This is a genomic window from Streptomyces sp. NPDC006430, from assembly GCF_040612395.1.
Classification (GTDB): domain Bacteria; phylum Actinomycetota; class Actinomycetes; order Streptomycetales; family Streptomycetaceae; genus Streptomyces.
On record NZ_JBEXQA010000006.1, the window covers coordinates 110,418 to 168,088 of the forward strand.

Annotated in this window: 48 protein-coding genes (2 of these 48 cut by a window edge); 23 read left to right on the top strand and 25 right to left on the bottom strand. The window is 71.6% G+C overall.

What is annotated here, in order from left to right; genetic code table 11:
- The 7 genes from ABZZ20_RS11855 to pulA form a co-directional block, all read left to right on the top strand.
- On the top strand, positions 1 to 952 hold the 3' portion of the coding sequence (locus ABZZ20_RS11855) for an extracellular solute-binding protein (protein WP_356869252.1). Its footprint begins 323 nt before the window's first position; 952 of the gene's 1,275 nt are visible here — the last part of the coding sequence; the start codon falls outside the window, past its left edge; it ends in the stop codon at positions 950 to 952.
- A gap of 7 nt (positions 953 to 959) precedes the next feature.
- Entirely contained in the window at positions 960 to 1,988 is a 1,029-nt protein-coding gene (locus ABZZ20_RS11860; RefSeq protein WP_356869253.1) for a sugar ABC transporter permease, read from the top strand.
- The gene (locus ABZZ20_RS11865; RefSeq protein WP_356869254.1) at positions 1,985 to 2,842 is read left to right on the top strand and encodes a carbohydrate ABC transporter permease; all 858 of its coding nucleotides are present in this window, start codon (positions 1,985 to 1,987) and stop codon (positions 2,840 to 2,842) included. The genes ABZZ20_RS11860 and ABZZ20_RS11865 overlap by 4 nt, the downstream gene beginning before the upstream one ends.
- A gap of 75 nt (positions 2,843 to 2,917) precedes the next feature.
- The gene (locus ABZZ20_RS11870; RefSeq protein ID WP_356869255.1) at positions 2,918 to 4,519 is read left to right on the top strand and encodes a glycoside hydrolase family 13 protein; all 1,602 of its coding nucleotides are present in this window, start codon (positions 2,918 to 2,920) and stop codon (positions 4,517 to 4,519) included.
- Positions 4,507 to 5,523: a LacI family DNA-binding transcriptional regulator gene (locus ABZZ20_RS11875; RefSeq protein WP_356869256.1), complete on the top strand. Its 1,017-nt coding sequence runs from the start codon at positions 4,507 to 4,509 to the stop codon at positions 5,521 to 5,523. Before ABZZ20_RS11870 ends, ABZZ20_RS11875 begins: the two co-directional genes overlap by 13 nt.
- An 840-nt stretch (positions 5,524 to 6,363) precedes the next feature.
- Positions 6,364 to 7,989 (top strand): carbohydrate-binding module family 20 domain-containing protein, encoded by a 1,626-nt coding sequence (locus ABZZ20_RS11880; RefSeq protein WP_356869435.1) that lies wholly within the window; start codon positions 6,364 to 6,366, stop codon positions 7,987 to 7,989.
- Between the two features lie 117 nt (positions 7,990 to 8,106).
- Complete coding sequence (pulA, locus tag ABZZ20_RS11885) at positions 8,107 to 13,467, top strand: pullulanase-type alpha-1,6-glucosidase (RefSeq protein WP_356869257.1); 5,361 nt, start codon at positions 8,107 to 8,109, stop codon at positions 13,465 to 13,467.
- Here the strand turns inward: pulA and ABZZ20_RS11890 are convergent.
- From ABZZ20_RS11890 to ABZZ20_RS11925, 8 genes are all read right to left on the bottom strand, one after another.
- Positions 13,454 to 13,990 (bottom strand): GNAT family N-acetyltransferase, encoded by a 537-nt coding sequence (locus tag ABZZ20_RS11890; protein ID WP_356869258.1) that lies wholly within the window; start codon positions 13,988 to 13,990, stop codon positions 13,454 to 13,456. The two genes, pulA and ABZZ20_RS11890, sit on opposite strands and share 14 nt — an antisense overlap.
- Before the next feature lie 22 nt (positions 13,991 to 14,012).
- The gene (locus ABZZ20_RS11895; protein ID WP_356869259.1) at positions 14,013 to 14,744 is read right to left on the bottom strand and encodes a TetR/AcrR family transcriptional regulator; all 732 of its coding nucleotides are present in this window, start codon (positions 14,742 to 14,744) and stop codon (positions 14,013 to 14,015) included.
- 30 nt (positions 14,745 to 14,774) lie between these two features.
- The gene (locus ABZZ20_RS11900) at positions 14,775 to 15,824 is read right to left on the bottom strand and encodes a PDR/VanB family oxidoreductase (RefSeq protein WP_356869260.1); all 1,050 of its coding nucleotides are present in this window, start codon (positions 15,822 to 15,824) and stop codon (positions 14,775 to 14,777) included.
- Complete coding sequence (locus ABZZ20_RS11905; RefSeq protein ID WP_356869261.1) at positions 15,821 to 16,717, bottom strand: metal-dependent hydrolase; 897 nt, start codon at positions 16,715 to 16,717, stop codon at positions 15,821 to 15,823. The genes ABZZ20_RS11900 and ABZZ20_RS11905 overlap by 4 nt, the downstream gene beginning before the upstream one ends.
- 169 nt (positions 16,718 to 16,886) lie before the next feature.
- On the bottom strand, positions 16,887 to 18,287 hold the full coding sequence (locus ABZZ20_RS11910) for a hypothetical protein (protein WP_356869262.1): 1,401 nt from the start codon (positions 18,285 to 18,287) through the stop codon (positions 16,887 to 16,889).
- A 177-nt stretch (positions 18,288 to 18,464) separates the two neighbouring features.
- The gene (locus tag ABZZ20_RS11915; protein WP_356869263.1) at positions 18,465 to 20,363 is read right to left on the bottom strand and encodes a hypothetical protein; all 1,899 of its coding nucleotides are present in this window, start codon (positions 20,361 to 20,363) and stop codon (positions 18,465 to 18,467) included.
- 138 nt (positions 20,364 to 20,501) lie between these two features.
- A complete protein-coding gene (locus ABZZ20_RS11920; protein WP_356869264.1) occupies positions 20,502 to 21,302 on the bottom strand; it encodes a tyrosine-protein phosphatase in 801 nt (266 codons plus the stop codon).
- An 81-nt stretch (positions 21,303 to 21,383) separates the two neighbouring features.
- A complete protein-coding gene (locus tag ABZZ20_RS11925) occupies positions 21,384 to 21,983 on the bottom strand; it encodes a rhomboid-like protein (RefSeq protein WP_356869265.1) in 600 nt (199 codons plus the stop codon).
- A 65-nt stretch (positions 21,984 to 22,048) separates the two neighbouring features.
- Between ABZZ20_RS11925 and ABZZ20_RS11930 the strand changes: the two genes are divergently transcribed.
- Both ABZZ20_RS11930 and ABZZ20_RS11935 read left to right on the top strand, forming a co-directional pair.
- Positions 22,049 to 22,783: a hypothetical protein gene (locus ABZZ20_RS11930; protein ID WP_356869266.1), complete on the top strand. Its 735-nt coding sequence runs from the start codon at positions 22,049 to 22,051 to the stop codon at positions 22,781 to 22,783.
- A 185-nt stretch (positions 22,784 to 22,968) separates the two neighbouring features.
- Positions 22,969 to 24,312, top strand: coding sequence for a PepSY domain-containing protein (locus ABZZ20_RS11935; protein WP_356869436.1), 1,344 nt, complete (start codon positions 22,969 to 22,971; stop codon positions 24,310 to 24,312).
- A gap of 90 nt (positions 24,313 to 24,402) precedes the next feature.
- Here the strand turns inward: ABZZ20_RS11935 and ABZZ20_RS11940 are convergent, their stop codons facing one another.
- Entirely contained in the window at positions 24,403 to 25,038 is a 636-nt protein-coding gene (locus ABZZ20_RS11940) for a winged helix-turn-helix domain-containing protein (protein WP_356869267.1), read from the bottom strand.
- Between the two features lie 511 nt (positions 25,039 to 25,549).
- The gene (gene glnII, locus ABZZ20_RS11945) at positions 25,550 to 26,569 is read right to left on the bottom strand and encodes a glutamine synthetase (protein ID WP_356869268.1); all 1,020 of its coding nucleotides are present in this window, start codon (positions 26,567 to 26,569) and stop codon (positions 25,550 to 25,552) included.
- A gap of 223 nt (positions 26,570 to 26,792) precedes the next feature.
- Here glnII and ABZZ20_RS11950 point away from each other — a divergent pair, with 223 nt between their 5' ends.
- Entirely contained in the window at positions 26,793 to 27,734 is a 942-nt protein-coding gene (locus ABZZ20_RS11950) for a Gfo/Idh/MocA family oxidoreductase (RefSeq protein ID WP_356869437.1), read from the top strand.
- 133 nt (positions 27,735 to 27,867) lie between these two features.
- On the opposite strand, the gene ABZZ20_RS11955 is transcribed toward ABZZ20_RS11950, so the two are convergent.
- Together ABZZ20_RS11955 and ABZZ20_RS11960 are read right to left on the bottom strand one after the other, a co-directional pair.
- Positions 27,868 to 28,824 carry a hypothetical protein gene (locus ABZZ20_RS11955; RefSeq protein ID WP_356869269.1) on the bottom strand — a complete coding sequence of 319 codons (957 nt, stop codon included), beginning with the start codon at positions 28,822 to 28,824 and terminating at the stop codon, positions 27,868 to 27,870.
- Positions 28,825 to 28,935: 111 nt separating this feature from the next.
- The gene (locus ABZZ20_RS11960) at positions 28,936 to 29,394 is read right to left on the bottom strand and encodes a hypothetical protein (protein ID WP_356869270.1); all 459 of its coding nucleotides are present in this window, start codon (positions 29,392 to 29,394) and stop codon (positions 28,936 to 28,938) included.
- Positions 29,395 to 29,963: 569 nt separating this feature from the next.
- Between ABZZ20_RS11960 and ABZZ20_RS11965 the strand changes: the two genes are divergently transcribed.
- Together ABZZ20_RS11965 and ABZZ20_RS11970 are read left to right on the top strand one after the other, a co-directional pair.
- The gene (locus ABZZ20_RS11965) at positions 29,964 to 30,842 is read left to right on the top strand and encodes a universal stress protein (RefSeq protein WP_356869271.1); all 879 of its coding nucleotides are present in this window, start codon (positions 29,964 to 29,966) and stop codon (positions 30,840 to 30,842) included.
- 147 nt (positions 30,843 to 30,989) lie between these two features.
- On the top strand, positions 30,990 to 31,841 hold the full coding sequence (locus tag ABZZ20_RS11970; protein WP_356869272.1) for a DMT family transporter: 852 nt from the start codon (positions 30,990 to 30,992) through the stop codon (positions 31,839 to 31,841).
- Between the two features lie 80 nt (positions 31,842 to 31,921).
- On the opposite strand, the gene ABZZ20_RS11975 is transcribed toward ABZZ20_RS11970, so the two are convergent.
- Together ABZZ20_RS11975 and ABZZ20_RS11980 are read right to left on the bottom strand one after the other, a co-directional pair.
- Positions 31,922 to 33,415, bottom strand: a complete 1,494-nt coding sequence (locus ABZZ20_RS11975; RefSeq protein WP_356869273.1) for a PLP-dependent aminotransferase family protein — start codon at positions 33,413 to 33,415, stop codon at positions 31,922 to 31,924.
- Between the two features lie 79 nt (positions 33,416 to 33,494).
- On the bottom strand, positions 33,495 to 33,866 hold the full coding sequence (locus ABZZ20_RS11980) for an ArsC/Spx/MgsR family protein (RefSeq protein WP_356869274.1): 372 nt from the start codon (positions 33,864 to 33,866) through the stop codon (positions 33,495 to 33,497).
- A gap of 107 nt (positions 33,867 to 33,973) precedes the next feature.
- Here ABZZ20_RS11980 and ABZZ20_RS11985 point away from each other — a divergent pair, with 107 nt between their 5' ends.
- Positions 33,974 to 34,249: a hypothetical protein gene (locus ABZZ20_RS11985; protein WP_356869275.1), complete on the top strand. Its 276-nt coding sequence runs from the start codon at positions 33,974 to 33,976 to the stop codon at positions 34,247 to 34,249.
- 195 nt (positions 34,250 to 34,444) lie between these two features.
- Here ABZZ20_RS11985 and ABZZ20_RS11990 read toward each other — a convergent pair whose 3' ends face one another.
- Positions 34,445 to 35,632 (bottom strand): PP2C family protein-serine/threonine phosphatase, encoded by a 1,188-nt coding sequence (locus ABZZ20_RS11990; protein ID WP_356869276.1) that lies wholly within the window; start codon positions 35,630 to 35,632, stop codon positions 34,445 to 34,447.
- Between the two features lie 125 nt (positions 35,633 to 35,757).
- On the opposite strand from ABZZ20_RS11990, the gene ABZZ20_RS11995 reads away from it, so the two are divergent.
- The 3 genes from ABZZ20_RS11995 (at position 35,758) to ABZZ20_RS12005 (ending at position 38,980) form a co-directional block, all read left to right on the top strand.
- A complete protein-coding gene (locus tag ABZZ20_RS11995) occupies positions 35,758 to 36,426 on the top strand; it encodes a VIT family protein (protein ID WP_356869438.1) in 669 nt (222 codons plus the stop codon).
- Positions 36,427 to 36,627: 201 nt separating this feature from the next.
- Positions 36,628 to 37,518 carry a TIGR01777 family oxidoreductase gene (locus ABZZ20_RS12000; RefSeq protein WP_356869277.1) on the top strand — a complete coding sequence of 297 codons (891 nt, stop codon included), beginning with the start codon at positions 36,628 to 36,630 and terminating at the stop codon, positions 37,516 to 37,518.
- Positions 37,519 to 37,723: 205 nt separating this feature from the next.
- Positions 37,724 to 38,980 (top strand): FAD-dependent oxidoreductase, encoded by a 1,257-nt coding sequence (locus tag ABZZ20_RS12005; protein ID WP_356869278.1) that lies wholly within the window; start codon positions 37,724 to 37,726, stop codon positions 38,978 to 38,980.
- Positions 38,981 to 39,106: 126 nt separating this feature from the next.
- Here ABZZ20_RS12005 and ABZZ20_RS12010 read toward each other — a convergent pair whose 3' ends face one another.
- Positions 39,107 to 40,549, bottom strand: coding sequence for a regulator (locus tag ABZZ20_RS12010; RefSeq protein ID WP_356869279.1), 1,443 nt, complete (start codon positions 40,547 to 40,549; stop codon positions 39,107 to 39,109).
- Positions 40,550 to 40,722: 173 nt separating this feature from the next.
- Between ABZZ20_RS12010 and ABZZ20_RS12015 the strand changes: the two genes are divergently transcribed.
- From ABZZ20_RS12015 to ABZZ20_RS12035, 5 genes are all read left to right on the top strand, one after another.
- The gene (locus tag ABZZ20_RS12015; protein WP_356869280.1) at positions 40,723 to 41,037 is read left to right on the top strand and encodes a hypothetical protein; all 315 of its coding nucleotides are present in this window, start codon (positions 40,723 to 40,725) and stop codon (positions 41,035 to 41,037) included.
- Positions 41,038 to 41,114: 77 nt separating this feature from the next.
- Positions 41,115 to 41,915 carry a lipoyl(octanoyl) transferase LipB gene (gene lipB / locus ABZZ20_RS12020; protein WP_356869281.1) on the top strand — a complete coding sequence of 267 codons (801 nt, stop codon included), beginning with the start codon at positions 41,115 to 41,117 and terminating at the stop codon, positions 41,913 to 41,915.
- A gap of 108 nt (positions 41,916 to 42,023) precedes the next feature.
- Complete coding sequence (gene lipA, locus ABZZ20_RS12025) at positions 42,024 to 42,971, top strand: lipoyl synthase (protein ID WP_356869282.1); 948 nt, start codon at positions 42,024 to 42,026, stop codon at positions 42,969 to 42,971.
- Positions 42,972 to 43,237: 266 nt separating this feature from the next.
- A complete protein-coding gene (locus tag ABZZ20_RS12030) occupies positions 43,238 to 43,435 on the top strand; it encodes a hypothetical protein (RefSeq protein WP_356869439.1) in 198 nt (65 codons plus the stop codon).
- 10 nt (positions 43,436 to 43,445) lie between these two features.
- Positions 43,446 to 44,144, top strand: a complete 699-nt coding sequence (locus ABZZ20_RS12035; RefSeq protein WP_356869283.1) for a DUF4191 domain-containing protein — start codon at positions 43,446 to 43,448, stop codon at positions 44,142 to 44,144.
- Between the two features lie 139 nt (positions 44,145 to 44,283).
- On the opposite strand, the gene ABZZ20_RS12040 is transcribed toward ABZZ20_RS12035, so the two are convergent.
- Positions 44,284 to 44,751: an RDD family protein gene (locus tag ABZZ20_RS12040; protein ID WP_356869284.1), complete on the bottom strand. Its 468-nt coding sequence runs from the start codon at positions 44,749 to 44,751 to the stop codon at positions 44,284 to 44,286.
- A gap of 186 nt (positions 44,752 to 44,937) precedes the next feature.
- On the opposite strand from ABZZ20_RS12040, the gene glnA reads away from it, so the two are divergent.
- Entirely contained in the window at positions 44,938 to 46,347 is a 1,410-nt protein-coding gene (gene glnA / locus ABZZ20_RS12045; RefSeq protein WP_356869285.1) for a type I glutamate--ammonia ligase, read from the top strand.
- 106 nt (positions 46,348 to 46,453) lie between these two features.
- On the opposite strand, the gene ABZZ20_RS12050 is transcribed toward glnA, so the two are convergent.
- Positions 46,454 to 47,107, bottom strand: coding sequence for a TetR family transcriptional regulator (locus tag ABZZ20_RS12050; RefSeq protein WP_356869286.1), 654 nt, complete (start codon positions 47,105 to 47,107; stop codon positions 46,454 to 46,456).
- A gap of 85 nt (positions 47,108 to 47,192) precedes the next feature.
- Here ABZZ20_RS12050 and ABZZ20_RS12055 point away from each other — a divergent pair, with 85 nt between their 5' ends.
- Positions 47,193 to 47,969 (top strand): SDR family oxidoreductase, encoded by a 777-nt coding sequence (locus ABZZ20_RS12055; protein WP_356869287.1) that lies wholly within the window; start codon positions 47,193 to 47,195, stop codon positions 47,967 to 47,969.
- 6 nt (positions 47,970 to 47,975) lie between these two features.
- Here the strand turns inward: ABZZ20_RS12055 and ABZZ20_RS12060 are convergent, their stop codons facing one another.
- From ABZZ20_RS12060 to ABZZ20_RS12090, 7 genes are all read right to left on the bottom strand, one after another.
- The gene (locus ABZZ20_RS12060; protein WP_356869288.1) at positions 47,976 to 48,497 is read right to left on the bottom strand and encodes a DUF4240 domain-containing protein; all 522 of its coding nucleotides are present in this window, start codon (positions 48,495 to 48,497) and stop codon (positions 47,976 to 47,978) included.
- Positions 48,498 to 48,713: 216 nt separating this feature from the next.
- Positions 48,714 to 51,398, bottom strand: coding sequence for a pyruvate dehydrogenase (acetyl-transferring), homodimeric type (gene aceE / locus ABZZ20_RS12065; RefSeq protein ID WP_356869289.1), 2,685 nt, complete (start codon positions 51,396 to 51,398; stop codon positions 48,714 to 48,716).
- 218 nt (positions 51,399 to 51,616) lie between these two features.
- On the bottom strand, positions 51,617 to 52,240 hold the full coding sequence (locus ABZZ20_RS12070; protein ID WP_356869440.1) for a GntR family transcriptional regulator: 624 nt from the start codon (positions 52,238 to 52,240) through the stop codon (positions 51,617 to 51,619).
- A 151-nt stretch (positions 52,241 to 52,391) separates the two neighbouring features.
- The gene (locus tag ABZZ20_RS12075) at positions 52,392 to 53,735 is read right to left on the bottom strand and encodes a hypothetical protein (protein ID WP_356869290.1); all 1,344 of its coding nucleotides are present in this window, start codon (positions 53,733 to 53,735) and stop codon (positions 52,392 to 52,394) included.
- A gap of 113 nt (positions 53,736 to 53,848) precedes the next feature.
- Positions 53,849 to 55,639, bottom strand: coding sequence for a 2-oxoglutarate dehydrogenase, E2 component, dihydrolipoamide succinyltransferase (gene sucB / locus ABZZ20_RS12080; RefSeq protein ID WP_356869291.1), 1,791 nt, complete (start codon positions 55,637 to 55,639; stop codon positions 53,849 to 53,851).
- A gap of 53 nt (positions 55,640 to 55,692) precedes the next feature.
- Positions 55,693 to 57,081, bottom strand: coding sequence for a dihydrolipoyl dehydrogenase (gene lpdA / locus ABZZ20_RS12085; protein ID WP_356869292.1), 1,389 nt, complete (start codon positions 57,079 to 57,081; stop codon positions 55,693 to 55,695).
- A 297-nt stretch (positions 57,082 to 57,378) separates the two neighbouring features.
- On the bottom strand, positions 57,379 to 57,671 hold the 3' end of the coding sequence (locus ABZZ20_RS12090; RefSeq protein WP_356869293.1) for a leucyl aminopeptidase. 1,240 nt of this gene lie beyond the right edge of the window; 293 of the gene's 1,533 nt are visible here — the last part of the coding sequence; its start codon lies off the right edge, out of view — the gene reads right to left on this strand; the stop codon is at positions 57,379 to 57,381.

Sequence of the window (57,671 nt, forward strand, 5' to 3'; positions counted from 1 at the left end):
GGACTTCGCTTCGCTCGGCTACCTCGACGAGGTCCCGGCCGAGACGGCCAAGAAGGTGGACGCCGAGTTCCTGCCGCAGGCCGCGGCCAGCGGCAAGTACGAGGGCAAGACCTACGCCGTCCCGCAGGTCATCGACAGCCTGGGCCTCTTCTACAACAAGAAGATGCTCGCGGACGCCGGCGTCCAGCCCCCCAAGACCCTGGAGGAGCTGAAGGCCGCCTCCGCCGCGATCAAGGCGAAGACCGGCAAGGCCGGCCTCTACCTGCGCGGCGACGACTCCTACTGGTTCCTGCCGCTGATCTACGGCGAGGGCGGCGACCTGGTCGACGCGAAGACCAAGACGGTCACCGTCGACAACGCGGCCGGCGTCAAGGCGTTCAAGACCGCCCGCGACCTGGTCACCTCCGGCGCGGCGGTCACCAACGCCACCGACGGCTGGAACAACATGCAGACGGCCTTCAAGTCCGGCGAGGCCGCCATGATGATCAACGGCCCGTGGGCCGTCGCCGACAGCTACGCCGGCGACCAGTTCAAGGACAAGGCCAACCTCGGCATCGCCGCCGTACCGGCCGGCTCCGTCAAGGCCGGCGCCCCGCAGGGCGGCCACGACCTCGCCGTCTACGCCGGTTCCAAGAACCGCGCCGCCGCGCACGCCTTCGTCGAGTACATGACCTCGCAGGACGTGCAGGTGCAGTCCACCAAGGACCTCAGCCTGCTCCCGACCCGGACCGCCGCCTACGAGCAGCCGGACGTCAAGGGCAACGAGATGGTCCAGTTCTTCAAGCCGGCCGTGGACAAGGCCGTCGAGCGGGCCTGGATCCCGGAGAACGGTTCCCTCTTCGAGCCGCTGAAGGTCGAATACACCAAGGCCATCACCGGGACCTCGACCCCGGAGGACGCGGCCAAGGCTGCCGGCGCCGAGTTCCGCAAGATCCTCAAGGGCTGGAAGTAACGAGACCATGGCTGCTCACACCAGCCAGTCTGTGGCGAAGGCCGCGGGCAGCGAGGGCGCAGAAGCCCTCGCCGCCCGCGGCCGGAGCCGCGCGACTGACAACGGGAACAGCGGTGGACTGAGGCGCGCCCTCGCCACCCACTGGTACGCCTGGACGATGATCGCCCCGGTCGTGATCGTCCTCGGCGTGATCATCGGCTGGCCGCTCTTCCGCGGCATCTACCTGTCGTTGACCGACGCCAACGAGCGCAACGTCGCCCGTACCATCGGCGCCCGCCACATCGACGCGACGTACGAGTTCGTCGGGCTCGACAACTACACGGCCGTACTCAGCGACCCGGTGTTCCTACAGCGGCTGGTGTGGACCGTGATCTGGACCGTCGCGTGCGTGTCCATCACCTTCGGGCTCGGCCTGGTCCTGGCCAACATGCTCAACCGGCAGTTCCGTGGCCGCGCCTTCTACCGGATGGCGCTCATCCTGCCCTGGGCCGTCCCCGGCTTCGTCTCCGTGTTCGCGTGGCGGTTCCTCTTCAACCGCGACAACGGCATCCTCAACAAGCTCCTCGACGGCGGCGGCATCGCCGCGATCCCGTGGCTCGACGACCCGACCTGGGCCAAGTTCTCGGTCATCGCCGTCAACGTCTGGCTCGGCGTCCCCTTCATGATGGTCGCCCTGCTCGGCGGACTCCAGTCGATCCCCGGCGAGCTCTACGAAGCCGCCGAGATGGACGGGGCCACCTCCTGGCAGCGCTTCCGGCACATCACGCTGCCCGGGCTGCGCTCGGTGAGCATGACGGTGATCCTGCTCTCCACCATCTGGACCTTCAACATGTTCCCGGTGATCTTCCTGCTGACGCGGGGCGGACCGGGCGACTCCACCGAGATCCTGGTGACCCAGGCGTTCCGCGAGGCCTTCGTGACGAGCCCGCGCGACTTCGCCGGCTCGGCCACCTGGGGCGTGCTCATCCTCGCCCTGCTCATGATGTTCGCGCTGGTCTACCGGCGCTCGCTGCGCAAGCAGGGAGAGGTGTGGTGACCGTGACAACCGACGTCTCCGTACGCAAGCGGGGCCAGCGTTCACCGCTCGCCTCCGTCGGCCTGCACGCCACGCTCGTCGTCGCGTCCGTGATCGCCGTCTTCCCGGTGCTGTGGGTCCTGCTGACCTCGCTCAAGCCCGCGCAGCACGCGATCACCACGGACTTCGTGAAGGAACCGACCCTCGACAACTACCGCTTCCTGGTGGAGAACACCTCCTTCTTCACCTGGTTCGGCAACTCCGTCCTGGTCGCCGGCGTCACCACCGTCCTCGGTGTGTTCATCGCCGCCACCACCGGGTACGCCGTCAGCCGGTTCAAGTTCCCCGGCATGAAGCCGCTGATGTGGACCCTGCTCGTCACGCAGATGTTCCCGATGGCCATCCTGATCGTCCCGCTCTACAACCTGATGGGACAGCTCGGGCTGCTCAACCAGCCGCTCGGCCTGATCATCACGTACCTCACCATCGCCGTGCCGTTCTGCGCCTGGATGATGAAGGGCTTCTTCGACACGATCCCGATCGAGATCGACGAATCCGGCCGCGTCGACGGGCTCAACCCCTTCGGCACCTTCTGGCGCCTCATCCTGCCGCTGGCCAAGCCCGGCCTCGCCGTCACCGGCTTCTACTCCTTCATCACCGCCTGGGGCGAGGTCGCGTACTCCTCCGCCTTCATGGTCGGCGACGAGAACCTCACCCTCGCCGGCGGCCTCCAGACATTCGTCACCCAGTACACCGCCAACTGGGGTCCGATGACGGCCGCCTCGGTCCTCATCGCCATCCCGGCGGCCCTCTTCTTCGTCTTCGCCCAGCGTCACCTCGTCGCCGGGATGACGGCAGGCGCGACCAAGGGCTGACCCCCTCGCGACCAAAGGGCTGACCACCCGTTGCCTGCCCCCACACACCCCCGGCCCGATCTCTTCAAGGACGACATGACCCAGCACCTCGCCGACGCACTCCCTGCTCCGACCGGCACCCGGCCCGGTTGGTGGAGAGAAGCGGTGATCTACCAGGTCTATCCGCGCAGCTTCGCCGACTCCAACGGAGACGGCATGGGGGACCTCGAAGGCATCCGCAGCCGACTGCCCTACCTCAAGGAACTGGGGGTCGACGCCGTATGGCTGAGCCCCTTCTACGCCTCCCCGCAGGCCGACGCCGGCTACGACGTCGCCGACTACCGGGCCATCGACCCCATGTTCGGCACCCTGCACGACGCCGACGCAGTGATCCGCGAAGCCCACGCACTGGGCCTGCGCATCATCGTGGACCTGGTCCCCAACCACTGCTCCGATCAGCACGAATGGTTCAAGCAGGCACTGCGCGAGGGCCCCGGCACCCCGCTGCGCGAGCGCTTCCACTTCCGCCCGGGGCAGGGCGCTGACGGCTCCGAGCCCCCGAACGACTGGGAGTCCATCTTCGGCGGCCCCGCCTGGACCCGCGTCGAGGACGGCGAGTGGTACCTGCACCTCTTCGCCCCCGAGCAGCCCGACTTCAACTGGGAACACCCGGCCGTCCAGGACGAGTTCCGCTCCATCCTGCGCTTCTGGCTCGACCTCGGCGCCGACGGCTTCCGCATCGACGTCGCGCACGGCCTGGTCAAGGCCCCCGGCCTGCCCGACCTCGGCCGCGACGAGCAGCTCAAGCTGCTCGGCAACCAGGTGCTGCCCTTCTTCGACCAGGACGGGGTCCACGAGATCTACCGCTCCTGGCGGACCGTGCTGGACGAGTACGCCGGCGACCGCATCGGGGTCGCCGAGGCGTGGACGCCCAGCGCCGACCGCACCGCGCTCTACCTGCGCCCCGACGAACTGCACCAGGCCTTCAACTTCCACTACCTGAACACCGGCTGGGACGCGGCAGCGCTGCGCTCCGCCATCGACGACTCGCTCGACGCGATGCGGCCGGTCGGCGCCCCGACCACCTGGGTGCTGTCCAACCACGACGTCGTACGGCACGTCACCCGCTACGGCGGCGGCGCGCAGGGCCTGGCCCGAGCGCGGGCGGCAGCCCTGCTGATGCTCGCCCTGCCCGGTTCGGCGTACGTCTACCAGGGCGAGGAGCTCGGCCTGCCGGAGGTCGTGGACCTGCCCGACGAGGTGCGCCAGGACCCGTCCTTCTTCAAGGAGAACGGCCAGGACGGGCTGCGCGACGGCTGCCGCGTGCCGATCCCGTGGTCCGGCGACCAGGCGCCGTACGGCTTCGGGTCCGGCGGCAGCTGGCTGCCGCAGCCGGCCGAGTGGGCGGGCCTGAGCGTCGAGGCGCAGACCGGTGACCCGGCCTCGACGCTGGAGCTGTACCGGGCGGCGCTGCGGATCCGCCGCGAGCGGGACGACCTGGGCGCGGGCGACGCGGTGGAGTGGCTGGAGGCGCCGGAAGGCGTCCTGGCGTTCCGCCGCGGGGACTTCGTCTGCACGGTCAACACCACCGGGCAGCCGGTGCGGCTGCCCGCGCCGGGCACGGTGCTGCTCGCCAGCGCGGAGCTCGCGGACCCGGGCACGCTGCCCGCCGACACGGCGGTGTGGTGGCAGGGGTGACCTCCCCGCTCCGGCTGACGGACATCGCCGCGCAGGCCAAGGTCAGCGAGGCGACCGTCAGCCGTGTGCTCAACGGCAAGGCGGGCGTGGCGGCCGGCACCCGGCACAAGGTGCTGGCCGCCATGGACCTGCTCGGCTACGAGCGGCCCGTACGGCTGCGCCGCCGCAGCAACGGCCTGGTGGGCCTGCTCATCCCGGAGCTGACCAACCCCATCTTCCCGGCGTTCGCGCAGGTCATAGAGCAGGCGTTGGCGGGCCACGGGTACACGCCGGTGCTGTGCACGCAGACCCCGGGCGGGGCCACCGAGGACGAACTGGTGGAGCAGCTGGAGGAGCGGGGGGTCACCGGGATCGTCTTCCTGTCCGGGCTGCACGCGGACTCGTCCACCGATCCGTCCCGCTACCAACGGCTCGCCTCGCGGGGCGTGCCGTTCGTCCTGATCAACGGCTTCAACGAGCACGTGAACGCGCCGTTCATCTCCCCGGACGACCGGGCGGCAGCGGACATGGCCGTCCGCCACCTGGCCGACCTGGGGCACCGGCGGATCGGTCTGGCCATCGGCCCGACGCGGTACGTGCCGTCGGCCCGCAAGGAGCAGGGCTTCGTCGCCGCCGTTCCCTCGGCGGAGGAAGAGGGCCTGATCCAGCGCACGCTGTTCACGGTGGAGGGCGGCCACGCGGCGGCCGGCGCCCTGTTGGACCGCGGCTGCACCGGCATCGTGTGCGGCAGCGACCCGATGGCGCTGGGCGTGATCCGCGCGGTCCGCGAGCGCGGGCTGCGAGTACCGGAGGACGTCTCGGTGGTCGGCTTCGACGACTCGCCGCTGATCGCGTTCACCGACCCGCCGCTGACGACGATCCGCCAGCCGGTCCGCGCGATGGCGACGGCTGCGGTCGGCGCCCTCCTGGAGGCGGTGGGCGGCACCCCCGTCCAGCGGACGGAGTACGTGTTCCAGCCGGAACTGGTGGTCCGGGGCTCGACCGCGCAGGGGCCTGCGGCGTAGGACGGCCGCAGTCGGGGACCGGGACCCGGGCGGTCCCGGTCCCCGAACCCCGCACCCCGAACCGGCACGGGGCGGCGCCCGGCGACCGGACGGAGCCGACGGGCGCGGGAAAACACCACGCCCCCACTGCACTCCGGTCCCCGGCCCGCGGGCGAACCTGACGCCGCCCCGGGGTCGGGGGTCGGGGGTCCGGGTGTCCGGCGGTCAGGGGTCCGGCGTATGTGCCGCGCTCCCGTACCCGGTCGGCCCGTCAGTGAACCTGCCGCGTTCCCGTCCCCGGCCCGCGGGCGAACCTGCCGCGTTCCCGGGTCCGGGTGTCCGGGGCTCGACCGCGCACCGGAGCAGGCCCGGAGGCCGCAGGTGATGCCCTCCGGCGGTCGAGCGCGCCCGGTGTGACAGCGCCGCCTCGTCCCGGGTCGTGCGACGGGCCGGGACCGCCGCATCTGCGGCGGCGGTAACCCCCGCCCAGCTCTCCTGCCGGCCTCGCGCCGTCGGCGAAGACGCGGCCGAGGCCGGTGTGCGCGCCGACGGTGCGCCCGGCGCCCGGCCGTCCGCCCCGGGTCGGCGGGGCGTGCACGGCCCCCTCCTCGACGCGGGCCGCGAAGCGGTCGAGCCCTGCGTCCTCGTCCCGGACCGGGACACGCCCCGGAAACAATTCTGCAATCTCTTGCGCAAACTCTTGCAGGCCTCCTACCTGGCCCCTACGGTCGCTGCAATCCCCACCTCTTCCGCCAGGAGGCCCCCCGCATGCCTGTCAATGCTGCCAGAGCTGCAAGAACCACCAGAGCTGCAACCCTCTTCGCCGTCACCGCACTTGCAGCCGCCACCCTCACCGCCGGGATGCCGCAGGCCGTCGCCGCACCCCCCGGCGACAAGGACGTCACCGCCGTCCTGTTCGAATGGCGCTTCGACTCCGTCGCCAAGGCCTGCACCGATTCCCTCGGGCCCGCCGGGTACGGCTACGTCCAGGTCTCGCCGCCCCAGGAGCACATCCAGGGTCCCCAGTGGTGGACCTCGTACCAGCCCGTCAGCTACCGGATCGCCGGGCGCCTCGGTGACCGGGCCGCCTTCAAGGCCATGGTCGACACCTGCCACGCCGCCGGCGTGAAGGTCGTCGCGGACTCCGTCATCAACCACATGGCGGCCGGCGACGGCACCGGCACCGGCGGGTCTTCGTACACGAAGTACAACTATCCGGGCGTCTACTCCGGTTCCGATATGGACGACTGCCGCGCCACGATCTCCAACTACCAGGACCGGGCCAACGTCCAGAACTGCGAGCTCGTCCAGCTCGCCGACCTCGACACCGGCGAGGACTACGTACGCGGTCGCATCGCGGGATACCTGAACGACCTGCTCTCCCTCGGCGTGGACGGATTCCGGATCGACGCCGCCAAGCACATGCCGGCCGCCGACCTCGCCAACATCAAGTCGCGGCTGACCAACCCGGGCGCCTACTGGAAGCAGGAGGCGATATTCGGCGCGGGCGAGGCTGTCTCGCCCTCCGAGTACCTCGGCAACGGCGACGTACAGGAGTTCCGTTACGCCCGCGACCTCAAGCGCGTCTTCCAGAACGAGAACCTCGCCTACCTGAAGAACTTCGGCGAGGCCTGGGGCTACATGAACGGCTCCCAGTCCGCCGTCTTCGTCGACAACCACGACACCGAGCGGGTCGGTGACACGCTCAACTACAAGGACGGCTCGGCCTACACGCTCGCCAGCGTCTTCATGCTGGCCTGGCCCTACGGCTCCCCGGACGTGCACTCCGGCTACGAGTGGACCGACAAGGACGCCGGCCCGCCGAACGGCGGCTCGGTCAACGCCTGTTACAGCGACGGCTGGAAGTGCCAGCACGCCTGGCGGGAGATCTCCTCCATGGTCGGCTTCCGCAACGCGGCCCGCGGTCAGGCCGTCGCCAACTGGTGGGACAACGGCGGCGACCAGATCGCCTTCGGACGCGGCACCAAGGCGTACGTGGCCATCAACTACGAGGGTTCCGCCCTGACCAGGACCTTCCAGACCTCCCTGCCGGCCGGGGACTACTGCGACGTGCAGAGCGGCCGTACGGTCACCGTCGGATCCTCCGGCGAGTTCACCGCCACTGTCGCGGCCGGCACCGCCCTCGCCCTCCACGTGGACGCCCGTACCTGCACCGGGAGCAGCACTCCGGCCACCGCCGGTGCCTCCTTCGCCGTCAACGCCACCACCGTCCTCGGCGAGAACATCTACGTCACCGGTGACCGCGCCGAACTCGGCAGCTGGAACACCGCCAGCGCCCTCAAGCTCGACCCGGCGGCCTACCCCGTCTGGAAGCTCGACGTGACGCTCCCGGCCGGCACGGTCTTCGCGTACAAGTACCTCCGCAAGGACGCCGCCGGGAACGTCACGTGGGAGAGCGGCGCCAACCGCACCGCCACCGTCCCGGCGAGCGGCAAGGTCGTGCTGAACGACACCTGGCGCAACTGAGCGCCCACCGACCAGGGCCGCCCGGTATCCGCGTCCTCCCCCAGCTACTTGCCGGGAGGTGCTCCAGCCAACACCGGGCGGCCCTCATTCCGTGCCACGTAACCAAGGAGACCCACCTTGATACGCCCCGCCGCAGGAGTCCTCGCCGCCGCCCTGGCCGTGACGCTCCTGCCCGCCCTCCCCGCCGCGGCCGACGCCGCCAAAGCGCCGGCCCCGCCCTCGGACGCGAAACTGGCCGCCGAGCCAGCCCGGCACGACCTGACCCGGGAGCAGTTCTACTTCGTCCTCCCGGACCGGTTCGCGAACGGCGACCCGCGCAACGACACCGGAGGCCTGACCGGTACCCGGCTCGACACCGGACTGGACCCGACGGACAAGGGCTTCTACCAGGGCGGTGACCTCAAGGGCCTGACCGACCGGCTCGACTACATCAAGGGGCTCGGCACCACGGCCATCTGGATGGCGCCGATCTTCAAGAACCAGCCCGTGCAGGGCAAGGGCAACGACGTCTCGGCCGGCTACCACGGTTACTGGATCACCGACTTCACCCAGGTCGACCCGCACTTCGGCACCAACGCGGACCTGGAGCGGCTGATCGACAAGGCGCACGCGAAGGGGATGAAGGTCTTCTTCGACGTCATCACCAACCACACCGCCGACGTCGTCGACTACCGCGAGCAGTCGTACTCCTACCTGTCGAAGGGGGCCTTCCCCTATCTGACCAAGGACGGGGTCGCATTCGACGACAAGGACTACGCCGACGGGAAGAAGAGGTTCCCCAAGACCGGGCCCGGGTCCTTCCCCCGCACCCCCTTCGTCCCCGACGCGAAGAAGAACCTCAAGGCCCCCGCCTGGCTCAACGACCCGACGATGTACCACAACCGGGGCGACTCCACCTTCGCCGGGGAATCCTCCGACCAGGGCGACTTCTTCGGGCTCGACGACCTGTGGACCGAGCGCCCCGAGGTCGTCCAGGGGATGGAGAAGATCTACGAGAAGTGGGTCCGTGACTTCGCCATCGACGGCTTCCGCATCGACACGGTCAAGCACGTCAACACCGAGTTCTGGACCCAGTGGGCCACCGCCCTCGACCAGTACGCCGCCCGGCACGGCCGCAAGAACTTCTTCATGTTCGGCGAGGTCTACTCCGCCGACACCGCCGTCACCTCCCCGTACGTGACGCGCGGGCGCCTCGACGCCACCCTCGACTTCCCGCTCCAGGACGCGATCCGCGCATACGCCTCCCAGGGCGCGGCGGCCCCGCGGCTGGGCTCGGTGCTGGCCGACGACTACCGGTACACCACCGACAAGGCGAACGCGTACGAGCAGGTCACCTTCCTCGGCAACCACGACATGGGCCGCTTCGGGACCTTCCTGAAGCAGGACCGGCCGGGAGCGGGGGAGCAGGAGCTGCTGGACCGCTACCGGCTCGCCAACGAGCTGATGTTCTTCTCCCGGGGCAATCCGGTGATCTACTCCGGTGACGAGCAGGGCTTCACCGGTGCGGGGGGCGACAAGGACGCCCGCCAGCCGCTCTTCGCCTCCCGCGTCGCGGACTACCTGGACGACGACCAGCTCGGTACGGCGCGCACGCACGCGAGCGACGCCTACGATCCGGGACACCCGCTCTACCAGCAGATCAGTGCCCTCTCGAAGCTGACCAAGGCCCACCCGGCCCTGCGCGACGGCGTCCAGAGCGAGCGCCTCGCCGAGGGCTCCGTCTACGCCTTTGCCCGTACCGACACCCGGACGCGCACCGAGTACCTGGTCGCCACGAACAACGGCGCCGAGGCCAAGACCGTGCAGCTCGACGCCCCCGCCGGAACCCAGTACCGCACCCTGTACGGCGGCACCGCGCTGATCCGGTCCTCGGCGGCCGGGAAGCTCACCGTCACCGTCCCCGCCCTCGGCTCGGTGGTCCTCCAGGCCACCGCCCCGCTCGCCGCCCCCGTCGGCAAGCCCGCCCTGACCCTGAAGGCTCCCGCCCCCGGCGCCACCGGCACCGTCGAGCTTTCCGCCGAGGTCACCGGTGGCGGCCTGAACCGGGTCGTCTTCGCCGCCCAGGCCGGCACCGGTGCGTGGCAGGTCCTCGGCTCCGCCGACCACGCCCCGTACAAGGTCACGCAGCACGTCACCGCCCCCGCGGGCACCGCGCTGCGGTACAAGGCCGTCGCCGTCGACGCCGCCGGCCACACCGCGAGCGCCCTCGCCGCGTCCGTTTCCGGCCAGGTCCCGCCCGTGGACACCCCCACCGCCACCCAGCGCGACTACGCGGTGGTCCACTACCACCGCCCCGACGGCGACTACACGAACTGGCGCCTCTACGCCTGGGGCGACCTCGCCGACGGCGAAGCCACCCCGTGGCCGGCCGGGCACGACTTCACCGGCCGTGACGCGTACGGCGCCTTCGCCCACGTCAAGCTGAAGCCCGGCGCCTCCTCGATCGGCTACCTCGTCATCGACAAGGACGGAAACAAGGACGTTTCCGCCGACCGCACCCTGGACGTGACCAAGAGCGGCGAGGTCTGGTTGGAGCAGGGCCAGGACGCGGCCCGCACCGACCGCCCCGCGTACCCGCCGCAGGACCAGACCAAGGCCGTCCTCCACTACCAGCGCGCCGACGGCGCCTACGACGGCTGGGGCCTGCACCTCTGGACCGGCGCCGCGACCCCGACCGACTGGTCCAAGCCGCTGATGCCCGCCCGCACCGACTCCTACGGCGCGGTGTACGAGGTGCCGCTCGCGGCCGGCGCGACCAGCCTCAGCTACATCCTCCACAAGGGCGACGAGAAGGACCTCCCCTCCGACCAGTCCCTGGACCTGAAGGCCCTCGGCCACGAGGTCTGGATGCTGGGCGGCCGGGCCCCGTACCTCCTGCCCCAGCCCGCCGGCTCCTCCGCAGCCCTGGACCTCACCAAGGCCCAGGCCGTCTGGATCGACCGCGACACCCTCGTCTGGAACGCCCCCGCGGGCGCCGCCTCCGTACAGCTCCTCGCCTCCCACGAGGGCACGATCGCGGCCGAGAAGGGCGCACTGACCGGCGCGGGCGGGGCACAGTGGCTGCGGCTGTCCGCGGCGCAGCTGACCGACGCCCAGAAGCAGAAGTTCCCGCACCTGGCCGCCTCCACCGCGTTCACCGTCGACCCGCGCGACCGCGACCGCGTCCGGGGAGCCCTGCGCGGGCAGCTCGTCGCGAGCGCCCGCGCCACGAACGGGGCCGTCCTGGCCGCCACCGGCGTCCAACTCGCCGGCGTACTCGACGACCTGTACGCGACCACCTCGGCCCTCGGCCCGACCTTCAAGGACGGCCGCCCCACCCTCTCCGTCTGGGCCCCCACCGCCCAGCAGGTCGCCCTCGAACTCGACGGCCGCACCGTCGCCATGCGCCGTGACGACGCCACCGGCGTCTGGTCGGTGCGCGGCGAGCGCAACTGGACCGGCAAGCCGTACCGCTACGCCGTCACCGTGTGGGCCCCGAGCACCCGCCAGGTGGTCCGCAACCTGGTCACCGACCCGTACTCCACCGCCCTGACCGCGGATTCCACGTACAGCCTGGTCGTCGACCTGGCCGACCCGAAGCTGGCCCCGCCCGGCTGGCGCGCACTGCGCAAGCCCGCGTCCGTCCCCTTCACCTCCGCGCAGATCCAGGAGCTCCACATCCGCGACTTCTCGGTCGCGGACCGTACGAGCACCCACCCCGGGCAGTACCTGGCGTTCACCGACACCGGCTCGGCGGGCATGCAGCACCTGCGCGCACTGGCCGCGTCCGGCACCTCCTACGTCCACCTCCTGCCCGCCTTCGACATCGGCACCATTCCCGAGAAGGCCGCCGACCGCACCGAACCCGCCTGTGACCTGAAGGTGTACGCGCCGGACTCCGAGCAGCAGCAGGCCTGCGTGGCCGCCGCAGCCGCGAAGGACGCGTACAACTGGGGCTACGACCCGCTGCACTACACCGTTCCGGAGGGCTCCTACGCGAGCGACCCCAACGGGACGGCCCGCACGGTCGAGTTCCGCAAGATGGTCCAGTCGCTGAACGGGGCCGGCCTGCGCACCGTGATGGACGTGGTCTACAACCACACCGTGGCGTCCGGCCAGTCGGACAAGTCGGTCCTGGACCGGATCGTGCCGGGCTACTACCAGCGGCTGATGGCGGACGGCTCGGTCGCCAACTCCACCTGCTGCGCCAACACGGCTCCCGAGAACGCCATGATGGGCCGGCTCGTCGTGGACTCGATCGTCACCTGGGCCAAGGAGTACAAGGTCGACGGCTTCCGCTTCGACCTCATGGGCCACCACCCAAAGGCGAACATCCTGGCCGTACGCAAGGCCCTCGACGCCCTGACCGTCGCGAAGGACGGCGTCGACGGCAAGAAGATCATCCTCTACGGGGAGGGCTGGAACTTCGGCGAGGTCGCGGACGACGCCCGCTTCGTCCAGGCCACGCAGAAGAACATGGCCGGCACCGGCATCGCCACCTTCTCGGACCGCTCGCGCGACGCCGTCCGCGGCGGCGGCCCCTTCGACGAGGACCCGCGTGTCCAGGGCTTCGCCTCGGGCCTGTTCACGGCCCCCAACGCCTCGCCCGCGAACGGCACCGCGGAGCAGCAGCGGGCCCGTCTCCTGCACGCCCAGGACCTCATCAAGGTCGGACTGTCCGGCAACCTCGCCTCCTACGCCTTCACCGACACCACGGGCCGGCGCACCAAGGGCTCCGAGGTGGACTACAACGGCGCCCCCGCCGGATACGCGGCAGCCCCCGGCGACGCCCTCGCCTACGTGGACGCCCACGACAACGAAACCCTGGCCGACGCCCTGAGGTACAAGCTCCCGCAGGGCACCTCCACCGCCGACCAGGCCCGCATGCAGGTCCTCGCGATGGCGACCGCCACCCTCTCCCAGGGCCCGGCGCTCTCCCAGGCGGGCACGGACCTGCTCCGCTCGAAGTCCCTGGACCGCAACTCGTACGACAGCGGCGACTGGTTCAACGCCGTCCACTGGGACTGCCGCGACGGCAACGGCTTCGGCCGGGGTCTGCCGCCGGCAGCCGACAACGGGTCCAAGTGGCTATACGCGAAGCCCCTGTTGACCGGACCGATCCCCGCCTGCGCCGACATCGCGGGGGCCTCTGCGGGCTACCGCGACCTGCTCAAGATCCGTACGACGGAACCGTCGTTCGGGCTCACCACACCGGAAGCGGTCCAGGCCGCGCTGGCCTTCCCGCTCTCCGGCAAGGACGAGACCCCGGGGGTGATCACCATGGCCCTCGGCGACCTGGTGGTGGTCTTCAACGCCACGCCTACCGCCCAGCCCCAGCGCATCCCGGCCCTCGCGGGCACCGCCTACGCCCTGCACCCGGTCCAGTCGGCCGGCTCCGACCCCGTGGTCAAGCAGGCGACGTACGACGCACGGACAGGAGAGTTCACCACCCCGGCCCGCACCGTCGCCGTCTTCACCCGGAACCTCACACGACGGTGAGTTGATCGAGCCGCTTCTCCAAAAGGATCACGCCGTACACCCGGCCGTCCTTGCCCTCCTTGTGGGGGAACTCCCCGACCACCCGGTAGCCCGCACCCCGGTAGTACGCGAGCAGCCGGGGGTTGGTGGAGACGCAATCCAGCCGCGCCCGCGGCAAACCCGAGCCGGCGATCCGGCGCTCGGCATGTTCGAGCATCCGGCGCCCGGCGCCCGCGGGCGCGGTTTCGCGTTCCACCATCAGCCGGTGCACGTAGCCGGCGACCGGCGGTTGCACGCCCCAGGCCTCCTCGTCGGAGAACCACAGCTCGTACGCCCCGATGATCCGGCCGTCACAGTCCCCCGCGAGCCACACCTCGCCCTCGCGCATCTTCGCCAGGAAGTGCGCGGCGTCCTTGTCCCCGGGCTTCCACTGGTCGATCCCGTGCTTCTGCATCCACCGGGCAGCCTGATCGTGCAGGGCCACCAGTGTGCCGGCGTCCTTCGCCACGGCCCGCCGGAACAAGATCCCGTCATCAATGATCACGCGCGTATTATCACGCGGATGATCACCGAGGACCGGGCACCCCGGAAACCTCGGGCTCCGCGGCACCGGGCACGAGCGCCCCGAGCCGCCCCACCAGCTCGCCGAAGGGCCCGTCGGCCGGTTCGTCGGCCAGGATCCGCACCAGGATCTGGGCCATCTCCCCGTCGTACGCGGCGCTCACGGCGGCCAGCGCGGCGAAGTCGTGCACGAGCTGCAGCTCCAGCTCGGCCCGCGGGATCCGGCGCCCGTCCAGCCAGATCAGCGCGGTGGACTCCGCCAGCGACACCCATGACCGCACCACGAGCTCCAGCCGCGCGGGCGGCTTCTCGATCCCGATGTGCGTGAGGATCTGCTCGTACGCGGCCTGTCGGACCTCGTCGATCATCTGGTTGGTCCGGTTGCTCCCGACCGCCGGCCCGCCGCGCATCAGCGCCGAGAACCCGGGCCCGTGCTCGTCGACGAACGCGAAGAACCGGCCCATCACCCGCAGCAGCCGCGATCCGAGCGGCCCCTCCTGCGGCTCCACGAACCGCTGCGCGAGCTCATCGGCGGCCCGCCGCAGCGCGGCCTCGTACAGGCTCAACTTGCCCGGAAAGTAGTGGTAGACGAGCGGCCGCGATATCCCTGCTGCCGCCGCGATCTCGTCTATGGACACATCGTCGGGCGACCTGTGGCTGAACAGCTCCAGGGCCACCCCGATCAGCTGCTGCCGCCGCTCCTCGACACCCATCCTGCGTCGCACCCCGGTTGTCATGCGAACACCCTACTGGGCCCGCGGCAGGGCTCAGAGGTCGAGGACCAGGTGGTTGTCCCGGGCACGGGAGACGCACAGGAGCATCGAGTCCTCGTGCTCCTGGTCCGTGAGGAGCTCGTCGCGGTGGTCGACCTCGCCCGCGAGGACGCGGTGTTGGCAGGTGCCGCAGAAGCCCTGTTCGCAGGAGTACGGGGTGTCGGGGAGCTCCCGGCGGACCGCGGTCAGGGCGGATTCGTCCGCGGCGACCTCGATCGTGCGGCCCGAGCGGTGGAGTTCCACGGTGAAGGGGCGCGACCCCCCGGTCGCCGCGGACGTCGGGGTGAAGCGTTCCAGGTGGACCGGCGTGCCCGGCGGGACCGCTGACCGGACCGCCGCCATCAGGGGCTCCGGGCCGCAGCAGTAGACCGGGGTGTCGGGGCCGGTTTCCGAGAGCGTGGTCAGGTCGGGGAGGCCCGCCTCGTCCTCCGCGACGATCGTGACCCGTGAGCCGTACGCCGCCAGCTCCGCGAGGAAGGGCATCGAGGCGCGGCTGCGACCGCCGTAGACCAGGGTCCAGTGCGCGCCCGCTGCCGTGGCCGCCCGGAGCATCGGGAGGATCGGGGTGATGCCGATGCCGCCCGCGACGAAGGCGTACGACGCGGACGGGACCAGCTCGAAGCGGTTGCGCGGCGGGCGGAGTTCGAGTTCGGCGCCCTCCACCAGCTGGGCGTGCGCCTCGCGGGAGCCGCCGCGGCCGTCTTCGACCAGACGGATCGCGACCGTGTACCGGCCCGCATCGGCCGGATCGCCGCAGAGGCTGTACTGGCGGACCAGGCCCGAGGGGAGCCGGACGTCCACGTGCGCGCCCGGGGTCCAGGGCGGGAGCTCCGGGGATTCGAGGACCAGTTGCAGGACGCCGTCCGCCGGCTGCGTGCGGGAGACGATCGGCGTGCGGAGCCACCGGCGCGGTGAGTGGCCCGAGATCGGGGTCTCCAGGGCGGGCAGGGGCCAGAGGGGGGAGCGGGCGATGCGCTTGCGGAGGGCGCGGCGGGTCAGCAGGGCCGCGCCGGCCAGCGCCGCCACCTTCAGGGCGCGGGTCATGCCGTGGCACCGCCGTTCGCGCCGGGGGAGGAGGCCAGGTAGGCCACGGCCTGGGCGGTCGAGCCCTCCTGGGAGGGGTGGTAGGTGCGGGAGAGGTACGTCGGGATCGACTTGAGCATGGCGCCCGCCGAGGGGAGGGTGCCCTGTCGGCCGGCGCGGAAGAACTGGCCCAGCGAGGCCTTGGCACCGACCAGCTCCGGGTCGTTCTCCATGAAGAAGCGGGTGCCCCGCTGCCACAGGAAGACCAGCGCCGTGAAGGCGGTGGCCCAGGTCCGGGCCCGGCGACGGTAGCCGCCGTCCACGTGCATGAAGAGGTCGAAGGCCACCGAGCGGTGCTCCACCTCCTCCGCGCCGTGCCAGCGCAGCAGGTCCAGCATCATCGGATCGGCGCCCCGCCGGTCCAACTCCCGTGCGTTCAGGACCCAGTTGCCGAGGAACGCCGTGTAGTGCTCGATCGCGGCGATCATCGCGACCCGCTCCATGAGCCACCAGTGCCGGGCCTTGCCGGGGGGAAGCGTCCGGTCGCCCAGCAGCTTCTCGAAGAGCCAGTCCACCTGCGCCGTGTAAGGGGTCGGGTCCAGGCCCAGCCGCTTCAGGTGGGGGAGCACGTCGTCGTGCGCGGCGGCGTGCATGGCCTCCTGGCCGATGAAGCCGACGACCGCCGCACGCAGTTGCTCGTCCTCGATGTACGGGAGCACCTGCTTGTAGACGTGCACGAACCAGCGCTCGCCCGCGGGGAGCAGGAGGTGCAGCACGTTGATGGTGTGCGTGGCGAACGGGTCGCCCGGGAGCCAGTGGAGCGGGGTGTCCTCCCAGTCGAAGGACACGTTCCGCGCCTTAAGGTCCGTGTGTTCCGACGCCACGGGGGCGGGCGCGAGCGGCGTATTAGACATGACGTCAATGTACTGAGGGGTAGGGGAGAGGAGAACCCCTCTGCGCCCACTTCCTGTTGCCTCCCCCGGGCGCCCGCGCCCGGGGGAGGTGGCGGGCGGGTGTCACACCCGGCTGTGGCCCGGCTCTCACCCGCTCGTCGTGTCCGACTACCGCCCGACTACCGCCCGACTACCGCCCGGCGTGTCCGCTGGCGAGCGCCCACTCGCGGTTGAGGGTGCCCAGCGGGATGCGGCGCTCGAAGACGGGAGTGCCGAACAGGGACAGCTGCAGGTGGAGGTTGCCGCTCAGGTCGAAGCCGCCGTACACCGCCCAGGCGCCGCTGACGGAGGTCTTGCCGTCGCTGGAGGCGCTCGCCTTGACGTCGGCCTCGCCGCGCAGGTACGGGGCGAAGTCCGCGCTGACGCCGACCGCTCCGTACAGGCCGACGGAGGCCTCGGCGCCGATCGCGCCCTTGACCTTCCCGGCCGCGGTGACGCTCGCCTTGACCGGGGTGCTCTGGACGTTGGACGTGCTGACCGGGGTCCAGCCCTTGCCCAGTGCGTAGCTGCCGCCGACCCGGAAGTCGCCCTTGACGTCCTGCTGGACGTCCAGGGTGACGCGGCCGTCGGCCTCCACCTGGACGTAGCAGGTCAGGTCGAGGTTCACGACGACGGGCACCGGGCCGACCTGGATGACCGGGGCGGTGTGCAGCTTGGCGAACGGGATGCGCTTGGGCGCGCCGGTGCTCGCGGCGGCCCGGCCCTGGAGCTTCCACTGCGAGGACCAGTCGCCGCTCATGCCGAGGAAGGCGCCGCGCGGGCCGGAACCGATGCTCGGCGTGCCGTCGTAGGAGAACTCCACCTCGGGGGCGAGCTGGACGAAGCCGGAGACGGAGGCGCCCGCCGAGACGGGAGCGTCCGGAGCGGTGTCGACGGCGGCATTGACGTCGAGGCGCAGGTTGCCGAGCGGCAGCTTGGCGCTCTGGGGGCCGAACTTCACGCCCTGGCTCTTGGCCCAGGAGAACGTGACGCCCTTCATCAGGGGTTCGACGGTGACCGACGACGGGTCGACGGGGACCTTGCCGTCGGCCTTGTCGTCGTTGAGGACGGAGGCGAGCGTCGTGGAGGCGGTCTTGACCTCGGTGCCGCGGTCGGTCTTCCCGACGACCTCGGTGACCTTGGCGAGCAGGCCGTTGGGCGCGCCGGGGGCCGGCGCGCTGGCGATGACGTCGCCCACCGCGACCGGCTTGTCGGCCTCGGGGGACCGGCTCGGGGAAGGCGAACGGGTGGGCCCCTTCGGGGCCTTGGATATGACCGCCCGTCCGCTCGCCTGGTCGTAGGAAGCGACCTTCAGCGAGGACTGCTCGGTCTTGCCCTTACCGTCGGCGCGCGCCACGGCCGCCGGTGTGGGCGTTCCCTGCGGCGCCGCGGCCACCTCGAGCTGCTGCGAGGTGCCGTCGGCCGCAGGGGCGAGGGTGGCGGGGGTGGCCGGCTCGGCGGCGCTGGTGTGGGGGGTGGAGGAGCAACCGGTGGCGGCGAGCGCCAGGGTGGTGACGCCGGGAATCAGGAGGCGTCGGGCGAGCGTGCGCAATGAACGACCTTCGAAACGTGAGGGGTGTGGGGGGTTACCGAGTGGTAGCCAGAACCCGATCATGCCATGTGCGCACTCCGGCAGTCATGTCCGGATCTCGCCAACTACCCTACTGTTTCTGACGGTTGAAGCTTCACCCACCTGGTGCCTCGGCCTTCCGGGGCCCTCCCGCCGGCCCTACCGCAGTACCCCCGCCTTCGTACCGTCCGTGAGCTTGCCCGCCAGCTCCACCTGGGCACCCGCCGGCGCCCTCACCGCAAGCCGGTTGCCCGTCGCCGCCCCGCTCACCCCGCCGCCCGACGCCGACAGCGAAGCGAACTGCGCACTGCCGGCCGCCAGCACGTACCACTGGCCCGCCTTCGACTTCCACAGCACGCCCGCCAGCACCCGCGGCTCCCGCGGCCCGCAGGCCGGCGAGCCCTCCGCCTTCGCCGCCTGCGCCGCCAGCGGAGCGCCCGGCGTCAGGAACTGCGCCTGCACCCGGTCCTCCGTACCCGACCAGGTCTCCGCCCGGGTGCACAGCCAGGTCGCCGTACCGTCCCCCTCCGGCAGCGGCTGCTTCGCGTACGTCCAGGCGTTGACGCTGCGGACGCCGTGCGAGCGGACCGACGGCAGCAGGCACGTGATCCGCGACCACTCGGCGAGCTCCGCGCCCTCCGTCACGTCGCGCTCCGCGCCCGGCGCACCAGACGTCAGTCGGGCCGGCGTCAGTTCGCCGAGGTCGGTGACCAGCCGGGTGGCGCCGTCGCCGGTCAGGGCCAGGGCGTTCCAGCTGGTGCAGTTGCCCTTCGGGGCGGGGCTCGCCACCGGCGGAGTGACCCCGTGCGGGCCCAGTTTCAGTGCGGTGGTGTCGTCCCCGGGCTTCAGCAGGTCCCGCAGGCCCGCACCGGTGACCCACGGCGCGGTGAGGTAGCGGACGTTGCCGTCGACCCGGCTCAGCACCAGGGCGGTCGCGGTCTGCGCCGAGGCCCCGTCGGTGCGGGCGAAGTCGAGGGCGGCGACCGAGGTCCCGGTGCGCGGTTCGGCGTACCGGACCACGCGCAGGCCGTCGTACAGCAGGACCACGACCGCCTGGTCGACGGTGCCCGCGAACAGCAGCTGCGGCGGGCCCATCGGCGGTCCGGGGGGAGTACCGGGGGTGGCAGAGGCGACCACGGACGAGCCGGGCCGAGCCCACACGGCCAGCGCCCGGCGCAGCAGCTCGGTGTCGTCGGCGCGGTCGCCGCGGGCGGGCCACGTGGAGAAGTCCGTACGGGAGGACGTGCGCCAGACCGTGGGCGCGACCCGGATCAGCTTCCCGGGGTCCAACGCCTGCTCCGCCGCCGCGTTGCGCGCGTACAGCGGAGCGGCGGCCCCGTCCGCGCCCCAGCCACCGCCGGGCAGCGCGAGCAGCACCCCGCACACGGCGAGGGCGGCAGCGGCGGCCAGCGCGACCCGCATGGAACGGCGTCGGCGCAGCAGGTCGGTGGGCCGTGCCTGGAGCACGCACGGATCGAACTCGGGCGAGGCGAACAGGGCGTCGTTGGCCGGATCACCCGATTCCGCGACCGCGACGGCCGGGTTCGCGACCCCGGCCTCCGTGAGCACCCGGAGCACCTCCGGCTCCGGCAGGCGCTCCAGGGCGCGCAGTACGCAGGCCGCCCGGCCGGGCCCGTCGAGGGTGGCCAGCCACTGGTCCAGGGCCAGTTCCTCGGCCCCGCCGGAGCGCGGGAACAACCGCAGCCCCCACACCTGGGGGAGCAGCGGAGGAAACTGGGCCCGCCGGGGCAGCGCCCGGAAGGTCAGCGGGATCCCGGCCTCCAGAGCGGCGCGCAGCACCCGCAGCCGGACGTACGCGTACCCGGACTCGGCGCCCGGGGTCCCGCGCTGGCCCGGTACCCCGCCCTGCACCGCGGTCCCGGCGGCGGTGTCGGTGCCGCGCCGCCCGCGCGGCAGCGCCCGCTGGGTGAGCGAATGGGCGGTGAGCACGCGCCGGTGGCGGCCGAGGGCGGGCGGCAGCACCAGATAGGCGAGCCGCACCAGCCGTGGGTAGTGCTCGACGATGGCGGCCTCGGCCAGCTCGACGTCGGGCGTCACGGGAGACGGGGGGCGGGTGGCGGTGTCCGGCGCAGTCACGTTCAGCAGAACGAGCGAATCGTCGGATGGTCACCGGTCCCGGGTGAGGTCGGGACCGGCGGGGAGAGGTCGGCCGGGGCCCCGGCCGGGGCGGCCGGCTCAGGCCGTCAGGCGGGCGCACAGCGCCGCGACGGCCTCGTCGGAGACGCCGAGGCCCTCGCGCACGTACTTCTCCATCGAGCCGTACCGCGTGTTCACCTCGTCGAGGGCGGCCTCCAGGTACGAGGGGAACACCCCGATCAACGCCAGCGCGATGTCCGGGTTGCCTCCGGCGACGGTGAAGCCCTCGATCATCGGCGCGAAGGCCTGCTTGACCGCCGGATTCACGGACAGGTATTCGGCCATCAGAGTGTCGTCGTCCGCGCCGAGGAGCGACAGGACGACGGTCGCGCCCCAGCCCGTACGGTCCTTGCCGGCGGTGCAGTGGAAGAGCAGCGGGCCCGTCTCCGGCTCGGCGAGCTCGGTGAGCAGGGTCCGGTACGCGAGCTGCGCGGAGCCGGTGTTCACGAAGGACCGGTAGGTGTCGGCGAACAGCCCCTGTACCTTGCCGCCGCCGAGGTGCTCCTCCGCCACCGCCGGGTCGGACAGCAGGTCCTTGAGCTGCGTGGCGGCCGGGATCTCCCCGGAGCTCAATTTGTCGGCGAGCACGTCGACGACCAGGTGGCGGACGCCCTGCGGTATCCGGTCCGGGTGGTCGGCCCGCTCGGGGCCGGTGCGGAAGTCGATGACCGTGTGCAGCCCCAGCGCGGCGACGACCGGGTCGGCGGCGATGTCGAGCCGGTCGAGCTGACCGGAACGCAGGACCATGCCGGGGCGGACGGTGCGCCCGCCGGGCAGGGGCGTGCCGCCGAGGTCCCGGAGGTTGGCAACGGTGGTGGAGGGCGTGGCGGTGGCGGTCATCGTGGCGGCTCCATCGGTGTGCGTAGGGTCATGCGGTCGTGCGGGTCGTGCATGTGGTGCTTGCGTCGCGGCGGTTCGCGTTCATCCGATTTTGGGGTGTTTTGTCGCGGATAGGTAATCGAGCGCGAGGGAGAGCCCGACTCCGATCCCCAGCGCCGCCAGGTGTCCGGCGTCCGTGAAGGTGCGCTCCCGCTTCAGCACCGGCCCTGCGCCGAGCACCAACAGCCCCACCCGGGCGACCGTCCGGATCGGCCCGCGCGGCAGCGCCGAGGTCAGCGCGCCGAGCACGGTGTTGAACCCATAACTGGTCCCCACGTCCAGGGCCCGCCGGGTCCGTGCATCGGCCGTCCGGCGCAGGGCGCCGTACACGAGGAGCGTCGCCGTGGCGTGCCCGAACAGGAACACCCCGGCCGTCCACCAGGCCCCGTACGCGTACTCCGCGTATCCGAGCACCGCGACGAGCAGCAGCGCGTACGGCAGCGGCATGGGCTCTTCGACGACGAACGCGCTGCTCAGCAGCGTCTCCCAGCGCCCGCCGGCGAGATTGTCGACGTTCGTCGAACAGCCCCGCAACACCCGTTCCCGCTCCGTCGCCGGCCGCGTCTCCAGGGCGTACGCCCCGGCCTGGACCCCGCTGGCGTAGACCGCGCCCAGCAGGGGCGGCCAAGGCAATGGATTCACCCGACCATGATCGGATACGGCCCTCCGGCAGACGGCACCGGGGGCCGTGGGACCATGATCCAGTCATGTCAGGAATCCCCGCGCCGATGCGCACCGTACGCGCCGCGATGTTCGCGGCGGTCTGTACCGCGTTGGGTGCGACGGGGCATGCGTACATGTCCGATGCGAACGTCCCCCCATTGGGCCTTCTGGTTGCTTTCGGGGTGACCGGTGGACTCGCGTGGCTGGCAGCGGGGCGGCGGCGGGGGCCCGTGGGGATCACCACGGCACTGCTCGCCGTCCAAGGAGTGCTGCACCTGGTCTTCTCCGGGAGTCAGACGGGGCAGGCCGCCCATGCGGTGATGCCCGGGCATCACCCCATGACGGACGTGCACGGCATGCAAGGCATGGCCGGCATGCACGGGACGGCCGGGATGGCCGGGATGGTCGGCATGCCCGGGACGACCGGGACGGGCGGGATGGTCGAGGTGGCCGGGCACGGGGGCCTCGGCATGATCGCCGCGCACGTGCTCGCCGGGCTGTTCTGCGCCGCCTGGCTGGCGTGGGGAGAGGTCGCCGTGTTCCGGCTCGCCGCAGTCCTCGGCGCCGCCGCGCTGCTGGCGGCCCGGCCGCTCGCCCGCGCGGTCCGGCTGGTCCGGGCCCATGTGTCCCCCGTACCGGCCCCACCCGCGCGCCGCCCCTCGTACGAACCCCCGCGCGCGCTGCGCGGGGCCGTGCCCGCCCACGCCCTGGTACGCCGCGGACCGCCCGGGTGGCGCGACACCCGCGCCACGGCCCCCGGCCGTCCTGCTCGCGCCTGACCGGCGCACCTCCCCCTTCGGCGAGGGGGCGAGACCTGGGGCCGATCCCACCCATGTCTTCGCCCACACCTAGGACCCACATGTCCCTCGAAGAGGTTCGGGACGTCCGCACCCCGGACGCCACCACAGCCCCTGCACCCTCGCAGCCCGGCAGTTGGACGGCCCTGCGGCCGTTGCTCCTGCGCATGCACTTCTACGCCGGGATCCTGATAGCCCCGCTACTTTTCCTCGCCGCCGCCACCGGCCTGCTGTACGCCGGCTCCTGGCAGGCCGAGAAGATCATCTACTCCGACGAGCTGACCGTCGCCGGGGTCGGCGAGCGCGCGCTGCCGCTCAGCGTCCAGGTCACGGCGGCCAAGGGCGCCGTGACCGAAGGCAAGGTCGTGGCCGTGTGGCCCGCGCCCGACGCCGAGGCGACCACCCGCGTGATCATGGAGGCCCCGGGGCTCGCGGAGGGTCTGACCCGTACCGTGTTCGTGGATCCGTATACGGCCCACGTCAATGGCACGTTGACCACCTCCGGTGACGCGCTGCCGCTGCGGGCCTGGCTCAGCGAGTTCCACGCCAGCCTCCAGCTGGGCGAGTTCGGCCGGAATTACAGCGAGCTCGCCGCGAGCTGGTTGTGGATCGTCGCACTCGGCGGACTCGCCCTCTGGATCGGCCGCCGCCGCTCCCGCAAGGCCCTGATCGCCCTGCCCGACCGCGCCGCCACCGGCCGCCGTAAGACCCTCTCCTGGCACGGCGCCGTCGGGCTCTGGGCCGTCGCCGGACTCGTCGCCCTCTCCGCCACCGGTCTGACCTGGTCGAAGTACGCCGGCGAGAACATCGGGCAGATCCAGGACCGCCTCGGCGGCGCCACCCCTTCCGTATCGGCCGCCCTCGCTCCCGGTGCGGCCTCCGGCGGCGCCGACGAACACGCAGGCCATGTCATGACCGAGGGCATGGAGATGCCCCCGCCGGCACCCACGACCGACATCGGCATCGACAGGGCCGTGGCCGCCGCCCGCACCGCGGGGGTCACCGAGGAGATCCGCGTGACGCTGCCCACCAAGGGCAAGGGCTACGTGATCAAGGAGCAGGACAAGCAGGTGCCGGTGCACCTGGACGCGGTCGCCGTCGACCCCGCCGACGGCCGGGTCATGGGCGAACTGCGCTTCGCCGACCACCCCTTCCTCGCGCAGCTGACCCGCTTCGGCATCGACCTGCACATGGGGAAGACCTTCGGGCTCGCCAACCAGATCGCACTTGCCGCGCTCGCCGTCGCGCTGATGTTCCTGATCTTCTGGGGCTACCGGATGTGGTGGCTGCGCCGGCCCACCAAGGACCGCGCCCTCGCGGTCGGTCGCGCCCAGCCGCGCGGCGCCTGGCGCAAGGTACCGCTGACCATGCTGCTTCCCCTCGCCGCGGTGACCGCCGTGGCGGGATGGTTCGTTCCGCTGCTCGGGATCAGCCTGGTCGCCTTCCTGGCGATCGACGTACTGCTGGGGGCGGTCGCGGCGCGCCGCGCCAAGACGGCGGCGCCGGCGTAGCAACGGCCCGGCTCAGGCCCGGTGGGCCCGTACTCCAGCGCGGAGTACGGGCCCACCGTCGTTCGACCGGACCTCGCGGCAACGCGTCGCTCAGGGGGCGTACTTGTAGCCGACCCGGCGCACCGTCTGGATCGCGCCGCGGTGCGCCGCGCCGAGCTTGCGGCGCAGACGCGCGATGTGGACGTCCACGGTCCGGCCGTCGCCGATGTGGCCGTAGCCCCAGACCGTGGTCACCAGCTGGTCCCGGCTGTGCACCCGGTGCGGGTGCGCCACCAGATGGGCCAGCAGCTCGAACTCCAGGTACGTCAGGTCGAGTACCCGGCCGTCGACCTCGGCGGTGCGCTGCGCAGGGTCGATGCGGACCAGGGCGTCCCCGAGGGTGGTCGCCGGCTCGGGGGCGGGTGGCGGGGGCGGGACGGGGACGGGGACGGACCGCGGCGCGAAGGCGACCGGCGGCTGCTGGTCCGCGGGTACGAGGACCAGGTAGCCGATCATCGGTGGCTGGCCCGGCAGCGTCGGGAGGGTGTGTTGCGGCGCGGGTAGCCAGGTGGCGCCGGGCGGTAGGAGGTCGACGACGCGGGCGACCTCGTTCCGGTCCACGGCACGCAGCCGGTTGCGCGGACCGGGCGGGAAGGAAAGGGGCACGGTTGCAGCGGAGGCGGACGAGGCGGACGAGGCGGACGACGCAGCAGGGGCGGCCGAGGTCAGGGAACGGGTGTGAGACATGAGTGGTCAGCTCTTTCACGCGGAGTGGTTGGAAGAGGACGTGCAGGACGTCGTCGTCGTACCGCGCAGACCGAAGGCCTCGGGAAGGGTCCGGAGGGAGGTCCCGGGAGGCTTTAGAGGGCCGGCGCGTTCCTCGCGCGGCAACACACCCGGTCGAAGTCGTAATCCTGACGGGAGGGCCAGAGCGGCTCGAGGTCGCTGTGACCGGTCGAGGTGTGCGAAGGGCTGGCCATGGGCCCATTGAAGCAGACGTGGGAGGCCCGGGGCAGACCCCGTCTCACCTGATGGAGCGGAATCCCAAATTCCGCGATACTGTCTCCAGTAGGCCTCTACCAAAGCGGACAAACCGTCACTCGGCAGGCGGCTTCCGCCCGCTCCGACCGCGCATCCGTATCGCCTACTGGTCAGATACGTGGACGCACCACGCCCGCCGGGCCACGGGGGCTCGGCGGGCGTGGTGCGTCGTACCGCGGGCGGGAAGGGGCCGGGAGGGCCCCGGTCCGGCGAGGTCCTAGACCAGGCCGTCCTTCTTCAGGCTCGTGCAGCAGGTGTCCGTGATCAGGCGGGTCACCACGTACGGGTCCACGTTCGCGTTCGGGCGGCGGTCCTCGATGTAACCCTTGCCGTCCTTCTCCACCTGCCACGGGATGCGGACCGAGGCGCCGCGGTCGGAGACGCCGTAGCTGAACTCGTTCCACGGAGCGGTCTCGTGCAGACCCGTCAGGCGCTCGTCGATGCCGGCGCCGTAGTTCTTGACGTGGTCCAGCGGCTTGGAGCCCTCACCCAGCGCCTCGCACGCGCAGATGATGGCGCGGTAGTCCTCGCGCATCGCCTTCGTGGAGAAGTTGGTGTGCGCGCCCGCACCGTTCCAGTCGCCCTTCACCGGCTTCGGGTTCAGCGTCGCGGAGACGTTGAAGTCCTCGGCGGTGCGGTAGAGCAGCCAGCGCGCGATCCACAGCTGGTCGGAGACCTCCAGCGGGCCGACGGGCCCGACCTGGAACTCCCACTGGCCCGGCATGACCTCGGCGTTGATGCCGGAGATGCTCAGGCCCGCCGCGAGGCAGTGGTCCAGGTGCTTCTCGACGATCTCGCGGCCGAAGATCTCGTCCGAGCCGACACCGCAGTAGTAGCCGCCCTGCGCGGCCGGGAAGCCGCCCACCGGGAAGCCGAGCGGCCGGATGCCGTCGAAGAAGGTGTACTCCTGCTCGATGCCGAAGATCGGCTCCTGGTCGGCGAACTGCTCGGCGATCGGGCGCAGCAGGGCGCGGGTGTTCGACTCGTGCGGGGTCATGTCGATGTTCATGACCTCGCAGAGCACGAGGACGTTGTTCCCGCCGCGGATCGGGTCCGGGCAGGAGAACACCGGCTGCAGCACGCGGTCGGAGGCGTGACCCTCGGCCTGGTTGGTGCTCGATCCGTCGAAGCCCCAGATCGGCAGCGCGTCGCCGTCGGCCAGGATCTTCGTCTTGGAGCGCAGCTTCGCCGTCGGCTCGGTGCCGTCGATCCAGATGTACTCAGCCTTGTAGCTCACGGGCCCCATCCTTCGGTGCGTCGCTCCGGCGCAGACTCTGCGGGTGCTGCGTTCGTGGTGCTGCGATTGCGTTGCGGTGTAGACCGCAGCGTGCACGCTCGCGATTTCTCCTCCGTTGCCCGTGTGTGAACCCCGTGTTACCGGGTTTGCACCGCAGGTCGGGTCGGTTGTGCGGGTCGGGGGCAGCACACACGTCCGAGTGGGGCAGACTGAGCAGGTGAGCATTTCGTACGATTTGACCTCGGCCGGTGACCCCACGGCATCCCCCCGCCCGCCGGCCCGCCCCCGGGTCGGCCTGCTGGGCACCGGCCCCTGGGCCCGCCGCACCCATGCCCCCGCCCTCGCCGCGCACGCCGGCTCCGACTTCGCGGGAGTGTGGGGCCGCCGCCCCGAAGCCGCCGCCGAACTGGCCGACGCGTACGGCGTGAAGGTGTACGAAGACCCCGACGCCCTGTTCGCCGACTGTGACGTCGTGGCCTTCGCCCTGCCGCCGGACGTCCAGGCCCCGCTCGCCGTACGCGCCGCCGCCGCGGGCCGCCACCTCCTGCTCGACAAACCCGTCGCCACGACCGTCGAAGACGCCCGCGCCGTGGCCGACGCCGTCGCCGACCACGGCGTCGCCTCCGTGGTCTTCCTCACCCTCCGCTTCGCCGAACCCGCCGCCGGCTGGGTCGCGGAGCAGGCCGGCCGCTCGGGCTGGTTCACCGCCGCCGCCCACTGGCTCGGCGCCGTCTTCCCGCCCGACGGCGCGCCCAGCGCGTACGCCGACTCGCCCTGGCGCAAGACCAAGGGCGGGCTCTGGGACGTCGGCCCGCACGCCCTGTCCGTCCTGATCCCGGTCCTGGGCGACGTCACGTCCGTCACCGCCGCCCGCGGCCCCTCCGACATGGTCCAGCTCGCCCTGCGCCACACCTCGGGCGCCGCCAGTACCGCCGTGCTCAGCCTGGGCGCGCCGACGGCGGCGGCCGGAGTGGGGCTGGAGGTCCGCGGGGCCGAAGGCGTGTTCTCGCTGCCCAACTGGACTGATGTACCGGGCGCGTACGGGCGCGCCCTGGACGCACTGCTCACCGCCGCCCGGACCGGGGTGGCGGATGCGCGTGACGTGGAGTTCGCGGCCCGACTGACGGAGATCCTCGCGGAGGCGGAGGCACAGCTCCCCGGCTGAGCTGGTGCGGCCGGCTCCGGGAGACCCGGAGGGATCCCGACAGAGCCCGAACCCGCCGGATCACGAATGACCCGGCGGGTTCGGTGGGTCCGGCAGGGCCGATGGGCCGACAGGGCCGACAGGGCCGACAGGGTCAGGTCAGTACGACGACCTGGTGCATCCCCTCGACGACGTGCGGGATACCGGTCTCGTCGTCCGGGACGAAGCAGAGCAGCGCATAGGTGCCCGGCGGCAGGTGGTGCGTCTCCAGCAGCACGGTGCGCCCGGGGGAGATGATGCCGAGGCCGACGGAGGGGCCGGTGAACGGCGCCGGGCCGTTGCCGTCGAAGAACGCCGTGATGTCGTCGTCGGTGGTGCCCGGAGCAACCGGCTGGATCGCCATCTCGTGGAGCTCGTCGGACGAGTTGCGGACCAGGACGTTGTCCTTCGCCTTGCGCAGGCCGTGGACGTCGAAGCGCGGGCCGTTCGTGGTCTCCCGCGTGATCACGATGCTGTCGGCGAAGTCCGCGAGGTCCCCGGGCTTCTTCCCCTTCTTCGCGTCACGCAGTTCGAGGGTCCGGACGACCGGGTGGGCCGGGTCCTTGAGGAAGGCCGTGAAGTCCAGGAGGACGACCTGCCCCGCAGTGATCGGGGTGGTGAAGGTCTCCGACACCGACGGGGTGACCTGGGCGCCGCCGAGTGCGTCCGCGTCGTGGCGGACGGCGGAGATGCCCTCGGCAGCGGTCTGGGGATCCTGGCTGATGGCCTTCTTCAGGTCGGCGAGCAGCTCTTTAGTGGTGACACCTCGATGCGGCCGGAAGGCCTGGAGGAAGCGCCCGTCCGGGTCGTTGGTCTTGACGCGGAAGGCGACCAAGCCGGCCTGACCCGACTTCGGCGCCTGAATGCCCTCGGCCCCGATCTTCACCTCGATGGGTCTGGGGGCCTGATCACGGGATTCGCCGTGGTTGCCTTGCCCGCCGTGGGCCTGGCGGTTCCCGTGATGGTCACGAGCCGTGGCGCCGGCGGTGGCCACGCCGCCGAGGGCGGTGGCGAGGGCGAGGGCGGCCACCGCGGCCACCCGTACCCCGTAATGCAGCGGTGCGGTACGCATGAATCTCCTGTCGTTGCACGGTCCCCTTTCCCAGGTCAACACTTCCGGGACCGAGGCTGCGTACGCCACGCAGGAGGCGGCTCCGTACGGGGTACCGGCAGACGGCGGCGTCTAATGGATGATCGCGTTGGCCGCGATGATCACCATGCCGATGGCGGCGTCCGCGAGCCCGATCAGCAGGGACGCGCCGATCCGGTAGCCCACCCGGTACGCCACGAAGGAACCCCAGGCGAACAACAGTGCGGTGTTCAGGCCCAGTCCGACTGCGGTCACCCCCTGCGAGTCCCAGTGCATGATCCCCGCGAAGACCAGGAGCAGCACGGTGGGCAAGGCCGCCGCGACCAGCGGCCACTCGTTGCGGAGCGCCCGCATCAACAGCCACCACCGGTGGCCGGCGGAGCCGGCCTCGTGGGTCGCCATGTGGTGCGAGTACCCGTGCGCCAGGGCCGCCGCCGCAGCGGTCACGAAGACCCAGGTGGCGTCGTAGTAAGGAGTGTCCTCATCGCCCGACTGATCGAGAGCGGCGATCAGCGCGGAGGCCAGCACGGTCCCGTAGACCCCGCCGAACATCCAGTCAGCCCTCCGCGGGGACGGGGGAACGTGCGGGCGGGATGGTTGCTGTGGCTGTGCTGGCTGTGGCTGCAGTTCCGACTGCTCTCCCACATCTGCCCCTTTGGTGTGATCTGTACCTTTCCTGCTGTCCCACCCTACGAGGTCGGGGGGTGAGGGCGAGATGAACAGGGGGGGTAGGTGCGTGGGGCGGGACCGGGGGTGGCGGAAGTTCGGCTGGCCGGTATCGGGGTGGGCCTGGGGGTTTCCCGTCAGTCCGATCGTCTGTCCGTGTCGTGCCGGGCCCTCAAGGGCGCTCCCTTCGGTCGCGTCGCTGCGCGATGGCCTGCGGCCACCCTTGACCGCCCGTCCCGCCCCGGAAAGACAGGACTGTCGGGAAGCCCCCAGAAGAACGGTCACCGGGGACCGGTTCCTGCCCGGCCCATCGGGGAAGCAGGGCCGCGCCCAGCGCGCGCAGCCTGCCACGATCCTTCATCGTGGTGGTACGACGTGACCAACCGGATGCGCATTCTCGACGGATGGCCCGATCTTGAGGAGACCCCACCCCGCCGCCAGAAGGGAGCGTGAGCATGTCCCGTCCTGTGGCTGTCGGTGTGGACGGGTCGCCGGAGGCCGTCGCGGCGGCCACATGGGCCGCCGGGGAGGCGGTACTGCGCGGAACGAAGCTGCGCATCGTCTACGCAGCTCAGTCGCCGGGCCCGGCTACTGCGCAGTCCGGCAGCTTCGAAGCACGAAGCCACTGGGCCGAGGACCTGCTGGCCGAGGCCGTGACAGCGGTGCGGCGCGAGCGCCCTTCTCTGGAGATCGAGAGTCGGCATCGATCCGGGCATCCCTTCGAGGTCCTGGCCGACGAGGCGTCCGAGGCCGGTCTCCTCGTGCTCGGCTCCCGCGGTCTGGGCGGTGTGGGGGGTTTCCTCCTCGGGTCGGTCGGCATGGCGACGATCAGCGCCACGGAGCGCCCGGTCGTGCTCGTACGGGCACCGGAGCGGCCGGACGCAGCGGACGGCGCTCTCCCGGCGGGCCCAGCGCGCGACGTGGTCGTCGGCGCGGACCTCGACCAGTTCTTCGCCCCGCTCCTTGACTTCGCCTTCCAGGAAGCCGTACTCCGTGGCGACCGTGTCCTGGTCCTGTACGGGTGGTCGATAATGCCCGTGGTCCGCGACGCCTCGGCGCTCGTCGCAGCCGAGCGGGAGATGGGCCCCGGCGTCGCGCGGCGCCTTACGGAAGCCCTGAAGCCATGGCGGCACAAGTTCCCTTCCATAGAGGTCGCCGAAAGAACGCCCATCGGCGGCCCGGCTCGACTGCTCCTGCGGGCCGCGGACAATGCGGACCTCGTGGTGGTCGGTCGACGCGTACGCAAAGGATCTCTGGGCGCACACGTCGGATCCGTCACCCATGCCCTGATTCACCACTGCCCGGCGCCCGTCGCCGTCATCGCGCATGAATGACACCTTCGCCGCCCGGACCATGCCCTCGTCGGACGTCGCGCGGACCCCGGCGACATCCGGCGTGCTCGCGAAAGTGATGGGCCTGTCCAGGCCGTTCTCTCGTGCCTCAGACGTGGTCCGTCCCGTAGTGGCAAGGCTCCTTGACCCGTGAACATCGTGGTCGCGGTGTCGAGTGCCCTGATGGCCGCCGTGTGTTTCGGTATCGGGTCAGTGCTGCAGCACGAAGCGGCGCGGCAGGCGTCCATGCAGGATTCGATGAGGCTGCGGCTCCTGCTCAACCTGGTCCGCCGGCCCAGATGGCTGGCGGGGTTGGGGCTCTCGATCTCCTCCTTCGCCTTCCTCGGACTCGCGCTCGCCTACGGTCCCTTGGTACTGGTCCTCCCGCTTGCGGCAACCGATCTCCTGTTCGCGCTGCCGTTCCTGGCTCTGCGGCGTGGGGAGCAACTGACCCGTTGGGAGAAGACCGGAATGGTCTGCACGGCGGGAGGCGTGGCGGTGTTCCTGGCGGTGCTGCCGCTCTCTGCCGGCGCTACGATCCCTGCGTTCTCCGACTGGATCCCCTCGTTCGTGGTGGTCGTCGGTACCGTGGCCCTGCTAGCGCCCGTGGGAGCTAGGCGTCCTGGATGGATACGGACAGCTGCATACGCGGTCTGCGCGGCACTGATGCTGGCGCTTCTCGACGGCTTGGCCAAGAGCACGGCCGGCCGATTCCGGGCCGACGGCACCGAAGTACTACTCCACTGGGAACCGTATGCGCTGATGACCGTTGGGGTGACGAGCCTGGTTCTGTCCCAGAGCGCCTTCCAGGCCGGCTCTCTGGCTGTCAGTCTGCCGATCATCGACACCCTGGAGCCGATCGGCGCCGTCGCGATCGGCATCGCCGTCTTCGGCGAGCAGCTCGCACTCACCGGCTGGGCGCTGACGGTGCAGATGCTGGGAGCGGCGGCGGCCGTGACAGGCATCGTGTTGCTGGGGCGGTCGCCGCTGGCCACGGTATGACGCCCCTGCCGCAGTGGCATGGCCCGGCTTGTTGCGCCGGGCTACGGAGACCCCCAAGCCCTCCCTGACGCCGGGCGGGGTCAACTGCCCGTCGTGATCCCCTCGTGGGTGCCACCGCCAGGTCGGGACCGGCCGTCACCTTCGAATCCCGGACGTGGACCACGTCCGCGCAGCGTCGTCGCCAGAGCCTCCAACGCCCGGCCGAAAGCCGCCTCCGGCGGTGCCGCGTAGCCCACCACGAGGCCCTCCCGGGCCGCCCCGGTCGTCGCAGCCGGGTGGCGGTACCCCGACAGGCCGTCGAGGGACAGGCCCGCCGCGCGGGCCGACCTCAGAGCCGCGGCCTCCGTGCCCGGTGGGAGTTCCACCACTGCGTGGAGTCCGGCCGAGATGCCAGTGACGCGGGCCTGCGGGGCATGGGAGGCCAGCGCGGCCACCAGTTGGTCGCGGCGGTTCCGGTAGCGGTGGCGCATGCGGCGGACGTGGCGGTCGTAGGCGCCGCAGTCGATGAAGTCGGCCAGGGCGAGCTGGTCCAGGGAGCTCGCCCAGGACTCCCGCAGGCCCTTCGCTGCCAGGACGCGGTCGACCAGGTGGTCCGGGAGGACCAGCCAGCCGAGGCGGATCGCGGGGGAGAGGCTCTTGCTGAGCGAGCCCGCGTAGACGACGTGTTCGGGGGCCATGCCCTGGACGGCGCCGACGGGTTTGCGGTCGTAGCGGAACTCCCCGTCGTAGTCGTCCTCCACGATCAGGCCCCCCGTCGTCCGCGCCCATTCCACGGCGGCGGCCCGCCGGGTCGGCAGCAGTCGGGCGCCCGTGGGGAACTGGTGTGCCGGAGTGAGGAGTACGGTCCGGGCCCGGACCGGGATCTCCTGCGTGCGGGCGCCGTCCTCGTCGACGGCGACGGGGTGCGGGCGGACTCCGGCGGCTTCGAGGATGCCGTGGTGGAAGGGCAGTCCGTACTCCTCCACCGCCCAGTCGCGGGGTCGCAGCGAGGCCAGCAGGCGCAGGCCGTTCGCGAAGCCCGAGCAGACGACCACGTTCGCGGGGCCGGTACGTACCCCCCGCGCTCGGGAGAGGTACGCGGCCAGCGCCCGCCGCAGCTCCGGGCGGCCCCGGGGATCGCCGGGGCCGAACGCGTCGGTGGGTGCCTCGGCCAGGGCCCGGCGGGCGCTGACGGACCAGGGGCCCCGGGGGAAAGAGGCCGGGTCGGGCTTGCCCTGGAGCAGGTCGTGGCGGGGACGCTCGGGGGCGGGCCCGGTCGTGGCGCCCGCCGAGGGGGCGGTGGCCGCCCCCTCGGCGACGCGGGTACCGGAGCCCTGCCGGGCGGTGAACCAGCCCTCGGCGACCAGCTCGGCGTAGGCGTCGGCGACGGCGCTGCGGGCCAGCCCGAGGTCGGCGGCCAGTGCACGGTAGGGCGGCAGTCGGGTCCCACCGGCGAGCCGTCCGCTGCGCACCGCGTCCCGCAGTGCCTGGGCGAGCGCGGTCCGCCGGGCGCCGTGCGCGGGGAGCTCGATGTGCAGGTCGGTGCCGGTGCCGGTGCCCGGGGCGGGTGCGGTGGCGGTGTCGTCGGACGTCATACCGGGAGGGTAGGTGGGCGGATTGCGCTGCCGACGGGGCCGTCCGTGCAGGTCGGCCCGGTTCGGGCGGCGGCGGTGCTCAGTCCCGGCGGGACAGGGCGTCCCGGACCGCCTCCTCCGAGCGGGCGACCACTGCCGTGCCGTCCTGCGCGGTGATGATCGGGCGCTGGATCAGCTTCGGGTGCGCGGCGAGGTGGGCGATCCAGCGGGCCCGGGCCGTGTCCGTTTCCTCGCGCGGCAGGTCCGGTACGCCGGTTTCCTTCGCGAGCGGGTCGGAGGTGCGCGTGATGTCCCACGGTTCCAGGCCGAGCCGGCCCAGGACCTCGCGGATCTCGGCCTCGGACGGCACGTCCTCCAGGTAGCGGCGCACGGTGTACGAGGCGCCCTCCGCGTCAAGCAGGGTCAGTGCGCTGCGGCACTTCGAGCAGGCGGGGTTGATCCAGATCTCCATGGCGCCCAGCCTAGTCAGACCTCGTTTGGCCAGGGCCTTCTGTCAGTGGTCGCCGGTAAAATCGAGGGAGAACGACAGGACGCCAACTACCGTTTGGGAGGCTGTAGATGGCCACTGCCAAGACCACCGCCACGCACGTCACGCGCATCACGCAGGTCACGAAGAAGGCGCTGCCCGCAGGGCTGCCCCGCGAGTGGTACGAGAGCCACAACCGCCGCCTGAAGGCGATGCGGCTGGCGATATCCCTGCTCGACTCGGGGACGTACGACGCCCGTCGTGCCACCAACCGGAAGATCCGGACGATGGCCGTTCGGACGGGGATCCACCGGCCGTCGAATGTCACCTGCAAGATGGTGCGTGCGTTCATCACCAGCGGCAGCTGAGCTCGCCGCGCCGCGGCGGCGGTGCCGACCTTGCCGGCGGGGGAAATCGCCGGCAGGGTCGGCCCGGCGGAGGACATTCCGGTGATCTTGGCCCCCTTCATGGTCCCGTCGGCGTCGTCGGCGTCGTCGGCCCACGGCGCCGGTCTTGGCCACACTCGCGGCCTGGGCGGCGGCGCTGACCGCAGTCCGCAGTCATCACGCGCCCGGTTCCCCGCCCCGGCCGGCCGGGGCGGCCGGGTCCTCCGTGTTGCCCGGGCCGGCCGTGTTCCCCGGGCCGTCCGTGTCGCCCGGGGCTGCCCGGTCCGGCAGCGACAGCACCAGCAGGGCCACGTCGTCGCGGGGGCCGCCCTCGGTGAAGGCCAGCAGGTCCCGCCACACCGCCCCGGCCAGGCCCTCCGGGGCGCCCGCCAGGGCGGGCAGCCGGTCGGCCAGCGGGTAGAAATGCCCTGCCGCGTCCCGTGCCTCCGTTACCCCGTCCGTGTGCGCGAGCAGCCGGTCGCCGGGCAGCAGCGGTACGGCGGTCACCGTCGCCAGGGTCGGGCCGGCGAGCCCCAGACCCAGCGGAGGGCCGGGTTCCACGGCCACCTCCGACACCGTGAACGCCCGCAGTAACAGCGCCGGTGGGTGCCCGCACGAGACCATCCGTACGAGGCCCAGCCCGGGCGGGAACTCCAGCAGCAGCGCCGTCGCGAACAGTTCGGGTTCTTTGACGGAGGAGTCCACAGAGCTCGCGGTGTCCGCCAGGAGCCTACGGTCCAGTCGGGCGGCCACCTCCGCGAGCTCTGGATCGTCCAGCACCCCCTCCCGGAAGGCGCCGAGCAGCGCCGCCACCGTGCCGACCGCCGCCAGGCCGTGCCCCTGCACGTCCCCGACCAGTGCCCGCACCCCGTACGGCCCGGCCCGTACGTCGTACAGGTCCCCGCCGACCAGCGTGCCGCGCTGGGCGGCCCGGTACAGCCCGGCGCAGCGCACCGGACCCACCCGGTCCGGCACCGGCGGCAGCACCGCCAGCTGAGCTGCCTCAGCCACGGTCCGTACGCTGACCAGCTGCGCGTCGCGGCGCTGCCGGACCCAGGCGATCACCACGCTGAGTAGCCCGACCACCGCCACCGTGGCCAGGTCCGAGCCCCGCGCGTGCGCGATTCCGAGCCCCGGCATGCCGAGCAGTACGAGCACCAGCCCGGCGAAGACGGCGGTCCCGGCCGGCCCGTACGCGAAGGCCGCAACCGGTGGCAGGCCCGCCAGGAAGTAGCCGAGCTCCACGTCCGGGGTGATCCGCTGCGCGAGCGCCAGCACCACCAGTGCCACCGCAGGAGCGAACCGGGCCCAGCGCGGCGGTGGCTGTCCGTGCAGCCAGCCAGGCTCCTCGCGTCGGCGTCTCACCCCTCCACCCTGGTACGGCCGCCCGTACCGCGCACGCCGGGCCGGCCCGCCGGGTGGCCAAGCGGGTTCCTGGCACCGACAGTGGTCCCGTGACGGATGCGGATGGTGTGGAGCAGAGCGCGGCGATGAGTACGCGGTTGAACTGGTTGCGCGCGGGGGTGCTCGGCGCGAACGACGGGATCATCTCCACCGCCGGCCTGGTGGTGGGCGTGGCCGGGGCCACCACCTCGCGCTCGGCGATCTTGGCGGCGGGGGTGGCCGGGCTGCTGGCGGGATCGCTTTCGATGGCGGCGGGGGAGTACGTCTCGGTGAGCTCCCAGCGGGACTCGGAGCGGGCCGCGCTGGAGATGGAGCGGCAGGAGCTGGCCGATGACCCGGAGGCGGAGCTTGAGGAACTGACTGACCTGCTCGCGGCCAGGGGGCTGAGCCGGAGACTGGCGCGGGAGGCGGCGGAGCAGCTGACGGAGCGGGACGCGTTGCGGGCACATGCCGGGGTGGAGCTCGGGATCAATCCCGACGAGCTGGCCAATCCGTGGCACGCGGCGTTCGCGAGCCTGGTCGCGTTCACGGTGGGGGCGGTGCTCCCGCTGCTGGCGATCGTGTTGCCGGGGCCGTCGGAGCGGGTGCCGGTGACGGTGGTGTCGGTCCTGGCGGCGCTCACGTTGTGCGGGGTGATCAGCGCCGTGCTGGGGGGTGCGCCGGTCCTCCGGGCGGTCACGCGCAACGTCGCCGGTGGTGCGCTGGCGATGGCGGTGACGTACGCGGTGGGCACCTGGATGGGCACTGCTGCTTGAACCGGTCCCCGGTCCTTCCCGACTCGGCCCCGGGCGATCGACGCGCGGGGCCGGGCGGAGCCCGGGGAACCATCGAGGGGATGGGGCGGCCCCGGAGGGAGCGGGGCGCGCCGGGACCGGACGGGCGACCTCAGCTCCGGCCGCTTGGCGCGGCAGCTCGCTGCGCGGCGCAGCGGCATCGCGGACCTGCATGATGGGGAGATGCGCATCGCCATCACCGGCTCCACCGGCCTCATCGGCAAGGCTCTCGTACGGTCCCTGCGGGCAGACGGGCACGAGGTGGTCCGCTTCGTGCGGCGCACGCCCGCCGCACCCGACGAAGCGGCATGGGACCCGCGGCGCGGTCACGTCGACCCGGCCGGTCTCGCCGGTTGCGGGGCCGTCGTCCACCTCGCGGGGGCCGGGGTCGGCGAACACCGGTGGACCGAGGCGTACAAGAAGGAGATCCGCGACAGCCGGGTCGACGGCACCGACGCGATGGCCCGGGCCGTCGCCGCCCTCGACGAGCCGCCCGCCGTCTTCGTCAGCGGCTCCGCGATCGGCTACTACGGGGACACGGGCGACCGCGCCGTCGACGAGGACGCCCCTGCGGGGCAGGGCTTCCTGCCCCAGGTCTGCGTGGAATGGGAGGCAGCCGCCGCCCCCGCCCAGGACGCCGGCGTACGGACGGTCTTCGCCCGGACCGGACTGGTGGTCGCCGCCGAGGGCGGGGCCTGGGGCAAGCTGTTCCCGATCTTCCGCGCCGGGATGGGCGGCCGGCTCGGCAACGGCCGCCAGTATTGGTCCTTCATCTCCATGCACGACGAGATCGCCGCGCTGCGGCACATCATCGATACCCCGCAGCTGTCCGGCCCCGTCAACCTGACCGCCCCCGAGCCGCTGACCAACCGTGAGGTCACTGCGGCGATGGGCCGCGTGCTGCACCGGCCGACGTTGTTCCCCGTGCCGGCGCCGGTCATGCGCGCGGTGCTGGGGGAATTCGCCCAGGACGTGGTCGGCAGTCAGCGGGTGCGGCCCGCACGGCTGTTGGAATCCGGGTTCGTCTTCCGGTACCCGGGGATCGACCAGGCGATCCGGGCCGCGCTCGGTTAGCCACGGGTGCTGCCCGCGCTGCCCGCCGTAGCGCCGCTCGCCGCCCGGCAGTGCACGTGACGCCCCCGTGCGACCGTCTGTGCCCCGGATGCGACCGTCGTGCGACCGGAGCTGACCGTAATACCCCATCGAACTCGGGTTCCCCTGGAGTCGGTTGGGGGAAGGAGGTTCCCCACACAGCCGCGCCGACCTCGGGGAGGGGCACGTGCTCAGCAGCTCACACGGCGCCGCACAGCACGCGGACGTCGTCATCGTAGGAGCCGGGGTCTCAGGACTCGCGGCCGCACACCACTTGATAGCGGCAGGGGTCACGGTCACCGTCCTGGAAGCCGCCGACGATCCGGGCGGCCGGATGGCCACCGAGCAGGTCGACGGGTTCCGGCTGGACCGGATCGGACAGTTGCTCAACACCTCGTACGCCGAGCTCGATCGGACTCCCGGCCTGGCGGGCCTGGCCCTGCGGCCGTTCGCGCCGGGGGTGCTCGTCCACACCGAAGGCAAGCAGTTGCGCGCCGGGGCCCTCACCCCGGCCCGTGCGCTGGCCAGCGGCTCCTTCGAGCAGGCCCGGCTCAGCGCGTTCCTCGGCCGGCTCGCCGCCCTGCCGGTGGAACGCGTACTGGCCCGGCCCGAGCGCACGGCGCTCGCCGCCCTCCGTTCCCGGGCCCTCGGCACCACCCTGCGGCCCCTGTTGGCCGCCCTGCTCCGTGACCCGGAGCTCACCACCTCCAGCCGGGTCGCCGACCTCGCGCTGCGCACCTTCGCCCGCGGCCGGATCGCCGTGCCCGAGGGCGGCGCCTCGGCCCTGCCCGAACTGCTCGCCGCATCGTTGCCGCCCGGCACGGTGCGCAGTGGCGTCCGGGTCCGTTCGGTGGCGACCAAGCTGGTCACCACCGCGGAGCACGGCGACTTCAGCTGCCGCTCCGCCGTGCTGGCCACCGGGGCGCGGGCCGCCGCCGAACTGCTGCCGGGGCTGCGGGTGCCGGACTTCCACGAGGTCACCCTCATCCACCACGCCACCTCCGCGCCCCTGACGTGCGACGGTTCGCTCCTGCTCGACGGCGACCCGAAGTGGCCCGTCGCCCACACCGCCGTGATGAGCGCGGTCGACCCGACGCGGGCCCCGGTCGGTCGGAGCCTGGTCACCACCACCGTGCTGGGCCCGCCGCCGCCCGTGCGCACGGTCGCCTCGCGCCTGGCCCGGTTGTACGGGACGGGCACCCGGGACTGGGAGCTGCTGGCCGTCCACCACGCTCCGGAGGCCGTCCCCGCCATGCCGCCGCCCCACGACCTGCGCCGTCCGGTGCGGGTCCTGGCCGGGCTGTACGTGTGCGGCGACCACCGCGACTCCAACACCGTCCAGGGGGCGCTGCATTCGGCCCGTCGCGCCGCCACGGCCGTCCTGCGCGACTTCGGCATCCGCCTGCCCGCGAGCGCGGAGCACGCCCTTCCGGCGGTGGCCTGAGGCACCCGTCGTCCGGCCGTCGGCACCAGGGCCCGGTTCCCCCCTGCGGAACCGGGCCCACACCTCGTCACCGGTCGATCCGGCGCGCGTTCCGCCCGCGGCCGTCCACGACCGCCCGCGGGCCGCTCACGCCAGCGCGGCGACCCGGTCCCGGTAGGTCCGCACCGCCGAGGCGTCCCGGTACGGTTCCAACCGGCGCTCGAAGTCGCGTACGTACTCCACCGCGCGCACCGACCGCATCTCCATGGCCTGTTGCGCCGCCTCCGCACCCAGGGCGCACGCCTGGTCCAGCTCGCCCAGTCCCAGCCGGGCCGTGGCCAGCACCACCCGGCAGAACAGTTGGGAGCGCGCGAACCCCGGGGCCCGCAGCTGGAGCGAGCGCTCCGCGTGCTGCGCCGAGGCCCGGTACTGCTGGAGGTCCCGGTGGCAGTGCCCGAACTCGTCGGCCAGTTGCGCCTCGTCGAAGAACCTGGCCCAGTGCGGTACGTCGTCCCCCGGCCGGGCCGCACCCAGGGCGCGCTCGGCCCGTACCAGGGAGGCCGTCGAGGCCCGGACCTCGCCCAGCACCGCGTGCCCGCGCGCCTCCGCCGAGTGCAGGAGCGCCTGTACCACCGGCGGCGGTCCGGAGCCGAGTCCCTGTTGTGCCACCCGGGCCAGCTGCACGGCCTCCCGGCCGTGGCCGAGGTAGACGGCCTGCCGGCTCATGGTCACCAGCACGTACGAGCCGTACGGCCGGTCCGCGGCGGCCTGGGCGAGCCGCAGTGCCTGCACGAAGTAGCGCTGGGCGAGCCCGTGCGCGGCGATGTCGTACGCGGTCCAGCCGGCGAGCCGGGTCAGGTCCGCGGCGGCCGAGAAGAGCCGCCGCCCGGTGGTCTCCCCGTAAGTGCCGCGCAGCATCGGCTCGGCCTCGTGTTCGAGGTAGCGGACCAGGGCCTGCCGGGCGTGCCCGCCGCCGTAGGTCTGGTCCAGGGTCCGGAACAGCTCGCTCACGGAGCGCAGCGCCGCGATGTCCCCGCTGGTCACCCGCTGGCCCGGTCCGCGGTCGATCTGCCGCTGTCGGGGGAGCGAGGCGCGCCCCTGGAGGGGGACCCGGGCCGCCGCGGTCGGATCCGTGCCCCGGCTCACCCGCTCGTCGGCCCGCCCGATGAGCCAGTCCCGACTGGGCACGACCAGCCCGGCCGGGGTGAACGCGATCTTCCGCAGCTCGGTGTGGGAGCCGGAGTCCTTGCGCCACAGCCCGCTGGCGATGTCCACGGCCTCCTCCGGAGTGGCCGCGAACTCCAGGCCGGCGTAGACGGGGGCGCAGGCGTCCAGGCCCAGGTCCTGTGCGGAGAGCCGTCTGCCCAGGCGACGGGTGAAGACCTCGGCGATCAGCGCCGGAGTGGTCCCGCGCGGCTGCTGCCCGCGCAGCCATCGGGTCACGGAGGTCTTGTCGTACCGCAGGTCGAGACCGTGCTCCAGACCGAGCTGGTCGACGCGGCGGGCCAGGCCGGCGTTGGAGAATCCGGCTTCCGCGATCAGCGCCGCGAGCTGCCGGTTGGGGACGCGCTGGGCAGATCGTTCCGTCATCGGCTCCACGGTTTCCTGACGTGACGGACCGGAGTCCCGGCCCTGTGAACGGCGTGAATGTAGCGACGAACTCCACCCGTGCCGCCCCCTCTGTCCCACATTCATCCGATCGTGTGCAGAATCGGTAGGGCGCTTTACGGACCGAGCCCCGTCACACGCGTACGCTGCGCCCCATGAACCGCAGGCTCACCAGGGCGGAGCAGTCCGCAGACCCCACTGCGGCGCTCCCCGCGCCCGAGCTGACCGAGGCCGAGTGCAGACGGTGCGGTACGTACATCGCGGGGCTCGACGGGCGGTACGCGTGCGGGGTGTGCGGGTGGGTCAACGATCACTCGGAAGGGCACCGGCGGCTGCCGCGGGCCGACGAGGACCCGGACCGGCCGCCCCGGGGGCGCAGGCGGCCCAAGCCGCTGCCACCGGGGCCCGACCCGGAACCGGCCGGCGGGCCGTGGCCCGGGCCCGGGGGCGGGCCGTTGCCGGGCGCCTGAGGGGGCGGGAACCGGCCGCCGTACTCTTGGACGGGTGCGGTACGTGCACACGGCAGGTTCAACGAGGAGGCGCCGCGGTGGCTGAGCTTGAGTTTGTCCATCTGGGCTTCGGACCCGATTACGTCGAGTACACCGGGGCCTGGGAGGAGCAGCGGCGGGTCCACGCCGCGCGCTTCGCGGACGAGATCGCCGACACCTGCCTGCTGCTGGAGCACCAGCCGGTCTACACCGCCGGACGGCGCACCTCCGACAACGAGCGCCCGCTGGACGGCACGCCCGTCGTGGACGTGGACCGCGGCGGCAAGATCACCTGGCACGGTCCGGGCCAGCTGGTCGGTTACCCGATCATGAAGCTGCCCCGGCCGGTCGACGTCGTCGCGCACGTGCGCCGGCTGGAGGAGGCGCTGATCCGCACCTCCGCCGAGTTCGGCCTGGAGACCACCCGGGTCGAGGGCCGCTCCGGCGTCTGGGTGCTCGGCGACCCCGTGGAGGAGCGCCCCGGGATCGGCGGCCTCAGCCTCGACCTCGACCCGCGGATCGGCGACGACGAGTTCGACGCCCGCCTGGCCGGTCCCGAGTACGCCCCCTCGAACGCCGGCCAGCGCCGCGAGGACCGCAAGCTCGCCGCCATCGGCATCCGGGTCGCCAAGGGCGTCACGATGCACGGCTTCTCGTTCAACGTGAACCCCGACAACACCTGGTTCGACCGGATCGTGCCCTGCGGCATCCGGGACGCCGGTGTGACCTCGCTCTCGTACGAACTGGGCCGCGAGGTCACCATCGCCGAGGTGCTGCCGGTCGTCGAACGGCACCTGAAGGACGTACTGGAGCACGCGGAGCTGCGCCCCCGGGAGATAGAGCCGGTGGCGGGCGCGTAGCGGCCGGGAATGCGTCCGGTCATCCACCGGTTGGCCGACGTAAGAGCGTACGAAATTACGGGCGTACCCTGGTGGACGCCGAAGAATCGAAGTCACAGGGAGCCGGTCGTGTCCGCAGTCGCACCCGACGGACGCAAGATGCTGCGCCTGGAGGTCCGGAACAGCCAGACCCCCATCGAGCGCAAGCCCGAGTGGATCAAGACCCGGGCGAAGATGGGCCCCGAGTACACCAAGATGCAGGCCCTGGTGAAGGGCGAAGGACTGCACACGGTGTGCCAGGAAGCCGGCTGTCCGAACATCTACGAATGCTGGGAAGACCGCGAGGCCACCTTCCTCATCGGTGGCGACCAGTGCACCCGGCGCTGTGACTTCTGCCAGATCGACACGGGCAAGCCCGAGGCCCTGGACCGGGACGAGCCGCGCCGCGTCGGCGAGTCCGTCGTCACGATGGACCTGAACTACGCCACCATCACCGGCGTCGCGCGCGACGACCTGGCGGACGGCGGCGCCTGGCTGTACGCCGAGACCGTGCGCCAGATCCACGAGCAGACGGCGGGTCGCGAGGGCGGCCACACCAAGGTCGAGCTGCTCGCCCCCGACTTCAACGCGGTCCCGGAGCTGCTGGAGGAGGTCTTCGCCTCCCGCCCCGAGGTCTTCGCGCACAACGTGGAGACGGTGCCGCGGATCTTCAAGCGGATCCGTCCCGGTTTCCGCTACGAGCGCTCGCTCGACGTGATCACCAAGGCGCGTGCGTACGGCCTGGTCACCAAGTCGAACCTGATCCTCGGCATGGGCGAGGAGCGCGAGGAGGTCTCGCAGGCGCTGAAGGACCTCCACGAGGCGGGCTGCGAGCTCATCACCATCACGCAGTACCTGCGGCCCTCGCCGCGGCACCACCCCGTGGAGCGCTGGGTGAAGCCGGCCGAGTTCGTGGAGCTGGCGCAGGAGGCCGAGGAGATCGGCTTCTCCGGTGTGATGTCCGGGCCGCTGGTGCGGTCCTCGTACCGTGCCGGTCGTCTCTACCAGCAGGCGATGGAGAAGCGCGCGACCGTGTGACGCGCGCTACCCGGTGGACTGTGTGAACTCACGCACAAAGTCTTACCAACGAGTAACACCGCATGGACGCGGCCCCTAGGCTCTTCTTCGTAACGAAGAGCCCGGCGGGCCGCGTAAATGTTTCATCACCGTTTGACCGATCGGTCACGCCCTGGTAACACCAGTCAGTAACGATGGGTCCACGCACCGCACACGCCGTCGCGCACCGCTGCGACACCCCGCCGTGCACCCAGACCGACGTGAGCACCGTGAAAGGGATCGACATCATGCAGGCCGCGCCCGTACGCGCCATTGCCATTCCGTCGTTCACCGACGCCTTCCGGGGCATCGAGTCGCTGCTCATGAGCGGCGCCCGCCGCAACGCGTGGACGGCGGTCCTCGAAGACCGTCGCAGGGCCAAGGACCGGGTCGAAACCGAGCACGTACTCGAGGCCGCGGCGACCCGTCCTCCGCAGGCCACGTAAACTTCGCTGTATGGCGAGGAAGTCAAACGCAGAGACTGCTGCGAACCCCGGGCGACTGAAGCAGATCGCCCTGACGTACAAGATGACGCGCAAGGCCGACCCGAAGGTCGGTCTGATCGTCGCGGGCGTGGGAATCGTCACCTTCGGTGTCTTTCTTGCGATCGGCTTCCTGATCGACCACCCGGTCTACCTGGGCATCCTGGGCTTCCTGGTGGCGTTCCTCGCGATGGCGATCGTCTTCGGACGACGGGCCGAGCGGGCTGCCTTCGGGCAGATGGAGGGACAGCCGGGCGCGGCCGCGGCCGTACTGGACAACGTGGGACGGGGCTGGACGACCACCCCGGCCGTCGCGATGAACCGGAGCCAGGACATCGTCCACCGGGCCGTGGGCAAGGCCGGCGTCGTACTGATCGCCGAGGGCAACGCGAACCGGCTCAAGCCGATGCTCGCCGCCGAGAAGAAGAAGCTGGCCCGGATCATGCCCGACATCCCGGTCCACGACTTCATCGTCGGCACCGGCGAGGGCGAGGTGCCGCTGAAGAATCTGCGCACCACGCTGCTCAAGCTGCCGCGCGTGCTGTCCGGCCCGCAGATCACCCAGGTCAACGACAAGCTGCGCGCCATGGGTGACCTCATGAGCAACATGCCGCTGCCGAAGGGCCCGATGCCCAAGGGCATGCGGATGCCGCGCGGCGGAAAGATGCGCTGACCGGCTTTTCGTATACGACTCCTGTACGGAGATACGGAAAACCCACATAAGCGAAGGGGCGCCCCCGAGCCGGATGGCTTCGGGGGCGCCCCTGTGTCGTGCGCGCATGTCGTGCGTGCCGGTCCGTCGTGCGTACCGGTCAGATCCTCACCTGGACGGCGCGTGCCACCCTGTCGTGCAGGCCGCGGCCGTCACGGTCCCAGATCAGCGCCGGAACGACCAGGGCGAGCAGCACCGTGCGCAGCACCACCCGGCCGAAGCCGAGGCGCCCGCCGTCCTCCGAGACGACCCGCAGGCCCACGATCCGCTTTCCGGGGGTGAAGCCCACGGTGCCGAGGGTGAGGATGCTCAGCGCCACGAAGAGCACCAGCGTCCAGTTGCCCGTCGCGGCCGCGTTGCCGCCCGTGATCAGCCCGTATGCGATCACCTGGCAGCCGATCCAGTCGATGGCGACACCACCGAGGCGCCGGCCGAACCGGGCCGCGGAACCGGAGCCCTGCTGGGGCAGACCGAGCCGCTGGCCCGGGTAGCCGAAGTCGACGCCCATGTCCTCGGCGGCTGCGCGGGGGCCGGAGAGCCAGGATCCGATTGCTTGCCTGTTGTCCACCCCACCACGGTACCCGGGCGGTTCCACGACGATCCGTCGGGACCCTGGTTAACTTGTGCGAAACAAATGGGTCATGCTTGAGAAATCCCGTCTGCTTATGGTCGGGTCAGCGTGCGGCACCGCACTGACGCACCACGAGCTATAAAAAGCCCGCCCTGCCCCGGGGTCGGGAGTAGGAGGAGTTGGATGTTCCAGAACGCCGACGAAGTGAAGCAGTACATCGAGGAGAACGACGTCAAGTTCGTCGACGTCCGCTTCTGTGACCTGCCTGGTGTGATGCAGCACTTCACCATCCCGGCGCGGGCGTTCGACCCGGCGGAGGAGCTCGCCTTCGACGGCTCCTCGATCCGCGGCTTCCAGGCGATCCACGAGTCCGACATGGCTCTGCGCGCCGACATCACGACCGCGCGCCTGGACCCGTTCCGCCGCGACAAGACGCTGAACGTCAACTTCTTCATCCACGACCCGATCACGGGTGAGGCGTACAGCCGCGACCCGCGCAACATCGCGAAGAAGGCCGAGGCGTACCTCGCCTCCACCGGCATCGCCGACACCGCGTACTTCGGTCCCGAGGCAGAGTTCTACATCTTCGACAGCGTGCGCTTCGCGACCACCGCGAACGAGGGCTTCTACCACATCGACTCCGAGGCCGGCGCCTGGAACACCGGTTCCGAGGAGAACAACCGCGGCTACAAGGTCCGCTACAAGGGCGGTTACTTCCCGGTCGCCCCGGTCGACCACTTCGCCGACCTGCGCGCCGAGATCTCCCTCGAACTGGACGCCCAGGGCCTCCAGGTCGAGCGCCAGCACCACGAGGTCGGCACCGGCGGCCAGGCCGAGATCAACTACAAGTTCAACACGCTGCTCGCCGCGGCCGACGACCTGATGCTCTTCAAGTACATCGTGAAGAACGTCGCCTGGCGCAACGGCAAGACCGCGACCTTCATGCCGAAGCCGATCTTCGGTGACAACGGCTCGGGCATGCACGTGCACCAGTCGCTGTGGGCGAACGGCGACCCGCTGTTCTACGACGAGGCCGGCTACGCGGGCCTGTCGGACACCGCGCGCTACTACATCGGCGGCATCCTCAAGCACGCCCCGTCGCTGCTCGCGTTCACCAACCCGACGGTGAACTCCTACCACCGCCTGGTGCCGGGCTTCGAGGCGCCGGTCAACATGGTGTACTCGCAGCGCAACCGCTCCGCCGCGATGCGCATCCCGATCACGGGCTCGAACCCGAAGGCCAAGCGCGTCGAGTTCCGCGCCCCGGACCCGTCCTCGAACCCGTACCTGGCGTTCTCGGCCCTGCTCCTGGCCGGCCTCGACGGCGTCAAGAACAAGATCGAGCCGATGGAGCCGATCGACAAGGACCTCTACGAGCTCTCGCCCGACGAGCACGCGAACGTCCCGCAGGTCCCGACCAGCCTGGAGGACGTGCTCAAGGCCCTGGAGGAGGACCACGAGTACCTCCTGGCCGGCGGTGTCTTCACCCCGGACCTGATCGAGACCTGGATCGACTACAAGCGCACGCACGAGATCGCCCCGATCGCCCAGCGTCCGCACCCGCACGAGTTCGAGCTCTACTTCGACCTCTAAGCCGGCCGCTGGTCTGCCGATCTGCCGGAGCCCCGCCCCTCTCCTCGGAGAGGGGCGGGGCTCCGCCGTTTGCCGGCCGGCGCGGGACTCGGCCGCTGCCGGGGCCTCAGCGCAGCAGCTCCATCGCACCCGTCAGTTCGCGCAGGCAGCGGACCGCGAGTTCGGCGGGGGAGCCGGCACCCGAAACCGGGGCGTCGGTGGTGGACCAGAGTTCCAGCGAGATGCGGATGGCGTCCGTGGCCGCCGCTGCCAGCAGGCGGATCCCCAGGGGGTCCGCGCCCTCCCCGGCCAGCCGGGCGATCACCGGGACCAGTTGCTCCTCGGAGTCCTGGTTCACGCGGTACCAGACCGCGCGCAGGGCCGGGTCGGTCGCCGCAGCACGGAGCAGCCCGCGGGTCACCGCCAGGCCCTCCTCCACGGCCTGCGAGTCGCTGAGCGAACGCGTGACGGCGCGCTCCAGTGCTTCGGCGAGCGGGGTCCCGGGGGCCTCCTGCGCGAGCAGTCCCCGCCAGGCCTCTCCGCCGACCGAGAGCAGCGGGGCCACGGCCTCCTGCTTGTTGCGGAAGTAGCGGTAGAACGTACGCAGCGCCACGCCGGCGCGGTGCGCGATGTCCTCGGCGGTGGTGCCGTCGGGGCCGTGCTCGGCGAAGAGCGCGCAGGCCGCGCGGGCGATGTCGAGCTGGGTGGCGGCCTTGCGGCGCTCGGTCAGCGACTGGGCTCCGGGGCCGGCCAGGGGAGAGTACGGGCGAGGGGATCTCACGGGTGAAGCGTACCCTTCGGTCCCGGCGTGATTGCATTCTTTGACACTCTGGCAAAACGCGCCAGCGCACCGGTACGCTCGCGCCATGAACCGTTACGAAGGACGTCGGGTCCTCATCACCGGCGGCGGCTCCGGCATCGGCCGGGCCACCGTCCACCGCATCCTCGCCGAAGGCGGTCGCGTCCACACCGCGGACGTGAACGAGGCGGGCCTGAAGGCGACTGCCGAGCAGGCCCTCGCCGACGGGCACGCGGACCGGCTCACCACCGCCGTCCTCGACATATCCGACGAGGCGGCCGTGCGGGCCGGCGTCGCCGCCGCGGTCGAGGCCCTCGGCGGGCACGGGCTCGACGTACTGGTCAACGCGGCGGGCATCCTGCGCTCCGCGCACACCCACCAGACCACGCTCGACCTGTGGAACGAGGTCATATCGGTCAACCTCACCGGCACGTTCCTGATGATCCGCGAGTCACTCCCGGCACTGCTGGAGGGCGACCAGCCGGTCGTCGTGAACTTCAGCTCCACCTCCGCGTCCTTCGCCCACCCGTACATGTCCGCGTACGCGGCCAGCAAGGGCGGCATCCAGTCCATGACCCACGCGCTGGCCGCCGAGTACAGCAAGCAGGGCCTGCGCTTCGTCGCCGTCGCGCCCGGCTCCATCGAGAGCGGCATGACCACCGGCTCCGGCCCCGGGCTCCCCGAGGACACCGACTGGAGCCTGTTCGCCAAGCTCGCCCCCGCCATCGGCCAGGGCTTCGCCGGCCCGCAGACGGTCGCCGGCGTCGTGGCCATGCTGGGCTCCGAGGACGGTGCCTTCATCACTGGTACCGAGATCCGGATCGACGGCGGCACGCACTACTGAGCGGTCTCAGCCCCTGAAGCGGTCCCACAGCCGGGGGAAGCGCTCCGCGAGCACGGCTTCGTCCTCGAAGTCCAGCGGGGTGCCCTCCGGCTCCGCCGCCTGCAACGGAATCCCCAGGTCCGGGGCCACCGCTCCCGTCAGCTGCTCGTACGCCTCGTCGGCCGCGTACCCGAGCTCCTCGCCGTCCCCGTCGATCTCCTCGTCGAACTCCCCCAGGAGCTCCGCGAGCGCGTCGGGGTCGTGCACCCCGCCCTCGAAGACCTCCCGGCCCTGGCCGATCAGCCAACACCGGAAGTAGTCGAACGCGTCGTCGCTCGCGCCGTCGAGCAGCACCCAGGCCGCACCCCACAGGTCCCACGTGTACGCCCGGTTGTACCGGGACTCGAAGTGACGGGCGAAGTCCAGGACGGAGTCCGGGTCGAGCTGCACCAGCCGCTCCACGAGCAGTTCGGCGTGCTCCTCGGGGTCGCCCTCGGCGGCCTCGCGGGTACGGTCGACGATCTCCCAGAACTCCGTCTCGTCCATCACGGGTCCAGCATCACGGGTCCGCCCCCGCGCCGCCACTGCGAACACGGGGAAAGGCCGGTGTGCGACCCCCGCCCGGCCGCATTCCCGCAACCCCCGGACCCCCGCACCCCTCGGACCCCCGCAACCCCTCGGACCCTTCGGGCCCCTGGAAACGCGTGAGGCGGTCCACCCCACGGGGGCGGACCGCCTCACGGTCACGACTCGCTCGCGCCGGCCCTACAGGCCGTAGCGCTCGCGCGCCTCCTTGACGGACGACGCCGGTACCTCGCCGCGGCGGGCGAGCTGGGCCAGCGCGGCCACCACGATCGACTGCGCGTCGACGCCGAAGTGGCGACGGGCGCCCTCGCGGGTGTCGGACAGGCCGAAGCCGTCCGTGCCCAGCGAGGTGTAGTCCTGCGGAACCCACTGGCTGATCTGGTCCGGGACCTGGCGCATCCAGTCGGAAACCGCCAGGACCGGGCCGGGGGCGCCGTCCAGTACGCGGGTGACGTACGGGGTCCGCTCCTCGCCGCGCAGCAGGGCCTCGTCGCACTCCAGCGCTTCGCGCCGCAGCTCGCCCCAGGAGGTGGCGGACCAGACGTCGGCGGCCACGTTCCAGTCGGCGGCGAGCAGCTGCTGCGCCTCCAGCACCCAGTGGATCGCCGTGCCCGAGGCCATCAGCTGGACCTTCGGGGCGTCGGCGGCCGGGGCGGCCCCGGCCAGGTCGGCCGCCGTGTTGAAGCGGTACAGGCCCTTGAGGATGCCTTCCTCGACGCCCTCGGGCATCGCGGGCTGCACCTTCGGCTCGTTGTAGACGGTGAGGTAGTAGAAGACGTCTTCCGGCTGCTCGCCGTACATGCGGCGCAGGCCGTCCTTGACGATCACCGCGATCTCGTACGCGAAGGCCGGGTCGTAGTTGAGCGACGCCGGGTTCGTGGACGCGATCAGGTGCGAGTGGCCGTCCGCGTGCTGGAGGCCCTCACCGGTCAGCGTGGTGCGGCCGGCGGTGGCGCCGACGATGAAGCCCTTGCCGAGCTGGTCGGCGAGCTGCCACATCTGGTCGGCGGTGCGCTGCCAGCCGAACATCGAGTAGAAGATGTAGAACGGGATCATCGGCTCGCCGTGCGTCGCGTACGACGTACAGGCGGCGATGAAGTCGGCCATGGCGCCGGCCTCGGTGATCCCCTCGTTGAGGATCTGGCCGTCCTTGGCTTCCTTGTAGTACATGAGCTGGTCGCGGTCGACGGGCTCGTACGTCTGGCCCAGCGGCGAGTAGATGCCGGCCGACGGGAACAGGGACTCCATGCCGAAGGTGCGGGCCTCGTCGGGGACGATCGGAACCCAGCGCTTGCCGGTCTCCTTGTCCCGCATCAGGTCCTTGACGAGCCGGACGAAGGCCATCGTGGTGGCCATCTCCTGCTTGCCGGAGCCCTTGATCAGCGGGGCGAAGGAGCGCTCGGCCGGGGCCGGCAGGGCCACGTGGTGGACCGTGCGGGCCGGGGCCGGGCCGCCGAGGGCCGCGCGGCGCTCGTTCAGGTACCGGACCTCGGGGCTGTCCGCGCCCGGGTGGCCGTAGGGGACCTGCCCGTCGGCGAAGGCGCTGTCGGGGATCGGGAGTCCGAGCTTGTCGCGCATGCTCTTGAACTCGTCGATCGTCAGCTTCTTCATCTGGTGGTTCGCGTTCTTCGACTCGAACCCGGCGCCCAGCGTGTAGCCCTTGACGGTCTGCGCGAGGATGACCGTCGGCGCACCCTTGTGCTCCAGGGCGGCCTTGTACGCGGCGTAGACCTTGCGGGGCTCGTGCCCGCCGCGGGAGGTGTGGAAGCACTCGGCGATCTTCGCGTCGGAGAGCACGCCGGCCAGCTGCACGAGCTCGGCGTTGACACCGAAGAAGTGCTGGCGGATGTAGGCCACGTCGCGGGTCGCGTACGTCTGGAACTGCGCGTCCGGTACCTCGCGCAGGCGGCGTACCAGGGCGCCCGTGGTGTCGAGCTGGAAGAGCTCGTCCCAGGCGGAACCCCACAGGGTCTTGATGACGTTCCAGCCGGCGCCGCGGAACTGGGCCTCCAGCTCCTGGACCACGCGGAAGTTGGCGCGGACCGGACCGTCGAGGCGCTGCAGGTTGCAGTTGATGACGAAGGTCAGGTTGTCGAGCTGCTCGCGCGAGGCCAGGGCGAGGGCGGCGGTCGACTCGGGCTCGTCCATCTCGCCGTCGCCGAGGAAGGCCCAGACGTGCGAGTTGGCGGTGTCCTTGATGCTGCGGTTCTGCAGGTAGCGGTTGAAGCGTGCCTGGTAGATCGCGGAGAGCGGGCCGAGGCCCATGGAGACCGTGGGGAACTCCCACAGCCACGGCAGGCGCCGCGGGTGCGGGTAGGACGGCAGGCCGTTGCCGCCGGACTCCTGGCGGAAGTTGTCGAGCTGCTGCTCGGAGATGCGCCCGTCGAGGAAGGCGCGGGCGTAGATGCCGGGGGAGGCGTGGCCCTGGATGTAGAGCTGGTCGCCCGAACCGTCGGCCTCCTTCCCGCGGAAGAAGTGCTGGAAGCCGGTCTCGTAGAGCCAGGCGGCCGAGGCGAAGGTGGCGATGTGGCCGCCGACGCCGTACTTGGAACCGCGGGTCACCATGGCGGCCGCGTTCCAGCGGTTCCACGCGGTGATCTTGGCTTCCATCGCCTCGTCACCGGGGAACTCCGGCTCCGAGGCGGTGGGGATGGTGTTGACGTAGTCCGTCTCCAGCAGTTTCGGCAGGGCGAGGCCGGCGGCTTCGGCGTGCTGGAGGGTGCGGCGGAGCAGGTATTCGGCGCGGCGCGTACCGGCGGCCTTGGCGACGGCGTCGAGGGAGGCCGCCCATTCGGCGGTCTCCTCGGTGTCGCGGTCCGGGAGCTGATCGAGCTCGCTCGGAAGCTTTCCTACGGGGTCGGACATCGGTGTGCGCCGCCTTCCGGACAAAGGAGAGGTGGTGAAAAATCCCTGACGGGCAGGACAGGGTCGGTGGACCCGGTGGGGTCCACCGTCGACTGTAAATCGCTGATCGATGATCGATCAAATGAATGCGGCGAAGAAATGGCCATCTGGCGAAAGTCGGCACCGGGTGCCATGAAAATGGGCACCCGGTGCCGGGCAAATCGGGACGGAAAGGCCCGTCAGGCGCGCGGTGCGCACCCCAGGACATGCCGTTTCACCAGCAGCCCGATCTCCGGATCCTGGTTGCGGAACGCTTCCACGAGGGCCGCGTGCTCCTCCGCGTACGACTTCTGGACGGTACCGAGCCAGCGGATCGACAGCGCCGTGAAGACCTCGATGCCCAGGCTCTCCCAGGTGTGCAGCAGCACGCTGTTGCCGGCCGCCCGCACCAGCTCCCGGTGGAACCCGACGGTGTGCCTCACCTGCGCGGTTCCGTCCTCGGCGTGGTCCGCCTCCCACAGGGCCGCCACGTGCGGCTCCAGCGCCGAACAGTCGGCTGCCAGCCGGGGCGCGGCCAGCTCGGCCGCGATCTGCTCCAGGCCGGCCCGGACCGGGTAGATCTCCTCCAGGTCGGCCGCCGACAGGTTCCGTACGCGGACGCCCTTGTTCGGCGCCGACTCGATCAGCCGCAGCGTCTCCAGCTCGCGCAGCGCCTCCCGGACGGGCGTCTGGCTGACTTCGAGCTCGACGGCGATCCGCCGCTCGACGATCCGCTCGCCGGGCTTCCAGCGCCCGCTGACGATCCCCTCCACGATGTGCTCGCGGATCTGCTCGCGCAGCGAGTGCACGACGGGTGGGGTGATCATCGGGGCTTCATCTCCTGTGGGGCGCGCATGGCTTCGATGCGTAGACAATACGGCCGAGTGGGCCCTCGGGATGCGTTCCCGGTCTGGGGCGCCGGGTGAGGCTGGTTACAAGGGGCTCCGGACGGACGCGTTACTCGCCCGGGCCGGGTCACCGGTCGGCCACCAGGGTCAGGGCCGTCAGCCGGCCCACCGACAGTCGGTACGCGCCCTGCTCCGGCGGCGGGAAGGCGGCGCGGTAGCGGCCCCCGCCCAGGCTGTGCAGGGTGCGGGGCGCCGCTCGGTTGCCGTCCGCCGGGCAGAGCTCCGCCGTGAGGAGCAGGTGGTCGTGGGGGGCCGTGACCGTGACCTCGTACGGGGTCCCGGCGGCCAGCAGGGCGGGCGCCTCGACGCCCAGGAGGGCGGCGAGGGGTTCCTCGTCCCGGGGGACCGGGGGCGTGTGGCCCAGTAGGCCCCACAGGGCGTTCCGTACGCCCCAATTGTTCTGTAGGGAACCGTGCTGTTCGTACGGGGTGCCGGATCCGGTCCCCGCGAGGTCGTCGCCGGCCGCGTCCGTCGGGAGGGCCGCGCGGCGGGGGACCGTACCGTCGCCGTCGCCGTCGCCGTCGCCGTCGCCGTCGCCGACGTCGAGCAGCAGGCGGTCGTCGGCGTAGTGGGCGGTCGTCGCCGTGGGTTGGCCGACGCCGAAGACCGCGTGCAGCTCCGCCCGGGGCGGGGCGCTGCGCAGGTCCGCGTGGAAGCGGGCCGCGTCCGCCAGCAGGGCCGGGTCCACGCCCGGCAGCCCGGGAAGGTCGCGGGCGTGCGCGAGGCCGCCGGGGCCGGTCATGCAGGCGTAGTCGGGGGCCAGCTGGTGCAGGGACGGCAGGCTACGGGCGAAGGGGCCGAGGTCGAGCCCCAGGACGCGCTCGCCGTTGACCAGGTGGGCCAGGGCCAGCGGGGAGCCCCGGTGCGGGGTCCCCAGGGTGATCAGGCGGCGGGTGATCTCGTGGCCGCCGAGGCGTTCCACGTAGTGCCGGGCGATGAGCCCGCCCATCGAGTGGCACAGGAAGACCACCCGGGCCTCGCGGCGCTCGGGGGCCGAGGCCCGCCAGCGTTCCAGCTCCAGGTCGATCCGGCCCTTGAGGCGCTCGGCGTTGTGGCGGCAGGACAGCCGCCAGTCGTACGGGAAGGTGAGGAGGTTGTCCGACACGGACAGCGTGAAGTGCCGCTCCAGCCAGCGCAGCAGATCCGTGTAGCCGTCCACCGGGTGCCAGATGCCGGGGACGACGTGCAGGTCGGGCATCAGGCCCACGGGGACGATGCCGTCGCCGGGGTCCGCGTCGCCGATGTCCTTCGGCAGGCGGAGGGTGTCCAGGGAGGCCCCGAAGGTGCGCAGGCCCCGTAACAGGGCGCCGCCCGACAGGTCCCAGACGGCTCTGCCGTCGGCGTCCGCCAGCCGGCTTCCCATGATGCCCGGCAGCACCACGACGAGATCTGTTATCCGTGCACGTGTCATACGACGCCCCCCGCGATGTCACATTGGATCAACCAGGGTAAGACGACGGCGCCCCCGCCCGAAGTGGTTCGGGCGGGGGCGCCGTGCGCGTGGCTGCCGGTGCGGCGTCAGCCTCAGAGGCCGAGCTCGACCTCGAACTCGCCGGCTTCGAGGATCGCCTTGACGGCCGAGAGGTACCGGGCCGCGTCCGCGCCGTCCACCAGGCGGTGGTCGTAGGACAGGGTCAGGTACGTCATGTCACGGACGCCGATGACGGTGCCCTCGGGGGTCTCGATGACCACCGGGCGCTTGACCGTGGCACCGATGCCCAGGATGGCGACCTGGTTCGGGGGCACGATGACCGTGTCGAACAGCGCACCGCGCGAGCCGGTGTTGCTGATGGTGAAGGTCGCGCCCGACAGCTCGTCCGGCGTGATCTTGTTGCCCCGGACCTTGGCGGCCAGGTCGGCGGTCGCCTTGGAGATGCCCGCCAGGTTGAGGTCACCGGCACCCTTGATGACCGGGGTCATCAGGCCCTTCTCGGAGTCCACGGCGATGCCGATGTTCTCCGAGTCGAAGTAGGTGATGGTGCCCTCGTCGTCGTTGATCCGGGCGTTGACGACCGCGTGGGCCTTCAGCGCCTGGGCCGCGGCCTTGACGAAGAACGGCATCGGCGAGAGCTTGACGCCCTCACGGGCCAGGAAGGACGCCTTGGCCTGCTCGCGCAGCTTCATGATCTTGGTGATGTCCACCTCGACCACGGAGCTGAGCTGAGCCTGCGAGTGCAGCGCCTTCATCATGTTGTCGCCGATGACCTTGCGCATGCGGGTCATCTTGACGGTCTGACCGCGCAGCTCGGACACCGCGGCCGGGGCCTTGGCGGCGGCGGCCGGGGCGGCGGCGGCCGGAGCCGGGGCGGCAGCGGCGGCCTTGGCGGCCTCGGCGGCGGCCAGGACGTCCTGCTTGCGGATGCGGCCACCGACACCGGTGCCCGAGACCGAGGACAGGTTGACGCCGGACTCCGAGGCGAGCTTGCGCACCAGCGGGGTCACGTACGCGCCCTCGTCACCGGTCGTGACCGCGGCGGCGGGGGCGGCCGGCGCGGCCACGGGGGCCGGGGCAGCCGGAGCGGCCACCGGAGCCGGGGCAGCAGCGACCGGAGCCGGGGCAGCGGGAGCCGGAGCAGCAACCGGAGCCGGAGCGGCAACCGGAGCCGGGGCGGCAACCGGAGCCGGGGCGGCAACCGGGGCCGGCGCGGCCACCGGGGCGGCAGCGGCCGGAGCCGGAGCGGCGGCCGGAGCGGCGCCGGCGACGCCGATGACGGCCAGACGGGCGCCGACCTCGGCGGTCTCGTCCTCGCCGACCAGGATCTCCAGCAGCGTGCCGGAGACCGGGGCCGGGATCTCGGTGTCGACCTTGTCCGTGGAGACCTCAAGCAGCGGCTCGTCGGCTTCGACGGACTCGCCGACCTGCTTCAGCCAGCGGGTGACGGTGCCCTCGGTGACGCTCTCGCCCAGGGCGGGGAGAACGACGTCCGTGCCGGCGGCGGGGGCCGCAGCAGCGGGGGCCTCGGCAGCGGGGGCCTCGGCGACCGGTGCCGGGGCGGCAGGGGCCTCGGCGACCGGGGCCGGCGCGGCCGGAACCTCGGCGACGACCGTCTCGACGGCCGGCGCGGCAGCCGCGCCCGAACCGTCGTCGATGACGGCCAGCTCGGCGCCGACCTCGACGGTCTCGTCCTCGGCGACCTTGATGGAGGCCAGGATGCCGGACACGGGCGACGGGATCTCGGTGTCGACCTTGTCGGTCGAGACCTCGAGCAGCGGCTCGTCGGCCTCGACGCGCTCGCCCTCGGCCTTCAGCCAGCGGGTGACAGTGCCCTCGGTGACGCTCTCTCCGAGCGCCGGAAGGGTTACGGAAACCGACATGGTTTCAGTTGCTCCTTACGAAAGTGCGGTAGTGGTCGTCGCGCCCGTGACGATTAGTCGTGTGCGTGCAGCGGCTTGCCGGCCAGGGCCAGGTGGGCCTCGCCCATGGCCTCGTTCTGGGTCGGGTGCGCGTGGATGAGCTGCGCGACCTCGGCCGGCAGGGCTTCCCAGTTGTAGATCAGCTGGGCCTCGCCGACCTGCTCGCCCATCCGGTCACCGACCATGTGGACGCCGACCACGGCACCGTCCTTGACCTGGACGAGCTTGATCTCGCCCGCGGTCTTCAGGATCTTGCTCTTGCCGTTGCCCGCCAGGTTGTACTTCAGGGCCACGACCTTGTCCGCGCCGTAGATCTCCTTGGCCTTGGCCTCGGTGATGCCGACCGAGGCGACCTCGGGGTGGCAGTACGTGACGCGCGGCACACCGTCGTAGTCGATCGGGACGGTCTTGAGACCGGCCAGACGCTCCGCGACCAGGATGCCCTCGGCGAAGCCGACGTGCGCGAGCTGCAGCGTCGGAACGAGGTCACCGACGGCCGAGATGGTCGGCACGTTGGTCTGCATGTACTCGTCGACCAGGACGTAGCCGCGGTCCATCGCGACGCCCTGCTCCTCGTAGCCCAGGCCCTGCGAGACCGGGCCGCGGCCGACCGCGACCAGCAGCACCTCGGCCTCGAAGGTCTTGCCGTCGGCCAGCGTGACGCGCACGCCGGTCTCGGTGTACTCGGCCTTGTCGAAGAAGGTGCCGAGGTTGAACTTGATGCCGCGCTTGCGGAACGCGCGCTCCAGCAGCTTCGAGCTGTTCTCGTCCTCGACCGGGACGAGGTGCTTGAGGCCCTCGATCACGGTGATGTCGGAGCCGAAGGACTTCCACGCCGACGCGAACTCGACGCCGATCACGCCGCCGCCCAGGACGATCGCGGACTCGGGCACGCGGTCCAGGACCAGCGCGTGGTCCGAGGAGATGATGCGGTTGCCGTCGATGTTCAGGCCCGGCAGCGACTTCGGCACGGAGCCGGTCGCCAGCAGGACGTGGCGGCCCTGGATGCGCTGGCCGTTCACGTCGACGGAGGTCGGCGAGGAAAGGCGGCCCTCACCCTCGATGTAGGTCACCTTGCGGGAGGCGACCAGGCCCTGCAGACCCTTGTACAGGCCCGAGATGATCTCGTCCTTGTACTTGTGGACACCCGCGATGTCGATGCCCTCGAAGGTGGTCTTCACGCCGAACTGGGCGGCCTCGCGCGCCTGGTCCGCGATCTCGCCCGCGTGCAGCAGGGCCTTCGTGGGGATGCAGCCGTTGTGCAGGCAGGTGCCGCCGAGCTTGTTCTTCTCGATCAGGGCAACGTCCAGACCCAGCTGGGATGCGCGCAGAGCCGCGGCGTAACCGCCACTGCCACCGCCGAGGATCACTAGGTCGAAAACGGTGCTGGCGTCGTTCGCCACGTCACGTCCTCCATGCATGTGCGCCGGGCACCGGTCCTCTGTGACCGGGCGGCGGCTGGTAATCGGCCGCTTGATTCTTCGGCCCTGTGGTGGGGGCCCTGTCCTGCCGAGAACCCATCTTCGCATTTGTCGGGGGAACGCGGGACGCCGGGCCCGGACTGTGACGGGCCGTTCTGCCCGGACGAGGGGTTACCGAGGCGTAGAAACCTACGGATTTCGTTGTGGGTGAACGACCCCGGGGCCTCGATGGACTGATCATCGAGGCCCCGGGATGCGTCACGCGTCACATGTGGTACGTCAGCCCAGGTCGCCCGTGGCCGTACGCTCGGCCAGCCGCACCAGGGTGCGTACGGCCGAGCCGGTGCCACCCTTGGGGGTGTAGCCGTACGGCGCGCCCTCGTGGAAGGCCGGGCCCGCGATGTCGAGGTGCGCCCAGGTGATGCCCTCGCCCACGAACTCCTGGAGGAAGAGGCCGGCCACCAGGCCGCCGCCCATGCGCTCGCCCATGTTGGCCATGTCGGCGGTGGGGGAGTCCATGCCCTTGCGCAGGTCGGCGGGGAGCGGCATCGGCCAGGACGCCTCGCCGACCT

Coding starts and splice junctions, on each gene's coding strand:
- ABZZ20_RS11860 (WP_356869253.1), top strand. CDS start 960: ATGGCTGCTCACACCAGCCAGTCTGTGGCGAAGGCCGCGGGCAGCGAG.
- ABZZ20_RS11870 (WP_356869255.1), top strand. CDS start 2,918: ATGACCCAGCACCTCGCCGACGCACTCCCTGCTCCGACCGGCACCCGG.
- ABZZ20_RS11880 (WP_356869435.1), top strand. CDS start 6,364: ATGCCGCAGGCCGTCGCCGCACCCCCCGGCGACAAGGACGTCACCGCC.
- ABZZ20_RS11895 (WP_356869259.1), bottom strand. CDS start 14,744: ATGACAACCGGGGTGCGACGCAGGATGGGTGTCGAGGAGCGGCGGCAG.
- ABZZ20_RS11900 (WP_356869260.1), bottom strand. CDS start 15,824: ATGACCCGCGCCCTGAAGGTGGCGGCGCTGGCCGGCGCGGCCCTGCTG.
- ABZZ20_RS11905 (WP_356869261.1), bottom strand. CDS start 16,717: ATGTCTAATACGCCGCTCGCGCCCGCCCCCGTGGCGTCGGAACACACG.
- ABZZ20_RS11920 (WP_356869264.1), bottom strand. CDS start 21,302: ATGACCGCCACCGCCACGCCCTCCACCACCGTTGCCAACCTCCGGGAC.
- ABZZ20_RS11930 (WP_356869266.1), top strand. CDS start 22,049: ATGTCAGGAATCCCCGCGCCGATGCGCACCGTACGCGCCGCGATGTTC.
- ABZZ20_RS11935 (WP_356869436.1), top strand. CDS start 22,969: ATGCACTTCTACGCCGGGATCCTGATAGCCCCGCTACTTTTCCTCGCC.
- ABZZ20_RS11940 (WP_356869267.1), bottom strand. CDS start 25,038: ATGTCTCACACCCGTTCCCTGACCTCGGCCGCCCCTGCTGCGTCGTCC.
- ABZZ20_RS11955 (WP_356869269.1), bottom strand. CDS start 28,824: ATGCGTACCGCACCGCTGCATTACGGGGTACGGGTGGCCGCGGTGGCC.
- ABZZ20_RS11960 (WP_356869270.1), bottom strand. CDS start 29,394: ATGTTCGGCGGGGTCTACGGGACCGTGCTGGCCTCCGCGCTGATCGCC.
- ABZZ20_RS11965 (WP_356869271.1), top strand. CDS start 29,964: ATGTCCCGTCCTGTGGCTGTCGGTGTGGACGGGTCGCCGGAGGCCGTC.
- ABZZ20_RS11975 (WP_356869273.1), bottom strand. CDS start 33,415: ATGACGTCCGACGACACCGCCACCGCACCCGCCCCGGGCACCGGCACC.
- ABZZ20_RS11980 (WP_356869274.1), bottom strand. CDS start 33,866: ATGGAGATCTGGATCAACCCCGCCTGCTCGAAGTGCCGCAGCGCACTG.
- ABZZ20_RS11985 (WP_356869275.1), top strand. CDS start 33,974: ATGGCCACTGCCAAGACCACCGCCACGCACGTCACGCGCATCACGCAG.
- ABZZ20_RS11995 (WP_356869438.1), top strand. CDS start 35,758: ATGAGTACGCGGTTGAACTGGTTGCGCGCGGGGGTGCTCGGCGCGAAC.
- ABZZ20_RS12000 (WP_356869277.1), top strand. CDS start 36,628: ATGCGCATCGCCATCACCGGCTCCACCGGCCTCATCGGCAAGGCTCTC.
- ABZZ20_RS12010 (WP_356869279.1), bottom strand. CDS start 40,549: ATGACGGAACGATCTGCCCAGCGCGTCCCCAACCGGCAGCTCGCGGCG.
- ABZZ20_RS12015 (WP_356869280.1), top strand. CDS start 40,723: ATGAACCGCAGGCTCACCAGGGCGGAGCAGTCCGCAGACCCCACTGCG.
- ABZZ20_RS12030 (WP_356869439.1), top strand. CDS start 43,238: ATGCAGGCCGCGCCCGTACGCGCCATTGCCATTCCGTCGTTCACCGAC.
- ABZZ20_RS12035 (WP_356869283.1), top strand. CDS start 43,446: ATGGCGAGGAAGTCAAACGCAGAGACTGCTGCGAACCCCGGGCGACTG.
- glnA (WP_356869285.1), top strand. CDS start 44,938: ATGTTCCAGAACGCCGACGAAGTGAAGCAGTACATCGAGGAGAACGAC.
- ABZZ20_RS12055 (WP_356869287.1), top strand. CDS start 47,193: ATGAACCGTTACGAAGGACGTCGGGTCCTCATCACCGGCGGCGGCTCC.
- aceE (WP_356869289.1), bottom strand. CDS start 51,398: ATGTCCGACCCCGTAGGAAAGCTTCCGAGCGAGCTCGATCAGCTCCCG.
- ABZZ20_RS12075 (WP_356869290.1), bottom strand. CDS start 53,735: ATGACACGTGCACGGATAACAGATCTCGTCGTGGTGCTGCCGGGCATC.
- sucB (WP_356869291.1), bottom strand. CDS start 55,639: ATGTCGGTTTCCGTAACCCTTCCGGCGCTCGGAGAGAGCGTCACCGAG.